The following is a 55,679-nucleotide window of genomic DNA, read 5'->3' as shown; positions in this document are numbered from 1 at the left end:
GGAATCGGTCACGATGCCGTCGACCGCGACCTTCGAGAGCCCGTCCGGTCCCGACACCGCGCGGAACACGACCTGCTTGGCCCGGTACGCGCTGCCGTCGGGACCGACGAGGCTCTCGGCGTTCGCGAGGTTGCTCGCGGTCACGTTCAGCCGCTGCGACTGCGCGGTCAGCGCGCTGCCGGCGATGTCGAAGACGTTGAAGAGGTTCATCGTGGGTCCTCCTAGCCGGCGAGCGCGGTCAGCATCGAGCGAATCTGGGCATTGAGCGCCTTGAGCGCGGCCTCGTAGCGAATCGCGTTGTCGGCGAAACGGGCGCGCTCGCCGTCCATGTCGACGGTGTTGCCGTCGAGGGCGTCCTGGACGGGTTGGCGAAAGAGGAGCGTGGGCGCCGGCGCGCCCCCGATCGCGCCGGAGGCGCGGGTCGCTGCATCGAGCGCCCGGGCGAAATCGAAATCGACCGCCTTGTAGTTCGGCGTATCGGCGTTGGCGATGTTCGACGCGATGACGCCCTGACGCTCGGCGCGCAGCCGCAGCGCCGCGGTCTGGAGGCTCAGGTATTCGTCGAGGCGGTCGATCATCGGTCGGACTCCTTGGTGTGCGGATGGTGAGCCGAGAGGGCGGATCCCGATGCGCCGAGCAGGACGCGAAAAGCGCGTCATTTCCCCCGATCGGCGCGTCGCGCCCGCGCGTAGATTCGCCCCATCGTCCGGCGAGCGCCGGACCCGCCGGAGATGCCGATGCCCCGCCGCTGGCTCCTCGCCGTCGCCCTCGCCGCCCTCCCCTTCGGACCCGCCCTCGCGTCGCCGGTCGCACCGGACGGGTTGTCCGATCGCATCCGGCTCCTCGTCGACCGCGACATTCCCGAAGGCGTGGACGTGGAGATCGAGGTGGGTGCGATCAATCCCGGGCTCGTGCTCGCGCCCTGTTCGCGCCTGGAGCCTTCGCTGCCCTCCGGTGGCCGGCTGTGGGGGCGCACGAGCGTGCGCGTCCGCTGTGTCGAGGGCGCGTCCTGGACCGTCTGGGTACCGGTCAACGTCCGCGTTTGGGGCGACGCTCTGGTGGCGTCGCGCGACCTCGCGCGTGGCGTGCCGATCGCGGCCGACGACCTTCGAACCGCGCGCACCGAGCTCACGCGGCACGGCCATGCAGCGGCGCTCGGTGCGGATCTCGCGATCGGACGGCTCCCGGTGCGCTCGATCGCCGCGGGCGAGCGGATCCATCCCGAACTGCTGCGTACCCCGCCCATCGTCCGCGCGGGCGATCCGGTCCGGATCGTGCTCGTCGGTCGAGGATTCGCGATCGGCGCCGATGGCAAAGCGCTCGGGGCGGCCGCCGAAGGTCAGACGGTGGCGGTCGCGCTGACCCAACCCGGAGCGCCCGGCACGAAGGCGCTCTCGGGGGTTGCCCGTCCCGGCGGCATCGTCGAGGTCCGGGACCGCACGCCCTCAACTTCGGTCGCGTTGCGCCGATAATCACCTGCCGGCGTCCCGCCGCCGCTCCCAGGACCGACCATGAAGATTCCGCCGTCCGCCGATCTCAACGCACGCGCGACGTCCACCGCCGAGACGGGCACCCGACGAGCCGAGGCCTCCGTGGCGAACGCGAACACGCCGGGCCGTGACCGGGTCCAGCTCTCGACCCTCGCCACCGGTGACGTGAAGGCGACCGCGGACGCCTCGTTCGACCACTCCCGGGTCGAAGCCATCAAGGAGGCGATCCGGAACGGCACGCTCACCGTCGACCCCGGCGCAGTCGCGGACCGCATGGTCGCGCAGGCGCTCGCCCTGCTGGACCGGCAACGCGAATGACCCGGGATCCTCGCCTCCCCGAGGCGGGTGCTTCGCCCGCCGATGTCGTCGCCGCGGAATGCGGCGGTCTTTTCGTGCTGTGCGATCTGTTGCGCGCCGAGCAGGAGGCGCTCAGGGCCGCGGACGCCGCGCTCGTGGCCGATCTCGCACGACGAAAGGGCGAGGAAATCGCCGTGGTCGACCTGCGCACGCGCGCCCGCGAAGCGGCGATGCGCGCGCGCGGCTTCCCCGTCTCGGCGCTCGGCCTCGTCCTCTGGCTCGGCGAGCATCTGGGCGCCGGCGAAGCCGCCGCCCGTCGCGACGCCCTGCTCGCGCTCGCCGACGAGGCGCGCCGACTCAACGGCCAGAACGGCGCGCTGATCGCGCGACTGCAGCGTCATGTCGACGGGGCCTTCGCCTCGATCGCCTCCGCGGCGGGCGCGGATGTTCTCTACGACCCGCGGGGCTTCGCCCGCGCCTGCGCGCCGGTCCGCTCGATCGAGACGCGGCGGGGTCTCTCCGCGTGATCCGAGACGATCCGCGCCTGCGCCGGCCCGGGCGCACCTGGACCTCCCTCCGCCGCGACTACGGCGGCGCCACGCTGATGGTGAGCCAGTAGCGCGTCAGCTCGCCGAGCGTTCCGATCAACTCGGCGTACCCGGTCGGCTTCACGACGTAGCTGTTCGCTCCGCGGTCGTAGCACGCCGCGACGTCGCGCGGTTCGCGCGACGAGGTCAGCACGACGACGGGCAGCATCCGCAGCGCACCGTGCGCGCGAATGCGGCGCAGCACCTCGAGACCGCCGATGCGCGGCAGCGCGAGGTCGAGCAGCACGATGCGCGGGCGCCGCGCGCCTTCGACGGCCGTCGTGTCCGCGAGATACTCGAGCGCCGACACGCCGTCGTGCACGTGGACGATGCGAAGCGTGACGTCGGCGCGCCGCATCGCGCGGAGCGTGAGACTCGCGTCGTCGGGATCGTCCTCGACGAGCAGCACGTCGGCGAGCTCGGGACTCATCCGGGCCCTCCCGCCGGCCGGGACGCCGCGGACTCCGGCGTGTCGGAGAGCACGACGAGCGTCACGCGGCGGTTGCGTGCGCGTCCCTCCAGCGTCTCGTTGCTCTCGACCGGGCGGTTGTCCGCGTGACCGGTCGCCGTCAGGCGTTCTGGCGCGACGCCGTTCGCGATGAACAGCCGAACGACCGCGCTCGCACGCGCCGAGGCGAGTTCCCAGTTCGACGGGAACAGGCTGCTCGCGATCGGCGCATTGTCGGTGTGGCCTTCGACCTCGAGCGCATTGTCGACGCTGGCGAGGACCTCGGCGACGCTCACCAGCGGGGCGATCGATCCCGGCTGGAGCATGGCCTGTCCGGACGCGAAGAGGACGCTCGCGTTGATCTCGACGGCGAGTCCCCGGGAACCCTGGGTGAGCCGTACCTGTCCGCTCCGGACCAGCGGCTGCAGCGCTTCGGAGAGGCGGCCGGCCAGCCCGACGAGCTTCTGCTCGCGCTTGCGTCGCGCCGTGTCCTGAGGTCGCGGCGCCGCCGGCGGCGGTTTGCCGAGCTGGATCGGCGCCGGACCCGCGATCGACACCGCCGCGATGCGGTCGTGGCGGAACGCAGCGACGAGCGCGTCGGAGAGCACGCGGTACTTGCCCTCGTTCAGCGTCGAGATCGCGTACATGACGACGAAGAACGCGAACAGCAGCGTGATGAAGTCCGCGTAGGAGACGAGCCAGCGTTCGTGGTTCTCGTGCTCCTCGGCATGGCGGGCGGCGCGGCGGCGCATGGCGTCAGGCCTGATGGCGCGTGAGCCGTGCGACGATCACCTTCGGATTGTCGCCGTTCGCGATACCGAGCAGCCCGTCGGTCACGACCGCCCGGTAGTCCGACTGGGCACCGATCAGCGACTTGAGCTTGGCGGCGAGCGGCAGGAACAGCAGATTGGCCGCCCCGACGCCGTAGATCGTCGCGACGAACGCCACCGCGATCCCCCCGCCGAGCTTGGCGGGGTCGGTGAGGTTCTCCATCACGTGGATCAGTCCGAGGACCGCGCCCAGGATGCCGATCGTCGGCGCGTACCCCCCGGCCGCTTCCCAGACCTTCGCCGCGGCCCTGAGACGCGCCTCGCTCGCGTCGATCTCGATCTCCAGGGTCTCCCGGATGCGCTCCGGATCCATGCCGTCGACGAGGAGCTGCAGTCCTTCGCGCTCGAAGGGCTCGACGACGCCGGGAATCTCGCGCTCGAGCGAGAGGATGCCGTCTCGGCGCGCGGTCGTCGCCCAGCGTTCGACCCGGGCGACGAAGCCGTCGACGTCCAGTCGCGGCGGCTGCAGCGCCCAGCGCGCGAGTTTCACTCCGGCCACGAAGGTCGGAGGACGGGAGTGGATCAGCACGGCGGCGAACGTCCCGCCGATGACGATCAGCGCGGCCGCGGGCTGGAGCAGCGATCCCAGGTGTCCGCCTTCCAGCGCCTGTCCGCCCAGGATCGCGAGCGCCGCCAGCACCAGCCCTGCCACGCTCAGAGGATCCATCGATTCGCGCTCGTTTCGGAGATCGGTGCCCGCGCCGTGGCGCCGGTGGAGGCCGGCGCGACGTACGAATGCCCCGGGCGGGGCCCGGGCTCGCCTACTCCCTATCGGCCGCGGCGGGCCGAACTTGACCGTACGCGGGCGGCGCTACCAGTCGCGCAGCACGGCGCGCAGGCGGGCGACCGCCTGGGCGTGGAGCTGGCAGACCCGCGACTCGGTGACCTCGAGCACGGAGGCGATCTCCTTGAAGTTCAGCTCCTGCTCGTAATAGAGGCCCATCAGGAGCCGCTCGCGCTCGGGCAGGCGCTCGATCGCGGCGACGAGCGCCCTGCGGAATCCCGCATCGCGTACCTTCTCGAGCGGATCCTCGTGCGCATCGGTGCAGTGGCGGTCGAGGAAGTCGTCGCCGCCGTCGGGGCCGAAGTCCTCGAAGTGCAGCACCTCGTAGCCGCGTGCCTCACGGAGCTCCGCGTGATACTCGCCGATCGACAGGCCGAGCGCCTCGGCGATCTCCCGCTCGGTCGGCGGGCGGCCGAGCTTCTGCTGGAGCTTCGCGATCGCGGACTCGATGCGTCGCAGCGCCTTGCGCACGCTGCGCGGGAGCCAGTCGGCCGCGCGCAGTTCGTCGAGCATGGCGCCGCGGATGCGCTGCGACGCGAAGGTCTCGAAGCTGCAGTTGTGCCCGGCCTCGTAACGCGACGCGGCGTCCATCAGGCCGATCATCCCCGCCTGCACCATGTCGTCGATCTGCACGCTCGCGGGCAGCTTCGCGGCCAGGTGGTGCGCCATGCGGCGCACCATCGGAGCGTATTCGACGACGCGGGCGGAGACATCGATCGTGCCGGTGGCGGTGTACATGTGCGGCGATCCTGATGGGCTGTGGCGGACGGACGGGGAGGACGAGCACGCGCTCCGCGGCCTAGGCGGAAACTTCCAGGGGCTGCGGCGCGCGTGCGGACGAAGCGAGCCGGCGTTGAGCCAGTTCGACGAAGGCGCGACCGCCGGCGGTGGCGGCGAAGTCCGACCAGGCGGCCCGGGTCGCGGCGGCCCACGGGGCCTCGGGCAGATGGGCTTCGAGCGGAACGTCGAAACCGAGGAAGCGCTTCGCCGTCGCCGCCACGTGGCGGTGCGTGTCGCGGGCCGCGTCTGCAGACGCCGCACGGTGCACGACGATCGACGCGCTGCCGGACACCTCGCGCGTGCGCGCGAGCGACTTGAGGACCGCGTAGCACCTCGTTGCGGAGGCAGCGTTCGGCGCGAGTGCGCACAGCGTGTCGACGCCGCCGGGCGTGCCGCCGTGGACGATCCACCGGTCGAAGGTCCCCGCCCGCGAGGCGACCGCGCCCACGGCGGTCCGCCAGTCGCCTCCCGACGCCAGGCGCGCGAATGCGCGTGCCGCCGGCAGCACGGTGATGCCGTCGGGTCCTTCGCACAGCACGTCGGCCGCGCCGCGGTCGCCATCGAGCGCCTGCGCGAGGTCGTAACGCGTCGCGATCCCCGCACAGGCGGCGACCTCACCCAGCGCGAGATCGACCAGGAGCACCCGTGCCCCCTGGTCCGCCAGCGCACGCGCCAGCAGGACGGCGATCGGTGCCGCATCCTGACCCGCGATCGCGAATGTCTGCGCGGCCGTCGGTCGGAACAACCGCCGCAGACCGCTGGCCTGACCGTCACGCATGCGCGAGCTCCGACGACACGTCATCGGGTGCGAGCGGAACCTCGTCGATCTCCAGCGCGAACGGGCTCGATGCCGCGCCCTGCACGCGCAATGCACGATCGGAGAGCACGTCCGCACTCGGATGCGACAGGTCCTCCGGCACGCGCTGACCGTGCGTCACGTAGGCGATCGGCAACGAGTGTCGCGCGGCGACGTCGACGACCGGCGCGAGTCGCGCGGCCTCGTCGAGCTTGGTCAGGATCGTCGTCGGGCGGGCGCTGCCCTCGCCGTACGCGCCCAACACCTCCTCGAGCGTCGCGCCCTGGGCGGTCGCGTTGAGCAGAAGGAGCTTGCGGATGCGGGGGTCGGCGAGCAACGCGCGCTGGTCGGCGACCCGCCGGTCGCGTTGCCCCAGTCCCACGGTATCGATGAGCACCAAGTGGCGTGAAGCCGTGCGGTCGAGCGCGAGCGCGAGGTCCTCGGGTTCGGCGACCGCCTGCACGTGTATGCCGAGGATGCGACCGTAGATGCGGAGCTGGTCGTGCGCGCCTACCCGGAAGCTGTCGGTCGTGAGCAGTGCGACGCGCGAGGCGCCGTAGCGCATGGCCGCGCGCGCGGCCAGCTTGGCGACCGTGGTTGTCTTGCCGACGCCGGTCGGTCCGACGAGTGCGAACACGCCGCCCTCCGACAGCGGATCGTCGCCTTCTCTCACGCAGGCGAGGCGCGAGGCGAGCGCCGACGCGATGCAGGGACGTGCGCTCGCCGCCGTCGTCGCCGACGGCATGCCCTGGGCGAGGTCGCGGGCGAGCGCCGCGCTGAATCCCGCGGCGAGCAGATCGCGCTGCACGCGGGCGGCGACCGGACGGCGACGCAAGAGGTCGGACCATGCGAGGCCGCCCAACTGTTCCTCGAGCAGGCGGCGCAGTGTCGCGACCTCGCCCATCAGCCGCGGCATCGTGTCGGCGTCCGGTCCGCCGGCCCCGAGCGCCGTGCAGGGGGCTGCGAGGGCCGGCTCCGGTGCGCGGACTTCGTACGCGCGAGCCTCCGGCGCCGGGTCGAGGCGCGGCGGGTGCCGCACCGGCGCGGCCCTCGCGGGCGTTTCCTGCGGCGGGGTGTCGGCCGGCCCGCGCGGCGGCTCGCCGCAAAGCAGCGCCTCCATCGCCTCGCCGGCGATCGCGAGCACCTCGATCCCGTCGACGGTCGCGCGGTTGGACACGATGATCGCATCCTGTCCGAGCTCGTTGCGGACCTGCTCCAGCACGTCGCGCGAGCGCGTGCCGCTGAACTTTCGCGGTTTCATGGCTTGCCTCCGACGGTCGCGCGCACACGGATCGTGCGCGACTCGGGAATCTCGGCATGGGACAGCACGCGGATCGCGCTGCCGGCGCGGCGCGCGATGCGGGAGAGAGCGACGCGCAACCGGTCCGGGGCGAGGAGCACCGGTGGAATGCCCTGTTCTTCCAGCGTCTGGGCAGCGCCGGCGATCTCCTGCGCCAGCGACCCGGCGAGGTCCGGCTCGAGTCCCGCGCCATCGGACCCGGCGACGCCCAGCACCTGCCCGAGGACGCGTTCGAGTCCCGCGTCGAGCACGATGACCGGAAGGTCGCCCGAGGAACCGTAGATCGCCTGCACGATCGCGCGTCCCAGCGCCACGCGCACGGCGGCAGTCAGTTCGGCCGGGTCCTGGCTGCGCGGCGCCTGGTCGATCAATGTCTCGAGGATCGTGCGCAGATCGCGCACGTGCACGCCTTCGTCGAGCAGGTTGGCCAGCACGCGCTGGACGGTCGCGAGCGAGAGGAGCTTCGGGGTCAGGTCCTCGACCAGCCTGGGCATCGTCTTGGCCGCCTGGTCGAGCAGGCCCTGCAGCTCGGCGCGGCCGAACAGCGCCGCCGCCTGGGCGTGGACGATGGTCGACAGATGTGTCGCGATGACCGTGCCGGCGTCGACGACGGTGTAACCCAGCGATTGCGCCTGATCGCGCAGGCGCGTCTCGATCCATTGCGCCGGCAGACCGAAGGCCGGATCTCGCGTCGCGATGCCCTCGAGCGGTCCCGAGGCGCGACCGGGATCGATCGCGAGGAGCATGTCGTTGCGCGCCTCCCCCTCGACGAGGGGCACGCCCTTCAACGCGATGCGGTAGGCGTGCGGCGCGAGCTCGAGATTGTCGCGGATGTGCACCGCGGGCGGCAGGAAGCCCACGTCCTGGGCGAACTTGCGCCGGATCGCCCGGATGCGCCGAAGGAGCTCGCCGTCCTGACCGCGATCGACCAGCGGGATCAGCCGGTAGCCGACCTCGAGCCCCAGCACGTCGACCGGGGCGATCTCGTCCCAGCTCACTTCGACGGCTTCGACCGGCGCCGCGGGCGCCGGCGAGGCCGTCGCCGCGGAGGCGCGCCGGCGCGTCGCGAGGTGACGCGCGAACAGTCCCATGCCCAGCGCGAGCGCGAGGAACGCGAAGTGCGGCATGCCCGGCACGAGTCCGATCGCGCCCAGCACGACGGCGGCGATCAGCAGCGACTGCGGTTGCGTGAAGAGCTGGTTCACGAGCTGGCGCCCGGTGTCCTCCCCCTTCCCGACGCGCGAGACGACCAGGCCCGCGGCGGTCGAGATCACGATCGCCGGGATCTGGGCGACGAGGCCGTCGCCGACGGCGAGAAGCACGTAGTGGTTCGCGGCGGTCGCGAACGACAGGTCGTGCTGCAGGACGCCGATCGCGAGCCCGCCCAGGATGTTGATGAACAGGATCAGGATGCCGGCGATCGCATCGCCGCGGACGAACTTGGAGGCGCCGTCCATCGCCCCCATGAATTCGCTCTCCGACGACAGCTCGGTGCGGCGCCGACGTGCCTCGTCCTCGCCGATGAGGCCGGCGCCGAGATCCGCGTCGATCGCCATCTGCTTGCCGGGCATGGCGTCGAGCGTGAAGCGCGCGCTGACCTCGGCGATGCGTCCGGCGCCCTTGGTGATCACGACGAAGTTGATGACGACGAGGACCGCGAACACGATCAGGCCGACCGCGAAGTTGCCGCCGATCAGGAAGTGGCCGAACGCCTCGATCACGCGCCCGGCCGCGTCCGGACCGGTATGGCCGTTCAGGAGCACGACGCGCGTCGAAGCGACGTTGAGCGACAGGCGCATGAGCGTCGTGAGCAGCAACACCGTCGGGAACACCGCGAAGTCGAGCGGCCTCACCGAGTAGAGCGCCGACAGGAGCACGACGAGTGCGAGCGCGATGTTGAACGTGAAGAGGATATCCAGGAGAAACGGCGGCAGAGGCAGCACCATCATGGCCAGCACCAGTACGACCACGACCGGCCCGGCGAACCCGGCGAACGCGCTGCGCGGAAACGGTGCCTCGACCGCGGCGCCGGTCATGCGGCCCCCGGGGCCGGGTCGAGGCCCGGTGGCACGTCGAAGTCGTCGGGATGTCCCGGCGTCGCGCCGCCTGATGCCATCGCCTGCTCGACCTGCCACACCCAGGCGAGCAGCCGCGCCACGACCGGGTAGAGCGCCTGCGGGATCTCGCCTCCGACGTCGGCGTGCTTCCACAGCGCGCGGGCGAGCGATGGCGCTTCCAGCATCGGCACCCGGTGCTCGGCGGCGACCGCTCGGATGCGTTGCGCGACCAGATCCGCCCCTTTGGCGACGACTCTCGGGGCCCGCATCGACGGGCGGTACTCGAGCGCGACCGCGTAGTGCGTCGGGTTCGTGACGACGACCGTCGCGGTCGGAACCGCGGCCATCATGCGCCTGCCGGCGCCTGCGCGCCGCATGCTGCGGATGCGCGCCTTCATCTGGGGATCACCGTCGCTCTCCCGCAGTTCTTCGCGCATCTCCTCGCGGGTCATCCGCAGGTCGCGGTGATGGCGCCACCAGCGCACCGGCACGTCGGCCAGCGCGATGGCGAGGATGCCGGCGGCCAGCGCGAATCCGACGGTCGCGAGCCACGCACCGATGCGACCGACGCCGGCGACGGCATCGACCGCACCCGCCGCGGAGAGTTCGGGCAGCGCGCGCGTCACGCCGACCCAGGCGATCGCGCCGAGCAGCGCGCACTTCGCGAGCGCGATCATGAGCGCCCCGACGCTGCGCATCGAGAACAGACGGCTCAGGCCGCCCAGCGGATCGAGTCGCGACGCCTTGGGCGCGATCGCCTTGAACGACGCGACGCCGCCCGACATCAGCATCGGACCCGCGCATGCGGCCACCAGCATCAGCCCGAACCAGGGCGCCATCGCTACCATCGCGGCGAGGGCCTGGTGCGACAGCGCGTCGACGGCCCGCGCCGGGTCGAACGCCGCCTCGCGCGGGATGCGAAGGCCTTCGCCGGCGAACGACAGCGCGGCCCGGAAGACCGCGGGCCCGGCGAGCGCTGCAGTCGATGCGGCGACGAGCGCGACCGCAGCGGTCGCGAGCTCCGGCGATCGTGCGACGTTGCCCTCCTCGCGCGCCCGTTCGAGGCGGCGTTCGGTCGGGTCGAACTGTCGGTCGTCGCGGTGCTCGTCGGCCATGGCCGCCATCCGGAGGATGGACCGATGATGCAGGCGACCCGGCCGATCCGAGCCTTCGATTAGGGGGCGGATTGCCCCGCAATTGACGCGCCGTCAGCGCGTTCCCGCCGATTCCGGAGCTGTCCTCGGCGGGGCGTTCTCGGGAGCGGTCTCGGAATGCGCCGGGGCCTCCGCGGCAGGAATCGCCTCCGGAGCTTCGAGGGCGGGCGCCGCCGAGGCGGCATCGAGGATCTGCTGCTCGGCCCGCGGTTTCAGCACCGTGATGCTGATGCGACGATTCGAGGGGGCCAACGGGTCGTCGACGACGAACGGAACGGCGGCCGCCAGACCGACGACGCGAACGATCTTCGCCTCGGCGATGCCGCCGGCGACCAGCTCGCGACGCGACGCGTTGGCGCGGTCCGCCGAGAGCTCCCAGTTGCTGTACCCGCGCTCGCCGCCCGCGTAGGGCTTCGCGTCCGTGTGGCCGGCGAGCGACACCCGGTTCGGCAGATCGTTCATCAGGCTCGCGAGTTCACGCAGGATGTCGCGCGCGTAGTCCTTCAGGATCGCGCTGCCGGAGTCGAACATCGGCCGGTTCTGCTCGTCGACGATTTGCACGCGCAAACCCTCGGGCGTCATGTCGATGCGAAGCTGTCGGCGGAACTGGCGCAGCAGCGCCCGCGCCTCGATCGCGGACTCGAGCCTTCCCTTGAGCTCGTCGAGCTTCCGGCGCTCGAGGCGCTCGACCTCGGCCTGCGCCGCCTTGAGGTTGATGATGCGTTTCTCGGTCGGCAGTTCGCCGCTCTTGACCTGGCCGACGGAGCGCGTCAGGTCCTGCCCGCCCCCCTTGAGGACCGACGAGCTGTCGCCGCTGCCGCTGCCTCCGGCGAGCGCCACCTTGAGCGGCGTCTTGAAGTAGTCGGCGATGCCGTTCAGGTCCGCCTTCGTCGTCGATCCGAGCAGCCACATCAGCAGGAAGAACGCCATCATCGCGGTCACGAAGTCCGCGTACGCGATCTTCCACGCCGCGCCGTGGGCGCCGCCCGCGACCTTCTTCACGCGTCGGACGACGATGATGGGCCGCTCTTCGCCGCTCATCGCGCCCTCAGGTCCTCGCGCCCTTCACGTGGCCCTCGAGCTCGGCGAAGCTCGGTCGCTCGCTCGAGTAGAGCACCTTGCGTCCGAACTCGATCGCGATCGCGGGCGCGTAGCCGTTGAGCTGCGCGAGCAGCGTCGCCTTGATGCAGTGGAGGATCTTGGTCGACTCCCGCGCCTTGTTCTCGAGCAGGCCCGACAGCGGGCCGACGATGCCGTAGGAGAGCAGGATGCCGAGGAAAGTGCCGACGAGCGCGGAGGCGATGAGCTTGCCCAGCTCGGCGGGCGGCAGGCCGACCGACTCCATCGTGTGCACGACGCCCATCACCGCGGCGACGATACCGAACGCCGGCAGGCCGTCGGCGATCTTCTGCACCGCGTGCGCCGGCACCTCGGCCTCGTGATGGTGGGTCTCGATCTCGTGCTCCATCAGCGTTTCGATCTCGAACGCGTTCATGTTCCCGCTCACCATCAACCGCAGGTAGTCGGTCAGGAACTCGACGATGTGGTGGTCGGCGGCGACCTTCGGATACTTCTGGAACAGCGCGCTCTCGGCGGGCGCCTCGATATCGCGCTCGATCGACATCAGGCCCTCCTTGCGCACCTTGTTCAGCAGGTCGTAGAGCAGGCTCATCAGCTCCATCGACAGCGCCTTGCCGTAGCGCGTCCCCTTGAGGCAGGACGGAACGGCGAGGAGCGTCGCCTTGACCGTCTTCGGCGAGTTGCCGACGATGAACGCGCCGAACGCGGCGCCGCCGATGATCAGGAGCTCGAGCGGCTGGTAGATGGCGCCCAGGTGGCCGCCCGAGAGCGCGAAGCCCCCGAGCACCGAACCGACGACGACGACGTATCCGACCAGCACCAGCATGCGCGCGCTCCACCGCCGAGGTCGCCGACAGGATTCACGCTCCGAAGGGAACGAGCGGCCGGCACGGTGGTGTTGTCGGCGCCGCGCGGAGAATCTTGAGGCTCAGGCGGCTTCCGCCAGCCGCGCGGCGCGGGTCCGGCCCGCGCGTGCCGGCACGTTGCACAGTCCGCAGACGTAGTGCCGGGTGAGGTCGCCTTCGCGCACGACGAAATGGCCGCCGCAGCGGGTGCACGGCGCGAGCTTCAGCATGCCGGCCTCGACGAACTTGACGAGGCGCCAAGCCCGCGTGATCGACAGCGCCGGTTCGAGTTCGAGCGTCACGCATTGCTCGAGATAGAGCCGATAGGATCTGACCAGCCGGTCGGCGCGCGAACCCTTCGCCCCGGCGCCCAGCCTGAGGTGGAGATTGCACAGGAGCGATGCGTGGATGTTGGGCATCCAGGTCACGAACCAGTCGGTCGAGAACGGGAGCATCCCTTTCGGCGGCGAGCGTCCGACGATCTCCTTGTAGAGCTTCAGCAGCCGCTCGCGCGACAGTCTCGTCTCGGCTTCGAGGACCTGGAGCCGCGCCCCGAGCCGGATCAGCGCCGTGGCCTGCTGCACCTCGCGCGCATCGTCGACGACGCTCTGCAGTCGCATGATGGGTCTCCCCGAAGTCAGGCGGCCTGCGCCAGCGCGGAGTTCATCAGGATCGCGGCGTGCACGCCGCGCACGCCCTTGTCCTTCGCGTGCTTGACGAGCAGATCCCAGACCAGCCGGTCGTCGCAGCGGAAGCGGCACATGAGCTGGCTCGACGTCGCGATGCGCAGGAGTTGGGCGGTCGAGAGCTGCGCGAGGAGGTCGGCGACCTCGTCGCTCACGCCGAGCCGGTAGAGCGCTTCGGCGCGGTCCTGGCGCAGCAGGCGCTGGGCGAGCAGCAGATAGGCGAGGTTCGCTTCGCGGATCTCGTCGAGGAGTTCGGTATCGAGCATGATCGGGCCTCGCGGCGTCGGTGGACGGTAGGCATCTTCGGACCTTCTCCGCCGCGCCGGTATCAGGAGGCGTCGATGGGCGCCGCTGCCCGCCCCGCGCTCAGGCATGTCGGCCCCGGACCGACGCGATATGCTATTGGCATAGATGTGCCGTGCCGCGTCAGCTCCTGCCTCAACCCGCCGGATCAGGACCTCGACGCCAAGGCAGGAGTCGAGTCCAAGTCGGTGACGCGACGAAGGAAAGTGCCGCCGGGTGTTGGTGGCTGCGCGGTACCGGACGTCGTCTACAACCTGCCGGCGTCCCGCGTTCCACCGCCCCGCTCCGCGGCCCCACGCGAGCGCCGCCCGGTGCGGCGGCCCATCGGACCGCGGGCCCCTCGCGCAGGGCGAACAACGCCGGAGTTCAGGCCCTCCTTCCACGATCGGCGTCCTTGCGCCGCGCGTAGCGTTCGAACGGTCGCCGACGCGCTTCCCCGAGCCGGGCGGGCGGGGGCGTCCTCAAGTTCCCGGCGGCGCGGTCCGATAAGCCCCCTGACGGCGGTGTTCGAGCCCTCACCGAGAGGCACCCATCGTCCCCATCGGCCTCGGCCGGTCACTCTCACAGGAGATACGACAATGCCTCAGATCATCAACACCAACATCGCGTCGCTGAACGCGCAGCGGAATCTGCAGCAGTCGCAGAACAGCCTCGCCGTCTCGTTGCAGCGCCTCTCGTCGGGCCTGCGCATCAACAGCGCGAAGGACGACGCCGCCGGTCTCGCGATCTCGCAGCGCTTCACCGCGCAGATCAACGGTCTCAACGTCGCCGCCCGCAACGCGAACGACGGCATCTCGCTCGCCCAGACCGCGGAAGGCGCGCTCGGCGAGATCTCGAGCAACCTGCAGCGCATCCGCGAACTGGCGGTCCAGTCGCGCAACGCCACCAACAGCGCGACCGATCGCGCCGCGCTGAACACCGAGGCGCAGCAGCTCAAGAACGAGATCGACCGGGTCGCGACGCAGAGCGCGTTCAACGGCGTGAAGCTTCTCGACGGCACGTTCACCAACCAGGCGTTCCAGGTCGGCGCGAACGTCGGCGAGACGATCACGATCTCCGCGATCACCAACGCGCAGTCCGCGAACCTCGGCTCCTCGTCGATCGCCCAGGTCACCGGCGCGGCCGCCTCGGCGTTCACCGCGATCACCGCCGGCGACCTCACGATCAACACGGTCTCGGTGGGCGCCATCGCCGCGGACACCAACGCCGCGAACCGGGCGTCGAGCGTCGCGGCGGCGGTCAACGCGTACTCGAGCCAGACCGGCGTCTACGCGACGATCCTCTCGTCCGCGCCGACGCAGGTCGTGCTGACGAACTCGGGCTCGGTTCCGGCCACGCCGAACATCGTGATCGGCCTCGCGGGCACGGCGACGACGGCGACGACCGGCCTCACCGCAGCGACGACGACCGCCTCGACCGTGACCGGCTTCGCCGCGCTCGACATCTCGTCGGTCGCCGGCGCGGACAGCGCGATCACCGCGATGGACGCCGCTCTGGCCACGGTCGCGACCACCCGTGCGACCCTGGGCGCGACGCAGAACCGTTTCTCGTCGGTGGTGTCTTCGCTGCAGACGGCGGCCGAGAACCTGTCGGCGTCGCGCAGCCGCATCCAGGACGCCGACTTCGCCGCCGAGACCGCCAACCTGACCCGCGCGCAGATCCTGCAGCAGGCCGGCACGGCGATGCTCGCCCAGGCGAACGCGCTGCCCAACAACGTGTTGACGCTGCTGCGCGGCTAGTCCGCGGGCGGCCCCGGCCGGCCGAGCCGGCCGGGGTTCGAGGGGCTCCGCGAAGAGCCCGAAGGGAGTCGTCGACATGCGGATGAACTCGCTCGACGCGCTGCCCCCGGCCCTCGCCCAGGCGATGGCCGGGGTCGGCGCATCCGCGCCCGCCACGTCCACGGCGCCGGAAAGCGGCGGCGACGCGCGCCGGGTGGCCGCAGCGCCGACGGCGGAAGCGTTGGCGGCAGCGGTCTCCCACGCGAATCGCCTGCTGGTCGAACTGGCCCCGGGACTCGAGTTCGAGTTCGACGGCGAGTCCCATCGCGTCATCGTGCGCTTGGTGGACCGCGAGGACCATCGGGTGATCCGGCAGATCCCGAGCGACGAGATGCTCGCGATCGCGCGCGCGCTCGAACGCACGCGGGGCGCGCTGATCGAGGACCGAAGCTAGCTCCTCTCAACCCCACGGCGCGCGCGAACCCTCGGACCCTCCGTCGCGGCGCCACCGACGCGACCGGTTCCCATCGCCCGACACGAGAATCCATGGCCACGACCAGCAGCCTCGCCTCGCCCGGCCTCGCGTCGGGTCTCGACATCAACGCGATCGTCGAGAAGCTCATGGCGGTCGAGCGCAGGCCGCTCCAGACGCTCGCCACGCGCGAGAGCGCCACGAAGGAGCGCATCTCGGCGTACGGCCAGATCAAGAGCGCGCTCGCCGCGCTCCAGACCGCGGCCGCCTCCGTATCGTCGGTCGCTCCGTTTCGCTCGACGCTCGCGCAGGTCTCCGATCCCGCGGTGTTCACCGCATCGACCGGCGATGGTGCGGTCGCAGGCCGCTACGACATCGAGGTTTCGGCGCTCGCGCGCGCCCAGAAGCTGGCGTCCTCCGGATTCGCCGCGGCCACCGATGTGGTCGGCACCGGCACGCTCACCTTCGAATTCGGGACCACGTCGGGCACGACGTTCACGCCCGACGCCTCGCTCGCGGCGCGCACGGTCACGATCGCCGCCGGACAGGACTCGCTCTCCGGCGTCCGCGACGCGGTCAATGCCGCGAAGATCGGCGTCACCGCGACGATCGTCGACGACGGCAGCGCGACCGGCAAGCGTCTCGTGTTCACGTCGGACGCGTCGGGCGCTGCGAGAAGCATGCGCATCGGGGTCGCGGACGACGACGCCGCGAACGGCGACGCGGCGGGCCTTTCGCGGCTCGCCTGGGACCCCGCGGGCACGCCCGGCGCGGGCAAGAACCTCGAGCAGAAGGCGGTCGCCCAGGACGCGGCGTTCAGCGTCGACGGCATCGCGATCACGTCGTCGTCGAACACGGTCGGCTCCGCCATCGCCGGGGTCACGCTGAATCTCGCAGGCGAGACCGACGGCACGCCGGCGACGCTCGTCATCGGCCGCAACGGGCAGGCCGCCGCGGTCGCGATGCAGACGTTCGTCAAGGCCTACAACGACGCCGCGACACTGCTCGACGCCCTGACCAGGTACGACGCGACCGCGCGCAAGGCCTCGACGCTCACCGGCGACTCGACCGCCCGCTCGGTGCAGACGCAACTCCGCGGCCTTCTGTCCGCGGCGGCGCAGCTCGTGCCCGGCAAGTCGCTCGCCGACGCCGGGATCACGTCCCAGCGCGACGGCAGGCTCGCGTTCGACCCGGCGAAGCTCGACGCCCTCCTGGCGAGCGACGCGTCGTCGGTCGAATCGATGTTCGCGGCGCTCGGCAAGGCGAGCGACGCGCGGGTGTCGGTTTCGGGCCTCGGCAGCGCGACGGCTGCAGGAACCTACTCGGTCGACGTCACCACCCTCGCCCGCTCGGCGAGCGTCGAAGGCGGCGCCGCAGCGGCGCTCGCGTACACGGCCGGAGTCGACGACGCGCTCACCGCTACCGTCGACGGGAAGTCGGTCGGCGTCACGCTCGCGGCGTCCTACGCGAGCGCCGCGACGCTCGCCGCCGACGTCGCCTCGAAGCTCAACGGGGCACTGGCGCAGGCCGGGAGCGCAGCGCGTGTGCGCGTCGGATCGAGCGGCGGCGTGCTGAAGTTCGAATCGACGACCGTCGGCGCCGTATCGACCCTCACGCTGTCCGGCACCGCGGTCGCCGCCCTGGTGGGCGGGAGTCCGGTTTCGACGTCCGGTTCGGACGTCGCCGGCACGATCGGCGGTGTCGCGGCGTACGGCATCGGCAACCTCTTGACCGCACCGGCGGGCAGTCCCGCCGCGGGCCTGCGCCTCCTCATCGACGGTGCGACGACCGGCCCGCGCGGGAACGTCGAAGTCACGCTCGGTGCCGGCGCGCGACTCGGCACGCTCTTGACCGACCTGCTCGAAAGCGACGGTCTCCTCGACGCGCGGACCGACGGCCTCGAGCGGAGCCTCTCCGACCTCGCGAAGCAGAAGAGCGCGATCGATCGCCGCCTCGAGCAGGTCGAGGCCGCCTATCGCCGGCAGTTCAACGCGCTCGACGCGACGATCGCCACGCTCAACACGACCAGCAGCTATCTCGAGCAGCAGCTCGCCAACCTGCCGAAGATCGGTCCGTCGTCGTGATCATCCGACCGCTCCGGGCGTTCCCGGAGCGCAGCGCTCGACGGGCTCAAGCAGGGCCCTGCGCGGCCGATAAGGGGATGGACACCCCACGCGAGATCTCCCTCCCCATGGTTCCTCCGCACGCAGCCCAGGCCTACGCGCGCATCGGTGTCGAGACCGGTGTCGCGGCGGCGAGTCCACACCGCCTCGTGTTGATGCTTTACGACGGTGTCCTCGACAGCATCGCGCTGGCGTCGCATCACCTCGCGGCCGGACGCATCGCCGACAAGGGACGCGCGATTTCGAAGGCGATCGCGATCGTGGAGAGCGGGCTTCGCCCCGCCCTCGACCGGGCGCGTGGCGGCGAGATCGCCGCGCAACTCGACGCGTTGTACGCATACTCGACGCAGCGCCTCCTCGAAGCGGGCGCCGGGAACGATGCGGGCCGGCTCGCCGAGGTGCATGCGCTCCTCTCGGACATTCGCGAGGCCTGGCAGGCCGTGGCCGACCGCGTCGAGCCGGTGGGGCGTGCCGCATGACGGCCCTCGACGACGAACGGCTGCTCGACGGCTATCGCCGGATCGAGGTGCTCGCCGAAGCGATGGCCGACGCCGCCGAGGTGCGCGATTGGGAGGCCTACGATGCCGCGCTTTCGAACGCGCGGATCGCGATCGACCGGCTGCCCCCGGTCCGCGAAGAGGACCTCGCGCACGCCGGTGCCGGGTGGCAGTCCGCGCGCCTGCGGCTGCTCGCACGCATCCTCGCGCAGGAGGAACGGATCGGCGAGGCCCTCGATCCGCTGGATCCTTCGATCGACCCCTGGCTGCGGCGCGAGCCGTTTTCGGCGCCACCGCGCGCGAAACGATGACAGACGTCGGCCGTCGCATGCTCCGGCGGCGGCGGGACCTCCACGCGAGTTGCCGATGCTTCCGGTTCCGCCTCCCGAGCCGTTGCCCAGGGCCCGCGATCGAAGTGCGACGCGGCCGGCTGCCGGCCCCGTAGCGCCGCCCGCCGCCGTACGGCGGGCAGGCGAACAGGGTGCGGCGAGCGTCCCCGCTGCGATCGAACCCGTCGTTCACCCGAAGCCCGACGCGCCGGCCGGATCGCCCGGAAGCCGCGCGCCGACCGCCGCGGCGCTCTCGACGGTTCGGCCGGTCGCGGGCCCCGGGAGCGCCTCGCTCTCCCTGTCGGAGGCCGCGCGGGCACTCGCGGCGCTGGCCGCCATGGATTCGTCCGCTCCACCCGGCGCGGCGACCGTGCGCATCGACGCACCCCTCGTCTCCCGCGCGCCCGACGCCTCCGGGGTCCGCCAGCTCGCGGCGTCGATCGCCCGTGCCGTCGAACGCAGCGGATTGTTCTACGAAGCCCACCAGGCCCAGTGGGTCGCCGGCGAGCGCCGTCTGGACGAGCTCGAGGGCGAGGCCCGCGGGCGAGTCGCCACGACGCCGCCCGACGTACGCTCGGCAACGCAACTCGCTCTGCTCGACGCGGGAGTGCTTCGTCTCTCGTTCGAGGCCTGGGCCGGACAAGCCGTCGACCTCGAGATCGTCGACCCCCGCCACCGGGCGGCAGGCGAGGTCGAGCGCGACGATTCGTGGCGCACGAGACTCACGGTCGTCACGCCGGCCCTCGGCACGATCGTTGCGACGTTCGCGCTGCGGGCCGGCGCGTTGTCGATCGCGTTCGCCGCGGAGGCGCACCGGGTGCGGCACGACCTCGCCCGGGCGCTGCCGCGCCTGCGCGAAGCGCTCGCCGCGCACGAGCCCGCAACGACCAGTCTCATGGTCGCCGACGATCATGGCTGATCCGACGCCGCAGGCCGTCGCGCTGCGCTACTCCGTCAACGACGCCGCGCCGGTCCTCGTCGCGCGGGGCCGAGGCGTGATCGCCGAGGCCATCCTCGCGCGCGCGCGCGAGGCGGGCATCGCGGTGCATGCGTCCGCCGACCTGGTCGCGTTCCTGATGCGGGTCGACCTCGACCAGCGCATTCCACCCGTGCTCTACGCTGCGGTGGCCGAAGTCCTGGCGTGGGTGCATCGCATCGACGCGGACCGTGCGGGCGACGGGGGACCTGCATGAACCTCGCGCCCGACGACGCCTGCGACGGACTGACGGACGGCCGCTTCCGGATCGGTTCGCGCTCGGAGATCGCGTCGATCCTGCGGGACCTGATGGCGAAGCACGCGCTCGTCGCCGCCTCGGGAGGCGGCGACGCCCAGATCGTCACGACGATCCTGTCGGTCGAGGTCGATACCGGGGAACTCGTGCTCGACTGGGGCGGCACCGGACGCATCGCCGACCGCCTGATGGCCGCGAGCCGCGTGCTCTTCGAGACCTCGCTCGACCAGGTCCGGGTGCGCTTCGCCTCCGGCCCGCCGGCGCCGACGGTGTTCGACGGCGAAGCCGCGTTCCGCGTGGCGATCCCCGAGTTCGTGTTCCGGATCCAGCGTCGCGACTCGTACCGGCTCAAGGTGCCCGCGTCGCTGCGCGCCACGCTCGTGGTCGAGGCATTCGCGCAGGCCGGTCCCGCGTCCACCTCCCTGGTGCTCCACGACATCTCGGAGACCGGCGCGTGCGTCGGCGCCTCGCGCACGGATCCGGCGGCCGCGGCGGGCGCGCGCCACGAGCGCTGTCGCCTCCTGCTCCCCGAATTGCCTCCGATCTCCGTCGGTGTCGAAGTGATCCACGTCGCCTCCCGGAACGACGGGGCGATGCGCTACGGCGTCAGGTTCCTCGGGATCCCCGAACGCGACGCTGCGACGATCCGACGCTTCATCGCCCGCGTCGAGCGCGACCGCCGCATGCGCACCTGAGGCGAGGATCAGATCGGCATGTTCATGATGTCGTGGTAGGCCGCCACGACGCGGTTGCGCACCTGGACGATCTGCTGGAGCGACAGGTTCGCCTTTTGCACGGCGATCATCGTGTCCTCGAGCCCCACCGCCGGATCGCCGCGCTGAAAGCGCACCCCCAGCGCAGCGGCGTCCTTCTGGGCCTGGTCGGCGCCGCGGATCGCATCGCGCACGAGCGTGCCGAAATCGACCCCGCTGGCGCCGCGCGAGGCGGCCTTCGCCGGCGCGACGATCGTGCCCAGTCCGCCGGCCGTCGCTTCCCGCGCGGCGTGGATCCGGGCGAGCACCGCATCGATGGCTGAGGTGTCGATGGCCATGGTGGCTCCTGCCGCCGGATGCGCCCCCGGCAGAGGCCGGGCGCGACGGCGGACGCCACGCAGTCTGGACCCACACGAGCGGCCGCAAGACGCGGAACAGCGGGCGTTTCCGCGCGGTGCTCGGCCGATGCCGCGCGTTCTGCGGCTTGGACAATCGGCGCCACGACCCCAGGACCCGCCTCGATCTCAGCCGTGGACACGCCCGCCGTCGCCGCCTCTTCCTCCGCCGCTCCCGCCCGCCTCGCCGGCGTCGAGCGGCCGGTCATCGATCTGCGACGCATCGCCACGGTGAATCCGTCGCGCCTGCTGGCCTTCATGGTCGGCATCGCCGCGATCGTCGCCGTCGCGATCGGCGGCTGGATCTGGGCCCGCACGCCCGACTACCGCGTTCTCTACAGCAGCCTGTCGGACCGCGACGGCGGCGCCGTCGTCGCGGCGCTCGGGACGCTCGGCGTGCCGTACCGGATCACCGAGGGGGGCGGAGCGATCCTGGTGCCCGGAGAACTCGTCCACGACACGCGACTCAAGCTCGCCTCGCAGGGCCTGCCCAAGGGCAGCATCGTCGGTTTCGAACTGGTCGACGGCCAGAAGTTCGGCGCGACGCAGTTCCAGGAGCAGATCAACTTCCAGCGCGGGCTCGAAGGCGAGCTCGCGCGCTCGATCCAGTCGCTCGACTCGGTCGCCGGAGCGCGCGTCCATCTCGCGATCCCGAAACCGTCGGTGTTCGCGCGCGAGACGACGCAACCGTCCGCGTCGGTGCTGGTGACGCTGCATCCCGGCCGTACTCTGGATCGCGCGCAGGTGAGCGGCATCGTCCATCTCGTCGCGAGCAGCGTGCCCGAGCTGTCGGTCGAGCGCGTCAGCGTGCTCGACCAGAACGGCGCGTTGCTGTCGCGCCGCCGTGAAGACGACGGCAGCGGGCTCGACCCTTCGCAACTCGCCTACGTGAAGCAGCTCGAGCACGCGACGATCCAGCGCATCGTGGACATCCTCGAACCCGTGGTCGGGCGCGGCAACGTCCGGGCGCAGATCACCGCGGACGTCGACTTCCGGCGTGTCGAGTCGGTGGCCGAGACGTTCAAACCCAACCACGACCCCGCCAGCGCCGCGGTCCGCAGCTCGCAGATCGCGGAATCGGCGACGCCCGCCGGCGCCGGCGGCGCTGCGCAGGGCGTGCCCGGTGCGCTGTCGAACCAGCCGCCGGTCAACGCGCAGGCGCCGCTCGACGGGCGCCCCGCAGCGGCAGCGCCGGTCGCGGGCAATCCGGCCGGCGTCGCCGCCCAGGTCGCCACGCGCAAGGACGCGTCGACCGCCTTCGAGGTCGACAAGACGATCCAGCACACGCGCAACGGCGGCGCCGGGCTGCGCCGCCTGTCCGCCGCCGTCGTCGTCAACTATCGTCGCGCGCCGGCGGCGGGCGCGGCGGACGGCAAGCCCGAGACGCGCGCCGCGCCGCAGGCGCTCTCCGAGAAGGAGATGGACCAGATCCGGGCCCTGGTCCGTGAAGCGATGGGATTCTCGCAGGAGCGCGGCGACTCCCTGTCCATCGCCAATGCCCCGTTCAGCGAACCCGAAACCGCCCCGCTGGTCGAGACGCCGTGGTGGAAATCGGCCGGCACGATCGCGATGGCGAAGGACGCCGCGCGCTACGGCGCCTACGCGCTCCTGCTCGCGTGGCTGTGGTTCGGCGTCGGCCGTCCGATGCTCCGTCGCGCGACCGCTCCCCTCGAGGCGGTCCCCGAGGGGATGGTGGCCCAGGACGCCCTTCCGGCGGCCGCGGCAGCGGCACCCCCGGTCGATCCGCTGGTACGCGCGCGCCAGCTCGCCCGCGACGATCCCAAGATCGTCGCCAACGTCGTTCGCACCTGGGTGGCCAAGCATGAGTGACGCCGGTGTCGCCGACAGCGCGATCCTCCTCATGTCCCTCGGGGAGGAGGAAGCCGCGCAGGTGTTTCGATACCTCGGCCCGAGGGAGGTGCAGAAGATCGGCCAGGCGATGGCGAAGCTCGCCGGCGTGACGCGCGAGCGCATCGAGAACGTGCTGTCGTCGTTCCATCAGGAGGCCTCGACCCAGACCTCGCTCGGCCTCGACGCAGACGGATACATCCGCAACGTGCTCACACGCGCCCTCGGCGACGACAAGGCGTCGTTCCTGCTCGACCGCATCCTGCAGGGCGGCGACGCCAAGGGGATCGAGAGTCTCCGGTGGATGGACGCGCCGGCGGTCGCCGATCTGATCCGCCACGAGCATCCGCAGGTCATCGCATCGATCCTCGTTCACCTCGAGCGCGATCAGGCCTCCGCGATCCTCACGCGGTTCCCGGAGCGTACGCGCAACGATGTCGTGCTGCGGATCGCGACGCTGGACGCGATCCAGCCCAGCGCGATGTCGGAATTGAACGACGTCCTAGCCAAGTTGCTCTCCGGCACCGAGGTGCGCAGGCACTCCGCCCCGGGCGGCGTCCGGACAGCCGCCGAAATCCTGAATTTCCTCGGCAGCGCGGTCGAGACCTCCGTCGTCGACGCGATGCGGGAGGTGGACGCCGAACTCGCCCAGAAGATCCTCGACGAGATGTTCGTGTTCGAGAACCTGCTCGAGGTCGACGACCGGGGCATCCAGGCCCTGCTGCGCGAGATCCAGTCCGAGTCGCTCATCGTCGCCCTCAAGGGCGCGAACGAGGAGCTCCGCGAGAAGATCTTCAAGAACATGTCCCAGCGAGCGGCCGAGATGCTGCGCGACGATCTCGAAGCGAAGGGTCCGGTGCGCGTCTCCGAAGTCGAGGCCGAGCAGAAGGAGATCCTGAAGATCGTCCGCCGCATGGCCGAGGAGGGCACGATCGTGCTCGGAGGCAAGGGTGACGACCAGTTCGTCTGAACTTTCCGCGTGGCAGCGCTGGGAGCTCGCGGCGCTCGACGAGCGTGCCGAGCCCGATCCCCTGGCCCAGCAGGCCGCGCTGGAGCGGGCGCGGTCCGCCGCCGTCGAAGCCGGCCATGCCGCGGGCTACCGCAGCGGCCTCGCCGCCGCGGGCGCCGAGCGGGATCGCTTCGCGATGCTCGGCGCGTCGCTCTCCGGCCAGGCCGCAGAGCATGCCCAGCGCCTCGCCGACGAAGTTCTCGACTTCGCGATCGCCGTCGCGCGGCACCTCGTCGGCGAGGTCCTGTCGGTACGCCGCGAAGTCGTGTTGCCGGTGGTCACCGAGGCCCTCCGCGCCCTGCCGCAGGCGTCGCGACAGGTGCAGATCGCGCTCCACCCCGATGACGTCGAGCTGGTGCGGGCCCACCTCGCCGACCGGCACGCCGACCGGACGATCGACCTGGTCGCCGACACCGCCATCGCGCCCGGAGGCGTCCGACTCGACGCCGAGCAGGCCGAGGTCGACGCGACCCTCACGACCCGCTGGCGGCAGGTGCTCGCCGGCCTCGGGCGACACGATGACTGGCTCGACTTCGCCTGACTTCGGCGAGCGCTGCGCCGAGTTCCTGCGCCATTGCCGGGCGCAGGTCCACGCGACGCCGGCGATCGAGGCGCGCGGCAAGCTCACACGCGTGGCGGGACTCGTCCTCGAATCGGTCGGGCTGAAGCTTCCGCTCGGGACCGCGTGTTCGATCGCGCTGCGCGGAGGCGGAAGCATCGAAGCGGAAGTCGTGGGCTTCTCCGGGGATCGTCTGTTCCTGATGCCGACCGGCGACATCGCGGGCATCGCGCCCGGCGCCACGGTCCGTGCGGTCGCTCCCCGCCCGCTCCGACCGCGGTTGGGCGTGACGCCGGTGCCGGCGCGGCGGTCGACCGACCACGCGAAGCGGTTGCCGGTCGGCGCGGCGTTGCTCGGGCGCGTGGTCGACGGCGCCGGCCATCCCCTCGACGGCCGGGGTCCGATCGTCGATGCCGAGATGCGCTCGATTGCCGCGCGCCCGATCAACCCGATCGCGCGCGCTCCGATCGTCGACACGCTCGACGTCGGCGTTCGCGCGATCAATGCGCTGCTCACGGTCGGGCGCGGACAGCGGCTCGGTCTGTTCGCCGGGAGCGGCGTCGGCAAGAGCGTGCTGCTCGGCATGATGGCGCGCTACACCTCCGCGGACGTGATCGTCGTCGGTCTGATCGGCGAGCGCGGCAGGGAGGTCAAGGAGTTCATCGAGCACATCCTCGGCCCCGAGGGTCTCGCGCGCGCCGTCGTCGTCGCGGCACCGGCCGACACTCCGGCGCTGATGCGCCTCCAGGGCGCCGCATACGCGACGACGATCGCCGAGCAGTTCCGCGACCAGGGCGAGGACGTGCTGCTGATCATGGATTCGCTCACGCGCTTCGCGATGGCCCAGCGCGAGATCGCGCTGGCGGTCGGGGAACCGCCGGCGACCAAGGGCTACCCGCCGAGCGTGTTCGCGCGCCTGCCGCAACTGGTCGAGCGTGCCGGCAATGGTCGCGAAGGCGGGGGCTCGATCACGGCGTTCTACACGGTGCTGACCGAAGGCGACGACCCGCAGGATCCGATCGCGGACGCGGCGCGCGCGATCCTCGATGGCCACATCGTGCTGTCGCGTTCGCTGGCCGAACAGGGTCACTATCCGGCGATCGACATCGAGCAGTCGATCAGCCGGGCGATGCACCAGCTCGTCGCTGCTTCGCACCTCGCCCGGGTCCGCCGGTTCAAGCGTCTGGCCGCGCGCTACGAGCGCAATCGCGACCTGATCAACGTCGGCGCCTACACCTCGGGGGCCGACCCCGTGCTCGACGAGGCGATCGCGCTCCACGCCGGACTGGAACGATTCCTGCAACAGGACATGGCCGAGCGTGTGGGGATCGCCGAAGCGATCCACGGGCTCGAAGCGCTCTTCGAGCCCGACACCCCATGACTGCACCTTCCCGCCCCTGGCAGCGCCTCAAGGACCTGGCCGAGAACCGTCGCGACGCTATCGGCCGCACGCTCGCGGACGCGACCGCGCGCCGCGACGGCGCGAAGTCGCGTCTCGCGATGCTGCTCGACTACCGAAGCGAGTACGAAGCGCGACTCAATCGCGCCACCCTTGCCGGCATCGACGCAGGGAGACTGCGGAATTTCCACCGCTTCCTCGCCCAGCTCGATCAGGCGATCACGCAGCAGGAGTCGCAGACCGCCGCAGCGCAGTCCTCGGTCGAATCCGCGCGTGGCGCCTGGCAGGGCCAGCAGCGCGAAGTGCAGTCCTTCGACACGCTCGGCAAGCGCGCCCGAGCGGCGCACGCGACGCGTGAACGTCGACAGGAGCAGAAGGAGCAGGACGCGTACGCGAGCACCCCGCGGGCGGTCGCGCCCGCCCTCTCCAGGGAGAGCCGATGATGATGTCCGCCGCCCCCGGCGCAGCCACGGAGTCCGTCCGCGGCCACGCCCCGCTCGCCGGATCGCAGGACGTTCCTGCCGACCCGCTGGTCGCCGCCCTGTTCGATGCGGCTCTCGAGATCGCGCTGGGCGAGATCGATGCGGCGCGCTCGTCTCGCGACGATTCGCCCGTGGTGCCGCCGTCCGATCGCGCCCCGCCTGTGCGCGGCGAATGCGCAGGTGTTCGCTCCGGGCGTGACGATCACGCCGGCCGGCTGTTCGGCGGCGATGACCGCCCGGTTGAGCGATTCGAGTCCGGCGCCCGTGTCGTCGACCGGGCCGGGTGCGACGATCGCGCAGCCGATCGGCCCGGACGCGACCGCCACCTGCATGAGCGCGTCGACTCTGCCACCGCCGCAGGCGTCGATCCCTGGCAAGCGATCGCGGCATGGCGCGAAGCCCTGACGCACGGCGCGGCGACGCTGCCCGCGCCGCCCGCATCCCCTTCCGCGGCGACATTCGAGCGCGCCGTCGGCTCACCTACGACGATGGCGCAGACCGAGGCACCCGGCGAACCGCGGCGTCGCCTGCACGACGACGCGGTCGTTGCCGGCGCCTGGCCGCTCGCCGCCGACGGCGGACGGAAGCCGGAGGCGAGCGTCGAGGTGCCCGTCGAAGCTGGGGTTTCGGGCCACGATCAGTCCCGGCTGCGCGACGCGAGCCCCGGCCCGACGAAGTCGAGCACCGCGGCGAACGACGAGCGCCCCGTCTCGCCGTCGACGGAGCGCGCCGCCGCGAATGCGGTACCCACGGTGGCGCCTTCGCTCCCCGACCGGGTCGCGACCTCGGCGAACGCCTCGATCGCCGCTCCGATCGGTTCGCCCGGCTTCGCACCTGCGCTCGCGGAACAGGTCGTACGGCTCGTCGCGCTCAAGTGGGATCGGATCGAGCTCGCCGTCCATCCGGCGGAACTCGGGCCGATCGGTCTGTCGGTCGCCGTGAACGGAAGCGACGTGCAGGTCGTGGTGACCGCAGTGCAGCCCGATGCGCGCGCAGCGTTGAATGAGTCGCTTCCCGACCTGCGCTCGGCGCTCCAGGAGGCCGGGATCGCGCTCGGCGACGCGAGCGTCCACGACGGCCGCACATCGCGCGACGACCGACCGACGTCGCCGACCCCGGCGCGCGACGTCGATGCCGACGACCCGCCTGTTGCGGCCTCCCGGGTGTTCGAGACGCGCCGCGGCCTGGTCGACCTCTATGTCTAGGGGAAGCGCTGCGTAACCCCACGGCAAGCGCAGCGTCGTGGCGCCGTCTGCACGTGACGCACGCGGGCGTGACGGCGCGTCCGGGCAAGGGAATGTCGTCTCGCTTCCCCCGATGCGCTCCGCGCCTGCGTCGCCGTTCGCTGCGCCTTCCTGGGCGGTCGCCGTCCCGACCGACGAACAGCACCCGATAGCGCCCCGTATTCGACCGATCGGACCGATGGCGCATTCCCCACACTCGAAACCGGACTCCGCCGATTGCCATGGCCAAAACCGCGCCCCCCCCCGCTCCGCCCGCCGCCGCGGGCGCACCGAAGAAGTCCCCCCGCAAGCGACTGCTGCTCGCGGTCGTGTTGTCGCTCGTCCTCGCGGCCGGCGCAGGCGGCGGCGGGTGGTGGTGGTGGTCGCAGCGACCCGCCGCAACGGCCGACCGGGCGACAGTCGACGAGCAGCGCGCGACGAAACCGCCGGTCTTCGTGACGCTCGAACCGTTCACCGTCAATCTGCAGGAGGAGAACGGCGACCACTACCTCCAGTTGCAGGTCGTCTACCGGGTCACGGACGACAAGGCGACCGAGCTACTCAGGGTCTACATGCCGGTCCTGCGGGATCGCGTGCTCACCCTGCTCGCGTCGAAGCGCCCGAGCGAGCTCAACGTGCCGGAAGGCAAGACGAAACTCGTCGGCGAACTGCTCGCCGCGGCGCGCGAGTCGTTGCCCGGCGAGAACCCCGACCGCGGCGTCCAGCAGGCGCTCCTCGGCGCCTTCGTCATCCAGTGAGGCTTCCACGATGGCCGGCGAGCTCCTGACCCAGGACGAAGTGGACGCGCTGCTCGAAGGCGTCGACGCAAGCGGCGGGTCCCAGGTCGCGACTGCGGCGCCTCCGGCCGTCCGACCCTACGATCTCGCGACACAGGAGCGCGTCGTGCGCGGTCGCATGCCGGCGCTCGAACTGTGCAACGACCGCTTCGCGCAGAACCTCAAGCCCGCGCTCGCCAGGTTCCTGCGACGCGACCCCGAGATCACGGGCGGTCCGTTGAAGGTCGCGAAGTTCGGCGAGTTCCTGAAAGAGCTCGCGATGCCGGCGAGCCTCAACCTGCTCGACCTCGAGCCGCTGCGCGGCAGCGCACTCGTCGTCTTCGACCCGGCGCTCGTCTCGCTGGTCGTCGACACGATGTTCGGCGGCAGCGGGCGCTTCAACGCGCGACCCGAGGGTCGCGAGCCCACCGCGACCGAGAAGCGCATCGTGCGCAGGCTCCTCGACCTCGTCGTCGCGGACTACCAGGACGCCTGGAAGCCGCTGATGGCGCTCGAACTCTCCTACCGGCGCAGCGAGACGCACGTCCAGTTCGCCGCGATCTGCGCCCCTGCCGACGTCGTCGTCGTCTCGACGTTCACCGTCGAACTCGGCAGCGGGGGCGGCGTGTTCCATCTCTGTCTGCCCTACTCGGCGCTCGAGACGGTGCGCGACCGACTGGAATCGTCGGAGCCGGCGGACCGGGTCGAGCCCGATCGTGCCTGGGGCCGAAGGGTCGCGCACCAGATGCAGCTCGCCGAAGTCGAAATCGCCGCGACGCTCGCCACACGATCGATCACGCTCAAGCAACTGATGAACGTCAGGGCCGGCGATGTGCTCGACCTCGACCTGCCGCGACGCGTGCTCGCGCATGTCGACGGCGTGCCGATCCTCGAATGCAGCTACGGCACGCACGCCGGTCAGGTGGCGCTGCGCGTCGAGAAGTTGCTGTCCTCCGAACAGGACAAGGCCGCCTGAACCCTCGACGCGCGACGGAAGGACCCCATGGCCGAGACCACCCCCTCCCCTGCTCCCGCGGGCGCTGCCATCGCCGAACCCGACGCCGGCCCGGAGATCAGGCCCGCGACGTTCGGAACGCTCGCTCCCGGGCGCGCGCCCTCCGAAGCCGTCACCGGCGACATCGACCTGATCCTCGACATCCCGGTGCAGCTCTCGGTCGAGCTCGGCCGCGCGCGCATCCCGATCCGCCACATCCTGCAGCTCGCGCAGGGTTCGGTCGTCGAGCTCGACGGGCTGGCCGGGGCACCCCTCGACGTGCTGGTCAACGGTTGCCTGATCGCCCAGGGCGAAGTCGTCGTGGTCAACGAGAAGTTCGGCATCCGGCTCACCGACATCGTCACGCCGTCGGAGCGGCTGCGCAGACTCAAGCGATGACGCGCGTCCGAACCGGCGCGGCCATCGCCTGCGCACCGACCCTCGCGCACGCGCAGTCGCACGCAGCGGTGCTCACGGGGGGGTACCTCACGATGCTGGTCGCGCTCGCCGTCGTCGTCGCGTCGATCGCCGCCATCGCGTGGGCCGTCCGCCGACTGGGCGGCGCGCGCGCGATCCGGGGCCCGCTCAAGGTGATCGCCTCGCAGAACGTCGGCGCGCGCGAGCGCATCATCGTCGTCGAGCTCGGCGAGACCTGGCTCGTCGTCGGTGTCGCTCCGGGCAGCGTCTCCGCGCTGGACCGCATTCCGCGCCAGGCGCTGCCGCCGACCCCGGATCCGCGCGCGACGTTCGCCTCGTTCCTGGAACGCGCCCGACCCCGCCGCGCCCCGACTGCGCCATGACGCGAGAGCGCGCCGTCCTTCGCGTCGCCGCCGTCGCGCTGGCCGCCACGGCGGGAACCGCACTCGCGCAGGGCGCCGAGATCCCGATGTTCAGCAGCACCCCGGTCGCGGGGGGCGGCCAGAGCTATTCGTTGCCGGTCCAGACGCTGCTCGTCCTCACCGCGCTCACGTTCCTGCCGGCGATCCTGCTGATGACGACCGCGTTCACGCGCATCGTCATCGTGCTGTCGCTGCTGCGGCACGCGCTCGGCACGCAGAGTTCGCCGCCCAACGCGGTGCTGATCGGACTGTCGCTGTTCCTCACGCTCTTCGTGATGGGCCCGGTCGCCGACCGCATCCACGCCGAAGCCTATGTGCCGTACACCGAGCGCAAGCTCTCCGGCGCGGAGGCGCTGGACAAGGCCCAGGCCCCGCTGCGCGCGTTCATGCTCCGGCAGACGCGCGACGCCGATCTCGCGCTGTTCGTGCGGCTCGCGCGCGTGCCCGCGCCGTCCGGGCCCGACGCTGTCCCGTTCCGGGTGCTCGTGCCGGCCTTCGTGACCAGCGAACTCAAGACCGCGTTCCAGATCGGATTCATGGTCTTCATCCCGTTCCTGATCATCGACCTGGTCGTCGCGAGCGCGCTGATGTCGATGGGGATGATGATGCTGTCGCCGGTCCTCGTCTCCCTGCCCTTCAAACTCATGCTGTTCGTCCTCGTGGATGGATGGACGCTGCTCGTCGGCTCGCTGGTCGCGAGCTTCGGGACCGGCCCGTGACCCGTCCGGGAACCACCTCGTCCCCGCGCGGCGCGACGTCCCGCGTCCGGTTCACGGCACGACGGTTCGCCCCGGAGACGCCATGACCTCGCAGAGCGTACTCTCGCTCGTTCAGGAGGCGATGTGGGTCACGTTCCTCGTGTCCGCGCCGGTCCTCTTCGTCACGCTGATCGTCGGCCTCGTCGTCGCGGTGCTTCAGGCCGCGACGCAGATCAACGAGATGACGCTGTCGTTCATACCGAAACTCGTGGCCATGTTCGCAACGCTCGTCGTCGCGGGACCCTGGATGCTCTCGATCCTCGTCGACTACACGCAACGGCTGTTCGAGCGCATCCCGCAGCTCGGGAGCTGAGTCGTGCCGGGCTTCACCGCGGCAGACGCCGAGCGCTTCGTCGCGGCACTCGTACTGCCGTTCCTGCGCATCCTCGCCCTCTATTCCAGCGCGCCCCTGTTCTCCCATCGCAGCGTTCCGCGTCCCGCGCGCATCGGACTCGCCGCGCTCACCGCGGCGCTCCTGGCGCCCACGCTGCCGCCCGCGCCGGACGTACCGCTGTTCTCGTTGGGCGGGCTCGGACTGATCGTCGGCGAGATCGCGATCGGTCTCGCGATCGGCTTCTTTCTTCAGCTCCTGTTCGCGGCGGTCGAGCTCGCCGGCGATGCGATCGGACTGCAGATGGGCCTGTCGTTCGCTGCGTTCGTCGACCCGCAGAACCAGGCCCCGGCGCCGATCGTCGGCAACTTCCTCGACATCGTGCTGGTGCTGGTGTTCCTCGCCACCGACGGTCATCTCGCGCTGCTCGGTGCCCTCGCGGACAGCTTCGCCCGCTGGCCGGTCGGATCACCCCCAGGCTGGGGCGACGCCGCGACCGTGCTCGCCCAGGGCGCGTTCCTGTTCGAGGTCGGACTGCGCATCGCGTTGCCGGTGCTGGGCGTGCTCCTCATGGTGAATCTCGCCCTGGGCGTGCTCGCGCGCACGGCGCCGCAGCTCAACCTGTTCGCCGTTGGCTTCCCCCTGACGTTGATCGGCGGCCTCGCGGCGCTCCTGCTGTCGATGCCGGCCGTGGTCGCCACGATGACACGCGCGCTCGCCGCGTCGCTCGCGCGCCTCGGCGCCTGATCGTCACACCACGACGCAATCGCCGAAGCTCACGACGAACGTCGCACCGAGTCCGGGGGCCCCATGGGCGACCACTCGCCCGCCGTGGCGAGAGACGATGCGGTGCACCAGCGCGAGGCCGATCCCGGAGCCCTCGAACTCGCGTTCGGAATGGAGCCGCTGGAACGGCGCGAACAGCTTGTGGGCATGGGCGACGTCGAATCCGGCTCCGTTGTCGCGCACGCAGATCGCCCGCTGCCCGTCGAGTTCGGTCGCGCGGACTTCGATCCGCACGCGGTCGGCCCGCGCGGTGAACTTCCACGCGTTGCCGAGGAGGTTGACGAGCACCGTGCGGGTGAGCCCCGGATCCGCGTCGACCACGAGCCCCGGCGCGACGTCGGTCTCGACCCGCCGCTCGGGAGCGCCGGCGACGAGTTCCGCCAGGATCTCGCGCGCCAGCGCGGTCACGTCGACGGGTCGGCGGCGGATCTCCGCGCGCGTGACGCGCGACAGGTCGAGCAGGTCGTCGATCAGCGACGACATCCGGCGCGAGGCCGCCAGGACGCGATCGAGGTATCCGCGATGCGTCGCGTCCATCGACGGGCCGGCTCCTTCGAGCACGAGTTCCGTGAAGCCCCTGATTGCCCGGAGCGGCGCGCGCAAGTCGTGCGACACCGAGTAGCTGAACGCCTCGAGCTCGCGGTTGGCCACCTCGAGCGAGCGCGTGCGCTCGATGATCCGCTCCTCGAGCGTCACGGCGAGCGCGCGCAGGTCGTCTTCGGCTTCGGACCTCCGCATCCGCTCTGCGATCGACGTGAGCCCGAACGACACGTCGGCCGCGATGAGTTCCATCAGATCGACCAGTTCCGCATCGAACCCTTCGGCATCGGTCGACGCGACGGTCAGCACACCGATCGTGACGCCGTCGCGGCAGAGCGGCAGCAGGCACGACGACTGCGCGCCGCGCGGCAGGTCCTCCCGCTCTTCCGGCGTCGCGGCTTCGTCGGGACGTCGGTCGACGACCTGGGGACCACCGGTCCGGAACGCCCGCAGGATCGGCTTCCCCACGGAGGCATCGACGTCGGCGACCGACACTGCCCGGAGCCCGTCGAGGGATTGGGTGAAGCAGGCACGGGCGGCTGGCTCGAGCGTCGTCCCCGTCGCGTCGAGCGCGTGGATCCATGCGGCGTACATGCCTCCGAACGCGACGATCGAGTCGCAGACGTGCTGCATGAGATCGTCGGCGTCCAACTCGCCGGCGATCGCGAGGTTGACGTCGGACAGAACCTCGTGGATCGCCGTTCTGCGCCGCAGTCGCCGCTCGGTCTCGATGCGCGAGTGGATGTCGACGCAACAACCGATCGAGCCCTCGATCTCGCCTCCGGAACCCAGACGCGGCCCTCCCTGATCGAGGCACCATCGGTAGGCACCGTCCGCGCGTCGGAGCCGGTATTCGGTCGTGAACTCGACGGGCGCATTGCGGCGCGACTCGACCAACTCGCGCACGCGAACGCGGTCCGCCGGATGCACGAAATCGAGCCAGCCGCAGCCGCTCACCTCCTCGAGCGTCGTTCCGAGGTACTCCAGCATCCGCGGGCTGGCGTACACCGTGTGCCCCTGCGCGTCGCTCGTCCAGATCATCGCCGGTGCCGCGTCGAGCAGCTGCAGTCGCGCGGCCTCGGTCTCGCGCAGCAGTCGCTCGTGGTCCCGGCGCGTGCTGATGTCCCGGAGGAAGCCTGCGTAGGCGGGCTCGCCGTCGAGCATGATTTCGCCGAAGGCGATTTCGACCGGGATCTCCCGACCGTCACGACGCCGGGCGACCGTCTCGAAGGCGCCCCAGTCCACGGAGCGCGTGCCGGTGCGCACGTGTCGCGACATGGCCTCGAGGTGCGTCGAGGCGAGTCGCGCGGGCTGGATCGTGCACAGTCCGCGCCCGACGAGTTCGTCCGGATGCCAGCCCAGCACGCTTTCGCAGGCGGGGCTCGCGAAGCGGATGACGTTGCGGCGGTCGACCACCAGGATCGGATCTCCGGCAGCCTCGAGGATCGTCCGCAGGCGACCTTCCGATTCGACCAGCGCGGCCTGGTTCGCCGCGAGCCGTTTCAGCATCGTGTTGATTCCTACCGCGATCCGCCCGAACTCGACAGTCCGGCTTCGCTCAGGGACGCGAAGACCGAGATTGCCCTCGGCGACACCCTCCGCGACCTGGACGAGAGCGCGGATCGGCTGCATCAGTCGATGGTGCAGCATGAGCGTCACGATGGCCGTACCGGCGAGAAGCAGCACCGTGAACATGATCAAGCGCACCGTCTGACCCCGATCCGGAGTCAAGATCCGGCTCGCGGGCGCGACCGCCACCGCGTACAGGGGGAGTGTCGTGAGCGGCGCAGCCCCGACGATCGAATCGGCGGCGACCGCGCTCGGGCCACGCCAGCCGGAACGACCCCGCGCGAGGTTCCCCAGCACCTCGTCGCCCACGTTCGTTGTCGCGCCCGCCGCGCCGCGGGCATGCGGGACGATCTGGCCCTGGCGATCGACGAGCATGAGCAGGAGGCCGCCGGGCAGCTCGGGCACGGTGGGACCGACCAGCGGAAGGCGGTCGAGGTCGATACTGCTCACCAGCACCGCCATCAGTGCGCCGCTATGCGCAGTCACCGCGAACGCGAAGGGCACGACGATCCGCCCGGAGTCAAGGTCGCGCTGGGGCCGGTCCCGGAAGGACGCCTCGCCTCGCGCGATCGCCTGGAACCAGGTGCGATCCTCGTAGGTCGCCGGCGGATAGGCGTCCCGCGCCGGGCACGACATGCGTCCGTCCAGCCCGATAAGTGCAATGGACGCGATCTCCGGCCGGAACTGCCGCAGCGTGTCGAGCGTGGTATCGCAGGACGCGCCTCCTGAACGCCGGAACTCGACCCGTGAGGCGAGCATGCCCACCACCCGGGCGTGGTCGCGCACCTGCGCATCGACTTCCGCCGCCAAGTATTGCGCGAACCGCAGCATCTCGCGCTCAGCCCGGGCTTGCGTCTGCTGTCGCTGCAAGGCAATGTCGGCCCCGATCAGCGACAGAACGGGCACGAGCAGTACCGCAGCCGCGAGCGCTCCCCACCATCGAAGTGACCGGACGGGCCGGGGTGGGGGAGGCGTCGCATCAACTGCGCCGTCCGATTGGCCGGGAGCCCGCGCGTCCGGCGCGGAAGACAGGAAAACCATGCTGGGCGATGCCGCCTGGAATTGCCCCAGACAGGCTGCCGGGGGCTACCATCGCGTCAAGAACGCAAGACTTATGCCAGTTTGTACCGTACGTTGTCATTCCCGGTAGGCAGGATGGATACCGGAATGTCCAGCGCACTCGTTCTCTCCGGCGGGGGCGCACGCGCCGCCTACCAGGTCGGCGCGCTGCGCGCGCTGGCCGAACTCGCGCCGCGCGGCTCGCCGCTGCCGTTCTCGGTGCTCTGCGGTACCTCCGCGGGCGCGATCAACGCAGTGACGCTCGCGGTCCACGCGGACGACTTCCGTCTCGGTGTGGCGCGCCTCGCGCGCTGGTGGCGGCGTATCCACGCCGACGACGTCTACCGCACCGATCTCGCTTCGCTCTCCCGCCACGGCATGCGCTGGCTCGCCGGCGTGCTCACCGGCAAGCCCGGGCCGGCGGAAGCGGCATCGATGCTCGACAACGCGCCGCTCGCGCAACTGCTCGGCGGGGCGATCGATTTCGCTCGCATCGACCACCAGATCGCGGAAGGCGTCCTGCGCGCGGTCGCGGTCAACGCGACCTCGTACTCGACCGGGTTCGCGGTCTCGTTCTTCGCGGGCGCGCAGACGATCGCGCCATGGCGGCGCACGCGCCGCGAGGGTCGCCGCGACCGCCTCGGCGTCGAACACCTGCTCGCGTCGACCGCGATCCCGTTCGTGTTTCCGGCCACCGAGGTCGGCGGCGACTGGTACATGGACGGATCGGTGCGGCAGTTGACGCCGCTGTCGCCCGCGCTGCATCTCGGTGCGCGGCGGCTCCTCGTGCTCGCCGTCGGGCAGTTCGCCGGGCAGCGCGTCGCGCCTGCCGATCCGCACGCGTATCCGTCGTTCGCCCAGACGGTGGGCCACGCGCTGTCGACGATCTTCCTCGACAACCTCGGCGCGGACCTCGAGCGCCTGACGCAATTGAACCGGGTGGCGAGCGCGGTTCCTCCCGACGTGCTCGCTTCCCGCGGCATCGCGCTCGGCCACGTCGATGCGTTCGTGCTCTCGCCCTCGCGCGACCTGGGCGAGGCGGCCCTGACGCACGCCCACCGCCTCCCCGGCGGAGTGACGCGCCTCATGCGCGGCCTGGGCAGCACCGAGGGCACCGGAGCGAACCTCACCTCGTACCTCCTGTTCGATCCGCAGTTCGTCCGCGCGATGCTCGACCTGGGCTATGCCGACGCGATGACCCGCCGCGAGGAACTCGAGGCGTTCCTCCACGGACCGGCGCCGCACTACCTCCCCTGGCATCCCCCCGAGCGCGCCTGACCGCCCGTTCTCGGGTAACCCGCCCCGACCGGAGCCGGGCTTACAATCCGGTGCCCATGACGCTCACCCTGACGCTCCCCAAGCTCGACGCGCACCCGGCCCACCCGCCGGAAACGCGCCTCGCGCGCGTCTCCGCCTGGCTCGCGGACACGGGGAAGCGCGACCCCGTGGCAGCGGCGCAACGGATCGGCGACGCGCTCGCGGCGACCAACCGCGTCGTGATGAGCGACGCCCGGCGCATGGAACTCGCCGAGGCGTACTGGGCGGCCGCCTTGCAGTTGTGGCCGAAGCTCGAGCGCGCGGTGCTGCAGGCGGCCCATCCGCTGACCGGCGCGCCGCTCGAAGCCGCGAAGGCCGCCCTCACCCTCGCGCAGGAGCTGTCGACGGCGTACAAGCACCTGCTCGCCGGCGAAGCGCGCAAGCGCCTCTCGCTCGGCGGCTCGCGGCTCGCGACCGCGCTCGTCCACCGCTGCCTGCAGTGCTTCGCGCGGGTGCTCGCGGCGTCCTACCAGTCGTATTCGCCGGTGCCCGCGCACACCTGGCTCGACGCGCACGCGGTCTACGGCTACGCACGCGAACGCGGACTCCACCTCGCGTCGATCCAGGGAGATGCGGCCGAAACCACGCCCGAGCGCATCTACGTGCAGGCGCTGCTGCTCGCGCTCGCGAATCCCTACGGTTTCCACCCCGGCCAGTTCGGCACCGTGCTCGCGTACCTCCAGACCCATTCGCACTGGGCCAAACTCACCGACGTCGCGCCGGTCCATCGGCTCGCGAAGTCGGTCGCGATCGTGCCCGCCGGCCACGACTTCCCGCCGTTCTCGGCCAACAAGGGCGGGGCGATGGACGGCTCGCGCCTCTACCTCCTCACCTTCGATCTCGCCTTCCAGCTCCAGGAGGAAGTCCGCGCGGTGGAAGGCGGTGGCGCGCTGCCCGACGGCGTCGGGCGCGACGCGTCGTCCCGGCAGGCGTACCTCGCGCTGCTGCAGCGGCTCTTGCGCCAATGGGCGATCCCGCCCGCCCGCCAGTTCAACCGGTTGCCCTCGCGTGCTCGCGTGGTGATGTGCGTCGGCTTCTCGGGCGCGTGGCAGTACAGCAGGGGCCGACCCGCCGGCGTGGCGCCGCCCGCGCCGGGCGGGCTTCCGCCGATGACCCATTGCCAGGTCATCAACCACACGCCCGCGGGCTACGCGCTGCGCCAGACCGACGCGACGCCCGCGTCGTTGCGGATCGGCGAGATCGTGTCGCTGCGCGTCGAAGGCCGGCTCTCGCTGCAACTCGCGGTGGTCCGATGGTTCCGCAACACGCTCAAGGGCACCGCGCTCGAATTCGGTTGCGAGCTGCTCGCCGATCACGCGGAGGCGGCGGCCGCCACGCCCGAAGGCGCGCCCAACGCGAGCCCGGTGCCGGTGATCGTGCTCCCCGCGGACGAGACCGATCCCGACGGCGTGCCCGCGCAGGTCGTCGGGCCCGCCGGCGTATTCCAGATCGAGCACGCGATCGCGTTGAAGCGCGGCAGCGGCTCGGGCACGGCCGTGCTGACCAAGCTCGTCGACACCGGTCCGGGGTACGAGATCCACGAGTTCGTGCCGGTCGAGTGATCCGGTGCGGCGCTACGCTCGGGCATGCGTCGCGGGGCTCATCGCGCTCGCCGCGCTCTCGCTCCTGTGGGAGAGCGTGCTGGCGCCGCTTCGCCCCGGCTCCGCCTGGCTCGCGCTGAAGGCGCTGCCGCTCGTGTTGCTCGTGCCGGGCGTCGCGCAGGGCCGGCGCAAACCGCGCCAGGTGCTCGCGCTGCTGTTGCCGTTCTACGTGGCCGAGGCGCTCGTGCGCGCGCTCTCCGAGGCCGGCCGCCATGCCGTCGTCGCGGCGGTGGCGTGCATTCTCGCGCTCGCGACGTTCGCGGCGCTGCTGCTGTGGTTCCGTGCCGAGCAGCAGCGTGCTTCGGCGCCGCGAACCCCGTCGGGCTGAAGCCCGACCCACCAGGACCCCGCGGTGCCACGTCCTCCATGCAGCTCCGACTTCAGTCGGACGCTCTCCGCTTCCCTGTCCCGGGACTCGACCGGAACCCGAACCTCCGTCCGCGACCGTCGACGCAACTAACGACCGCGCCCGTCGGCGTCCGCGCCGGTCTCGGGGGGCTTCGACAGGTGCGCGCCGCGCAGACCCGCGGGCAGCGCGAAGACGACGTTCTCGAGCGTTCCTCCGAGTTCGGCGACCGACCGCGCGCCGAGTTCGCGCAGGCGTTCGATCACGCCGCGGACGAGCACCTCGGGCGCCGATGCGCCGGCGGTGACGCCCACTCGGCGGCGGCCCGCGACCCACGCCGGGTCGAGTTCGGAGGCGTCGCCGATCATGTACGCGTGCACGCCGCGGTTGGCCGCGACCTCGCGCAGGCGGTTCGAGTTCGAGCTGTTCGGGCTGCCGACGACGATGACGAGGTCGACCGCGCGCGCCATCGCCTTCACCGCGTCCTGCCGGTTCTGCGTCGCGTAGCAGATGTCGTCCTTGCGCGGACCGGTGATCGCCGGGAAGCGGCGCTTCAGCGCATCGACGATCGCGGCCGCATCGTCGACCGACAACGTCGTCTGCGTCACGTAGGCGAGCCGCTCGGGGTCCGCCACGACGAGGCGCTCGACATCGGCGACCGATTCCACCAGATGCACGCCGCCGTCGAGTTGCCCCATCGTGCCCTCGACCTCCGGGTGGCCGCGGTGGCCGATCATCACGATCTCGCGGCCCTGCCCGTGCATCTTGGCGATCTCGACGTGGACCTTGGTCACCAGTGGACAGGTCGCGTCGAACACCGTGAGTCCGCGCGCTTCGGCGTCCGCCCGCACCGCCTTCGACACGCCGTGGGCCGAGAACACGACGGTCGCTCCGCGCGGCACCGCATCGAGTTCGTCGACGAACACCGCGCCCTTCGCCTTCAGGCCCTCGACGACGGTGCGGTTGTGCACGACCTCGTGGCGGACGTAGATCGGCGCCCCGTGCTGCGCGATCGCCTGCTCGACGATCGCGATCGCGCGGTCGACGCCCGCGCAGAAGCCGCGCGGGTTCGCGAGCACGACATCGAGCGATTCGGGCGGGGCGGCGGGAGCGGTCATGGCGCAGCCGGCGCATCGGCGCGCCGGTGGCGGAAGCTGTCGACGATGAGGAGGACCGCGCCCACCGTGATCGCGCTGTCGGCGGCGTTGAACGCGGGATAGGTCCAGTCGCGCCAGTGGACGAGGATGAAGTCGACGACATGGCCCAGCAGCAGGCGGTCGACGAGGTTGCCGATCGCACCGCCGAGGATCAGCGCGAGGCCGGTGCAATAGACCCGCCCGCCGCCCTGCCGCAGCAGCCACACGATGAAGATCGACGCCGCGACCGCGACGACGGTGAAGAACCAGCGCTGCCAGCCGTCGCCGCCGGCGAGAAAACTGAACGCCGCGCCGGTATTGAACGCCAGCACGATCGACAGAAACGGCAGGATCGGGATGATCTCGCCCGGCCGCAGCGTCGACTGGATCGCCGCCTTGGTGACCTGGTCGATGACCACGATCGCCGCGGCGAGCACGATCCAGCGGCGGGTCGATACCCTCACCGAGGCGGTCATACGTGCCTCCGAGGCTCGCCGGCGCCGAAGAGATTCGCGACGCAGCGGCCGCAGAGCGACGGATGCGCCGCATCGTCGCCCACGTCGGCGCGATAGTGCCAGCAGCGCTCGCACTTCTCGCCGCCGGACGGGTTCACCGCGACTGCGAGCGCGTCGCCCTCCTCGACCCGCGCCGCCGAGGTGATCGTGACGAAGCGCAGGTCGTCGCCGAGCGAGGCCAGGGCCGCGTACGCCGGCGCGGGCGCCGAGATCGTCACTTCGGCCTGCAGCGAACTGCCGATCCGGCCGGACTGGCGCACCGCCTCGATCTCCTTCTGCACGACCGCACGCACGGCGAGGATCGACTCCCATTTCGCGAGGAGTTCGGCGCCGCCGGCCACCTGCGGACGGAGTTCCCGCCAGGTGCGGACGAAGAGCGTCGGATCGCCGGGATGCACGATCCGCCAGGCTTCCTCGCAGGTGAACGACAGGATCGGCGCGAGCAGCGCGAGGAGCGTGTCGCGGATCGACGCGAGCGCGGTCTGCGCCGAGCGGCGCGCCCGCCCCGCGGCCGGTGTCGTGTACAGCCGATCCTTCAGCACGTCGAGGTAGAAGCCGCCCAGGTCCTCCGAGCAGTAGGTCGTGAGCTTCTGGACCACGAGGTGGAATTCGTAGCGGTCGTAGTCGGCGACCACCTCGTCGACGAGCGCTGCGAGTCGTGCGAGCGCGTGGCGGTCGATCTCGAACAGCTCTCCCGACGGCACGGCGTCGCCCGCCGCGAAGTCGGACGTGTTCGCGACGAGGAAGCGCAGCGTGTTGCGGATGCGGCGGTAGCTCTCGACGTTGCGCTTCAGGATCTCGTCGGAGATGTTGAGGTCGCCCGAGTAGTCGGTCGCGGCGACCCACAGCCGCAGGATGTCGGCGCCGAGCGTGTCGGACACCTTCTGCGGCGCCACGACGTTGCCCTTCGACTTCGACATCTTCTTGCCTTCGCCGTCGACCGCGAAACCGTGGGTCAGGAGCGCCTTGTACGGCGGGACGCCGTTCAGCATGCACGACACCAGCAGCGACGAGTGGAACCAGCCGCGGTGCTGGTCCGAGCCTTCGAGGTAGAGGTCCGCCGGGAACGCGGTGTCGTCCGGATGCGAGCCGTGATGGGTCGCGCGCCCCTGCGGGCCGCCCATCACCGTCTGGTGCGTCGAGCCGGAATCGAACCACACGTCGAGCGTGTCGGTGAGCTTGCGGTAGCGCTTCTCGTCGACGCCGAAGGTCTCGTGCGTCGCCTCGAACCACGCGGCGATGCCGCGCTCGGCGACCATCTTCGCCGCGAGTTCGAGGAGCGCGGCGGTGTCGGGATGCAGCTCGTCGGTCTCGCGGTCGACGAAGAACGGCAGCGGCACGCCCCACTGGCGCTGCCGCGAGAGCGTCCAGTCGGGGCGGTGCGCGATCATGCCGTGCAGACGCGCCTTGCCCCAGGACGGGTAGAAGCGCGTGCGCTCGATCCCCTCGAGCGCGAGGTCGCGCAGCGTCCGGGCCGGCTTCGCGCCGCGGTAGCCCGGCACGTCGTCCATGCCCGCGAACCACTGCGTGGTCGCGCGGTAGATGATCGGCGTCTTGTGGCGCCAGCAGTGCATGTAGCTGTGGGTGAACTTCTCCGCGTGCATCAGCGCCCCGACTTCGCGCAGCTTGTCGACGATCCGCGGATTCGCGTCCCAGATCGACAGGCCGCCGAAGAACGGCAGTGACGCGGCGTAGCGGCCGTCGCCCTGTACCGGGTTCTCGATGCCCTCGTCGGTCATGCCGTAGCGCCGGCAGGACAGGAAGTCGTCCATGCCGTACGCGGGTGAACTGTGAACGATGCCGGTGCCCTGCTCGAGCGTCACGTAGTCGCCGAGATAGACCGGGGCGGCACGATCGCAGAACGGGTGGCGGAAGGCGATGAGCTCGAGCGCGCTCCCTTTCGCGGTCGCGATCGTCCGCCCGGAGAGCTTCCAGCGCGCGAGGCAGGCCTCGGCCAGATCGGCGGCGACGACGACGTGCGCGCGGTCGGTCTCGACCAGCGCGTAGCTGAAGTCCGGGTGAGCGTTCAGCGCCTGGTTCGCGGGAATCGTCCACGGCGTGGTCGTCCAGATCACCGCGGAGACCGGGCCCTCGGGCGCACGCGCGAGGCCGAACGCGCGCGCGAGTTTCGCGCGCTCCGCCGCGTCGACCAGCGGGAACGCGACGTCGATCGCGATGTCCTGGCGGTCCTCGTACTCGACCTCGGCCTCGGCGAGCGCGCTGCCGCAGTCGAAGCACCAGTTGACCGGTTTCAGGCCCCGGTACAGGAAGCCCTTCTCGAGGAGCCTGCCGAGCGTGCGGATCTCCTCGGCTTCGTTCGCGAACGCCATCGTCGTGTACGGCCGGTCCCAGTCGCCCAGCACGCCCAGGCGCTGGAAGTCGCGCTTCTGGATCGCGATCTGCTCGGTCGCGTACGCGCGGCAGAGTTCGAGCGTGCGCTCGACCGGCAGGTGCTTGCCGTGGGTCTTCTCGATCTGCACCTCGATCGGCATGCCGTGGCAGTCCCAGCCCGGCACGTAGGGCGCGTCGAAACCCGCGAGCGTGCGGCCCTTGACGATGACGTCCTTGAGGATCTTGTTGACCGCGTGCCCGATATGGATCGCCGCGTTCGCGTACGGCGGCCCGTCGTGCAGGACGAAGCGTGGTCGTCCGGCCGAGGCCTTGCGGATCGCGCCGTAGACGTCCCGCTCCTGCCACTCGCGCACCCATCCCGGCTCGCGCTTCGCGAGGTCGCCGCGCATCGGGAACGGCGTGTCGGGCAGGTTGAGCGTGGACTTCCAGTCCGGTTTCTTCGCGTCGGGCATCTCAGGGAGTCGCTTCGAAATAGGCGCGCGCCGCGTCCGCATCGGCGCGGATCTGGCGCGTCAGCGAGTCGAGGTCGGGGAAGCGCGCCTCGTCGCGCAGCTTGCGCAGGAACTCGACCACGATGCGCCTGCCGTACACCGTCTGGTCGAAATCGAACAGGAACACCTCGAGCATCGGCCGGCCGCCTTCCGTCACCGTCGGACGCACGCCGAGGCTCGCGACGCCGCGTCGCGGAGCGCCGAGGCCGAGCACGCGCACGGCGAAGATGCCCTCGAGCGGCGGCTTGCGCTTGAGCGGCAGGTTGATCGTCGGAAATCCGAGCGTGCGGCCGAGCTTCGCGCCGTGCGCGACGTGGCCGGCCATCGCGTAGGTCCGGCCGAGGAGATGCGACGCGCGATCGAGGTCGCCGGTGCGAAGCGCCTCGCGCACGGCGGTCGAACTCGCGCGCTCGCCGCCGATTTCCACCGTCCCCATCGCCTCGACGCTGAAGCTCCGCGCGTGCCGGCGCAGGAGCGCGAGGTCGCCGGCGCGACCGCGGCCGAACCGGAAGTCCGCGCCGACCAGCACCCATCGGGCCCCCAGCCGGCGCACCAGCACCTCGTCGATGAACGCCTCCGGTTCGAGCGACGCGAGCGAGCGGTCGAAGCGCGCGACGATGACCTGCTGCACGCCGAAGGTGCGGAACGCGTCGATCTTGCCGCGCAGCGACGACAAACGCGCCGGCGCGGACGACTTCGCGAAGAACTCGCGCGGGTGCGGATCGAAGGTCAGCACCGCGGGAACGAGCGCGAGGTCGTCGGCGGCTTCGGCCAGACGCGCGAGCATCGCCTGGTGCCCGAGGTGGACACCGTCGAAGTTCCCGACGGTCAGCGCGACGTTGCGGCCGGCGACCTCGGGCAGGCCGCGGAGGAGCTGCATCGAGGGGAGCGCGCCGCGGCTCGACGCCGCGGTGGCGATGCCAAAACGTTGAATTATAGCGGCAGCGGACGACACCCGTCGGATGCGTCGCTGCACGGGTGCGCAGGAACCTTCCCCGGGCCGCACGAGGTGGTCGCAGCCCGGTCAGGTCGTGACTTCCCGCCAGCCCCCCGGGACGCGCGGATGATAGAGCGCGAGGCGCACGCGGTGCGCCGGATCGAGCGTGGCGACGATGCGCCCGTAGCGTTCGAGCTGTCCGCGGTACCGCGCGAGTTCCGCGTCGAGGAACTCGGCCGCGTCCGCGCCCTCGTGCGTGCCGGTCTTGAAGTCGACGATCCAGCGCTCGCCCTTCGCGATGAATGCGCGGTCGAGCACGACGTGCACGATCTCGCCCTCGTCGATCCCGGTCAGCGCCCATTCGCTGCGCGAATCCTCGTGCGCGGGGTCGAAGAGCCAGCGCCCGCGCGGGTCGGCGAGCGTCGTCGCGACCGTAGCGAGGGCCTCGGAGGCCTCCGCGGCCGCTTCGCCGGGCAGGGCTCCTTCCGCGATCAGGACCGTTTCGAGGCGCGCGCGCTCGGAGGCGAGCCGCGCCGCGTCGAAACGCGAGAGTCCCTCGACCGCCACGCGCGCGAGCACCTGGTGCACGACGACGCCCAACCGCCGGGCGCGCTCCCGCGCCCAGTCGAACGGCAGCGCGGTCTCGACGGTGCGCGCGGACGACGTCCTCATGAGCGGCGCGACCGCGGCGTGCGCACGCCAGAGGGACGGCAGGCGTTCGAACGGCGCCGGCCGCGCGGTGGCCGGCGGCCCCGCATCGACCGCGCCGGGCGTCGGCGGCGGCGCCTCATGCACGATCGTCGCGTCGAAACGCCCGAGGAAGGATGCGCGGCTCGGGCGCTCCCAGCCCCCCGTTTCCGCGTCGACACCCAACACCGCGACGAGCGCGAGCCTTCGTCTCGCGCGCGTACACGCGACGTACGCGAGACGCGCGAGTTCCGCCTCGCCTTCGCCCGCGGCGAGGCGCGCGAGGTAGGCGTAGACACCATCGTCGTCTCCGCCGCGCGAGCGCGCGAGGCCCAGCATCAGCCCGTGGCGCCGGGTGCGCCAGCGCAGGAACGGCGTGTCGTTGCGCGTCTTGCCGCGGGCGAGTCCGGGCAGGATGACGGTGTCGAACTCGAGGCCCTTCGCCTTGTGCATCGTCATCACCTGCACGCGGTCGTCGTCGCCGGGCGGCGGCGACAGCCTGGTCTCGGCGAGGTGCGCGATGAACGCGTTCCAATCCGGCAGGTCGCCGGCGCGCTGGTGCGCGGCGAGGAGCGCGAGCACGTCGTCGACCGCGACGAGGTCGAGCGCCTCGGACAACGTCGCCGGCCCGCCGATCGCGATCCACGCCTCGCGCACCCGCTCGACCAGCGGCGCGAGCCCATGTCGATTCCGCGCGGCAGCGAGCGCGCGCACGACATGCGCGATGCGCGCCCGTGCATCGGTGGACAGGCCCTCGGGCGGCACGTCCAGCGCCGCTTCGATCGAGCGCCCGGCCGTGGCATCCGCGGCCTGGACGATCAGGTGCAGGTCGGCGAGCGTGAGGCCGCACGAGGGCCCGCGCAGGACCGCGAGCCACGCGAGCCGGTCGTCCGGCTGCAAGAGCGCGTGCGCGAGCGCCACCACGTCGCGCACCGCGGGACGATCGGCGAGGACGTCGAGATCGACCGCCGAGTACGCGATGCCGGCGTCGCGCAGCGCCGGAAGCAGCGCCCCGAGGTGGCCGCGGTTGCGGGCGAGGATCGCGATGGACCCGCCGCGCGCGCGCGCCTCGCGCACTCGCGCCAGGACGACCTCCGCTTCGGCGGCGTCGTCGGCCGCGATGTCGACCGTCACGGCCGCGCCCTCCTCCGCCGGTTTGGTCGCGATCGACTCCGCGAAGGCGACGCGGCCCTGCCAGGGCTCGTCGATCGCGCCCAGCACCGACGGGAATTGCCGGTTGACCCACGACACGAGGCCGGCCTGCGAGCGGAAATTGCGCCGCAGCGTCAGGCGTTCGACCGCCACGCCTTCGATCGTGCCTGCGGCCATCGCTTCGACGAACGCGCGGACCTCGGCCCCGCGGAACCGGTAGATCGACTGCATCGGGTCGCCGACCGCGAAGAGCGTGCGTCCATCGCCGGGCGACCACCCGGCGACGAGCCTGCCGATCAGGTCGAGGTGCGCGTAGGAGGTGTCCTGAAACTCGTCGACGAGCAGGTGATCGACGCGAAGGTCGAGGCGCAAGAGCGCGTCTCCCGGCGCATCGCGTTCGCCGAGCGCCGCGAGCGCCGAGAGCGTCGCCTTGGGAAAGTCGACTTCGCGCGCACGGGCGAACTCGACTTCGAGGTGCGCCGCGAGTTCCGGCAACAGCGACAGCATCGCCTCGATGCGGGACCACGCTTCGTCGCCGTAGCGGACCGGCGGCAATGCCGCGATCGCCGGGATCGCATCGGCGAGTCCCGGCGTTTCGCGCAACGCTTCGAGCCACGCCTCGACCGCACGGGCGCGAGCACGACGAGTGTCGGCACCCTCGCCCTTGCCGATCACCGGGACACCCCGCATCCTGGATGCCGACTTGCGCATCCCAGAGCCGTCCTTGGTGCAGAGCCATCCGGCGATCTCCTGCCACCACGCGAGATTCGCCATGTCCAACGGCGGCACGCCTCTCTCGACACACGCGAGCAGCGCGTCGCGCAGGTCGGCGTCGTTTGCGTCGAGGTGTGGCTCGCATGCCGCCGCGATGTCGGACACGCGCGCGAACGGCGCCGCGCCGATGATCGCGCGCAGCGTGTCGAGTTCTCCGCCTACCTCGCGCGCGAGCGTGGCTTCCAGGACGTCACGGACCCGGCCCGGTCCGGCGGCGACGAGGGTGCGCCACTCCTCGCGCCGCTCGAGCAAGTCGACGATGCGCGAGGCGAGCGCGTCGGCATCGTTGTCCTGATGGTCGAGGAGGAGCCGCCAGCGCTCGTCGGTCGCGCTCGCCGCCGCGATCGCCGCGTGCGCCGCGGCGCGATAGCGCTCCTTCGGCTCCTCGGTGAACCGGGGCGCGGGCGGCAGACCGCTCTCGAGCGGCGACTGGCGTGCGATCGCCTGCACGAGCGCGTCGATCGTCTGGATCGCGAGGCGCGACGGGTGGTGGATCAGGTTCCAGCCCAGTTCGGCGTCGCGCGCGAGTACGGCACGCGCCAGCGCGCGCGTCGTCCGCTCGTGCGGCGCGAGCGCCGTTTCGTCCTTCGCACCCTCCGCGCTGTCTCCTGCGGCGACGAGCGCACGGACGACGCGCTCGCGCATCTCGCCCGCTGCTTTCCGGGTGAAGGTGATCGCCAGCACGGCCTCGGGCCGCCTCGCGACCGCGAGCAGCGCGAGCAGCCGCTGGATCAGGAGTTCGGTCTTGCCCGAGCCTGCCGGCGCCTGCACGACGAACGAGCGCCGGACGTCGAGCGCTTCGGCGCGTGCGGCAGTGTCGTCGGCGAGGAGCGCTGCGGGGTGCGTCGTGCTCATCCGGCCCCCTCCTCGCCGCTGTCGACGCCATCGCCGTCATCGGCGTCATCGTCGTCGAACCCATCGACCCGACACAGCGCCTGCCGCGCGCAGGTCTGGCAGAGCGCCGCCTTGCGGGGCGACACGAGAGCCTCCCCGTCCGCGAACGAGCGCACGAGCGCGCCCATCACGGCAGCCCAGCGCGCTTCGAGCAGAGGCCAGTCGACCACGTCGTTGCCCTTCGCCTTGGGCGCTGCGCCGACGCGTGCCGCGCCGTCGGCGTACAGTCCGACCGCCTTCGTCTCGCCGCGCTTCAGGCAGGCGAGCACCGCGGCCCGCACCCGATCGTCCGGATGCGCCTCGCGCCAGGCGAGCGTGTAGAGGCCCATCTGCACGGCCTTCGGCCGGTCGTCCTGCCAGCGCCCGGCCGACGGCACCCGTCCGGACTTGTAGTCGAGGATCGCGACACCGCCGTCGGCGAGCCGGTCGATGCGGTCGAGCCGGAGGCCGATGCGCAGCGGCGCGAGCGCAAGGCTCGTCTCGTGCTCCACGTCGAGCACCTCGAACGGCGGGCGTTCGGTCTCGATCGCGAGCCAATCGTCCATCGTGCGTTCGAGGCGAGCGGCCTCGCCCGCGCGCACGGCAGGCGGCAGTCTGCGCCATCGAGTCGCGTCGATCACGCCCAGCGCTGCGTTCGCGACTCGCTGCAAGGTGTCGCGGTAGTTCGCCTCGGCCGATCGCAGCGCGACGAGTCCGGCGTGATCGCGGACTTCGCGCCAGAACGCCGCGAGCGCGGCGTGGATGAGGTTGCCGCGTTCCATCGGCGAGAGGCCGACCTGCGCCTGCGGCCAGCGGTCGGCACGCCAGCGGCAGGCCGCGAGCGCCTGGAACGGACAATCGCTCTGCGCGGTCACGAGGCCCGAGCCGCGGGATAGCCGCTCATCGGAGGCGAGCGGCGGCGCGGTCGCGTCGACCATGCGTTCGAGCAGCGGCCGGCGCGCGAACATCGTCTGCGCGGGCAACGGTGGCACCGGCGCATCCACCGGAACACCGCGCGGAAACACATCGGTCGGCAACGCGGGGCGATCGTCCACCCTGCGCGCGTGGCTCACGACCACGGTCGGCGCCGACTGTCGAAGCGTGCCGGCGAGGGCGCGAGCGAACGCGAGTTCTCGGGCCGGGTCGCTGCGCGGCGCGCCGCGATCGCGCTGCCACGCGATGGGAATGAGCGGATGCGGACGCATCGCGCGCGGCAGCGTCTCGTCGTCCATGCCCGAGATCCACAGCGCGTCGAACGGCAGGCCGACCGCCTCGTAGAGACCCAGGATCTGGATCGGAGCGTCCGCCGACTCCGGCTGGAACGGCGAGGCGGCCACCTGGGCGGTAAACGCCGCGATCGCCGCGCCGCCCTCGAGCCGCGCGACGTCGCGCTGCGATGCGGACAACGCGTCGAGCGCGGCGAACTGCGCGAACGCTTCATCGAGCGCGGCGCGCGCCTGATGCGCGGCGCTCGACAGGGCGCGATCGCCCGGCCAGCCCGCGACTTCGAGCACGGCACGCCACGCGTCGACGAGTCCCCGCCGCGTGGCACGCGGCGTCGTACGCATTCGCTCGCCGACCTCGACGAGACTCGTTGCGAGCGGGTCGTTGCGCCGCGCCAGTTCGGCCGTGACCGCGTCCAGGTCGACGGTCTCGACCGCCCGTTCGAGCCACGAACGCTCGATCGACGCACGAAGGCCTCGCAGGGTCCGCGACGACGCTCCAGGCAGGTAGGCGGAACGGAGCCACGCCGCTGCGCGTCCCACGGGAAGCCTTCCCCACGCGAGCGCGATCAGGTCGGTCGCGGCGGCCACCAGCGGCACGTCAGCCAGCGGCGCGCCGAGCGACAGATTCCAGGCAGCGAGCGTCTCGTCTTCAGGCATCCCGAGGACGTCGATCGCACGCAGCCGCACTTCGGCGCGCCGCGCCGCGAGTTCCGGCACGACGATGCCCACCCTTGCGTCCGGGCTCGCCTCGACGATGCGCCGCGCCCAGGCGAGCGCCGCACACAGCTCGGCGGTGGTCGACGCGTACGCGCCGCGCAGGATCCCGGCCTCGGCCGCCTCGACGGTCGCGCGAAACGCCACGACCGCTCCGCGTTCGCGCAGCCGCTCGGCGAGGCGGAGCTGCTGCGGCGTGGGCTCGATGAAGCCCGCGAACACGACCTCACGCCCATGCCATCCGCGGAACGCCTGATCCACGCCGGAGAGGCGGTCGGGGGCCGTCGCGGCATCAACGGCATGGCGCGCGTCCAGCGCTTCACGGTAGCGCTCGGCCCAGCGCGCGAACGCGGCGGGATCGTCGGCGCCTCCCGCCCATGCGCGCCAGCTCTCGCCGCCGTTGCCGTACGCATGGACGAGTTCCCAGGCCTCGGAAGCGGCGCTCGCGAGGCCGCCGACGTCGAGCGCCGCTATCCCGTCGGCCTCGAGCACCTGCCGCCACAGTTCGGCGACCGCGACCCCGGACAGCCGCACCCGTGGGGCGAGCGCACCGGAGGCCATCGCCTCGCGTTCGAGGTCGAGCACGAAGGCGGGCCAGGGAAGCGCCCGTGCGGAACTCCACGCACGGGCGCCCGCCGCGCGGTTCGCGCGATCGAACGCGCCGATCAGGTGTCGTGCGAGCCGGCGGTTGGGCGTGACGACGGTCGCGCCCCGCGCCAGCGCGCGGTGGAGCGCGTCGGTCATCGTCAACGGGAAGCCGCGGCGCCCGATGGGCGCCGCAGGCTGGCAACGTCGGGTCGTGTCGACTCTACCAGCCGAGGTGGCTCAGGTCGTGACCCCGCGACGCCGTTCCGGCGCGTTCCTCGTACGGGGGCGCCTTCAGTCGTCGCCGAGCGCCGAGCCGATCGACGCCGGATTGGCGGGCAGCGCGCCGAACCTCGGGAGCGACGACGCCGACGCCGCCGCCCCGGTCGGGAGGCTCGCGAGCGTCCCGATCAGCGCGTCCGCACGCGGAGCGTCGGCGCGGCGCGCGGCGAGCTTGAACTCGCCGCACCAGTCCTCGTCGCGCACGGTCGGCCAGACGCCTTCGATCAGGTAGGTCTTCGGGTTGATCGGGGAGAGCGAAGGCGAGTGCCGCCGGCACAGTCCGGCGCTGGGCGACTTGCCGCCGGCGCCCCCCGACGGGTTGCGGTCGTAGTACTGGCAGTGCTGGCAGCGGTCCATGAAGGTCGTCCTCGGTCGAACGGGTTCGTCGTGTCGTCCTGCGCGGCGGAGATGGTCGGATTCGCCGCCCGGGTCGCGAAGTCGGCAGTTGTGGGTCAGGATCAGGGGATTCGGGTGCACGCGCCTTCGTCCGGTTGGACGATCAGTGGCGCACGGAAGGCAGGAACCCGCACGGCGTGGCGCGCTCCGGTCGCGCTCCGCGTGCCACGTTTCGCTCGGAGCGGCCAGGGCGCGGCGCGATCCGGATCACGTCCCCGCCCCCTCCGCGCATCGCGCACATGTCGCGCGTCCGTCGACGGCGCGGCCGGTTGACCCGGCGGCGCCCCGATGCCGAACCGCGCCGTGCTTGCTTCGTAGAAAAGACGGCCGCCGACCGCATCGCTGTGTTGGCAGTCGAGAAACCTGTAGAGGCGACCGGGAAAACGGGGGACCGCCGGCTCAGGCGGCGAGCTGATTGACCACGAGGCGCAGCGGCGCCGGAACGTCCTGCGCGTGGCGCGACGGCCTGCTCGCCTGTGCATCGAGGTCGGCCTTGAGTTCGGCGTCGGCGAGCGCCGCTTCGCGGGCGAGTTCGTCGTCGTACGCGCGACGCGCGTCCGGGTCGGACAGGACCCGGTAGGCGGCGTGGATCGTGCGGATCAACCCGGACAGGTCCTGTCCGGCCTCGGTGCGGCCGAAGTGAAAGCGCTGGAGGACCTGCGCGTACGCCGCCTCGATGCGCGCGACCGACGCGCCGGGCGCGAGATCGAGATAATCGTAGTGGGTGTAGTTCACAACGCTCTCCTGTCGGGTTCGCGGTGTTCCGCTCCTGCCGTCAGGGTGAGCAGCAAACGTGCCACGCGCCGCCGCCATCGCCGAATGCCGCACGCAAGCGACTGATTCGGCGCCGGATTCGATCAGATCACCCGACGAGCGGTCGGCACCTTCCGGCGACGAACGGTCGGGCATGGCCAAGTGACGGTCAGATCATCGCCAGCGGCGTGCGCTTTCGCGGCGCGGGGAACGCACGGTCGAGCGCCGCAACGGCCTCCGGCGTCAGCCGAAAACGGGCCGCGGCGGCGATCATGTTCACGTGTTCGACACGCGCCGCCTTCGGCACGGCGATGACGTCGTCATGGGAAATCAGCCACGCGAGCGCAAGCGTCGCCGCCGACGTTCCGGCTTCGCGCGCGATCGCCCCGAGGTCGTCACGGTGGAGCAGCCGTCCCTCGTCGAACGGCGAATACGCCATCACCGGCATCGGCCACGCGCGACAGCGAGGCATCGCGCCGCGCTCGATCCCGCGCTCGGCCAGGTGGTAGAGCACCTGATTGGCCGCGCACGCCGGGCCTCCGGGCACGGCCGCGAGTTCGTCGAGGTCGCCGACGTCGAAGTTCGACACGCCCCAGCGCGCGATCTTGCCGTCGCGGCGCAGGCGTTCGAACGCTTCCACCGTCTCCGCCAGCGGCACGCCACCGCGCCAGTGCAGGAGATAGAGGTCGATCCGCTCGATCGCGAGTCGCGCGAGACTCGCCTCGCAGGCCGCGATCGCCGCCCGTCGGCCCGCGCGGTGCGGGTACACCTTCGAGACCACGAACACCTCGTCGCGACGGCCGGCGATCGCCTCGCCCACCACCTCCTCGGATCCGCCGTCCGCATACATCTCTGCGGTGTCGACGAGCGAGACTCCGAGATCGAAGCCACGACGAAGCGCCGCGACCTCGTCGCGGCGCGCGTCTGCCCGTTCGCCCATGCGCCAGGTCCCGAGTCCGAGCGCGCTGACACGGGCGCCGTCGGCCAGCACGACCTGGGGAATGCCGCTCATGGCCGCAGCGTAGCGCAGTGAGCCCGCCGCCGCGACGTTCCGACGCCCGACCAGGACCGTGCACAATCCGGCGTCCGCCGGAGAGGCCGTCTACATCTTGCGGACGAGTCCCACCATCACGCCGAAGATCTCGAGCGCACCTTCGGGGCGGATCGGCGCGTAGGCCTTGTTCTCGGCCTTGAGGAAGAACTGCCCGCGGTCGACGTCGAGGCGCTTCAGCGTGAACTGCCCGTCGACGATCGCGACGACGATGTCGCCCTTCTTCGCCGACGCCTGCTTCTCGACGACGACGAGGTCGCCGTCGAGGATGCCGGCGTCCACCATCGAGTCGCCCTTCACGCGCACGAGCACGGTCTGCGACGGCCGCTCGATCAGGTAGTCGTCGATCGTCAGGGCGTCGGACGAGGCGTCCTCGATGCGCTCCGGCAGGCCCGCGCGCACCGTCGCATCCGCCAGCGGGCGCGCGAAGAACCGACGCGTCGGCGCGAGCCGGCGGTCGGGCGTCGATTCGAGGAGCCCCGCGAGCTTGAGCCGCGCCACCAGCGCGGCGACCGAGGACTTCGACTTGAGTCCGAGCAGCCCCCCGATCGACGCGTACGATGGCAGCGCCCGGTGGCGCGCGTAGTAATCCTGCAGCGCCTCAAGATAGGAACGATCGTTCGACATGCTGTTAACATAGCGAACGATCGTTCGCGCGTCAAGTGAATTTTCGACCTGCCGCGCTCCGCGACGATGCCCGCGTTTCCTCCCCGCCCGATGCGACTCTTCGCGCCCGCTCTCGCCTTCGTGGACCTCGAGACCACCGGGACGCGGGCCGCGGCCGATCGGGTCACCGAAGTCGGCATCGTCCGCGTGAAAGCCGATCCGGCCGGCGGCCCACCCAGCGTCGACGAGTGGTCGACTCTGGTCGATCCCGGCGTGCCTATCCCGTCCGCGATCCAGGCGATGACCGGGATCACCGACGCGATGGTGCGCGGCGCACCGACCTTCTCGACGCTCGCGGGAGAGGTTGCGCGTCGGATCGACGGTTGCCTGTTCGTCGCGCATAACGCCCGCTTCGACTTCGGGTTCCTCAAGCACGAGTTCGCGCGCCTGGGCGCCTCCTTCTCGCCGCGCGTGCTGTGCACCGTTCGACTGTCGCGGCTGGTCGATCCCGCCGCCGCCGGTCACGGCCTCGATGCGCTGATCGAGCGCTACGGGCTCGACCCGGGAAGCCGGCACCGCGCGCTCGGCGACGCGCGCGCGCTATGGCAGTTCGTGCAGCGCCTGCTCCTGACGCGCCCGGCCTCGGAGATCGAGGCGGCGGTGAAGCGGCTCCTGAGAATTCCCAGTCTGCCGCCGCAGCTCCCGCCCGACGCGCTCGGTGCGATTCCCGACGCGCCCGGCGTGTACCTGTTCTACGGCGACAATCCGCTCCCCCTCTACGTCGGCAAGAGCACGCACCTGCGCGACCGCGTGGCGGCGCACTTCTGCGGCGACTGGGTGCGCGAAACCGACCTGCGCCTGTCCGCCGAGATCCGACGCATCGAGTTCGAGACGACCGCGGGCGAACTGGGCGCCCTGTTGCGCGAGTCCGCGCTCGTCAAGTCGGTGCTGCCTTCGCACAACCGCGCGCTGCGCCGCAAGGCGGACGCTGGCGTGATGACGCTGGGCGACGACGGCCGCCCGGCGTTCGCGCGGGCCGATGCGATCGATCCCGCCGCGATTCCCGGTGCGTACGGACCCTACGCGTCGAAGCGCGCGATGCGCGCGCGGCTGCAATCGCTCGCCTCCGAACACCGGCTCTGCTGGATCCGCCTGGGCCTCGAGCGGCGCGACGGCCCCTGCTTCGCGCGCCAGCTCGGCCGCTGCGACGGCGCGTGCGTCGGCGCGCAAACCGCCGAAACGCACGTCGCCAGGCTGCGCGCGGCGCTCGCGCCGGACGCGATTCCCGCCTGGCCGTGGGCCGGGCCTGCGCTCGTGCGCGAGGCGAGCGAGGACGGCGCGCGCATCGACGTGCACGTCGTCCGCGACTGGCACTGGATCGGCACCGCGCGCGACGACGCCGAACTCGCATCGCTCATCGAGTCGCCGATTCGACCGGCGTTCGACCTCGACGTCTGCCGACTGCTGCTTCGCCGCTACGCGAAATCGCCCGGCGCGTTCGTGCCGGTGCGGATGGCGCCGCCTTCGATCGACGCCGCCTGACGGTCGCCGCGTCGACGGCCGCCGCGAAAGCGCGCGCGAGCGCCGGGCCCTCACGTCCCTCGCTGCGCGTGCGCGACGATCACCTGCGCGACGCAGGCGGTGAGCTTCTTCGCGTAGGGCACGTGCAGGAATTCGTTCGGGCCGTGGGCGTTGGACTTCGGACCGAGCACGCCGGTGATGAGGAACTGCGCGTCGGGAAACTGCTTCCCCAGCATGCCCATGAACGGAATCGTGCCGCCCTCGCCCAGCGCCCCCGGACCCTGGCCGTAGTGGGTCCGCGATGCGGCATCGATCGCCGCGGCGAGCCATGCCGCGGTCGGCGGCGCGTTCCATCCGCTCGCGTGCGCGTCCGCTTCGAACCGCACCGACGCGCCGTGCGGCGGATCCGCTTCGAGCAGGCGCTTCAACGCGCCCGACGCGCGCTCGCCGTCGACCGTGGGCGGAAGGCGCAGCGACAGCTTCATCCTCGTGGCCGGCCGCAGCACGTTGCCCGCGTTTGCGATCGGGGGCATCCCGTCGGCCCCGATCACCGACAGCGCGGGACGCCAGGTGCGGTTCAGCACCACCTCCGCGCCCTCGACGACCATCGGTTTCGTGCGCTGCGACCATGGAAAGCGCTTCAGCATCGTCTCGCCGAGGATGCCGGCCGCGGCGCGCGCCTGTACGATCCGCTCGTCGGGAATCGCCGCATGGAACTCCGCGGGGATCACGCGGCCGGTCGCGCTGTCCTCCAGCCGGTCGAGGAGACGGCGCAGGATCCGGAACGACGACGGCACGACGCCGCTCGCGTCGCCCGAGTGCACCCCTTCGGTCAGCACCTCGACCGCGAGCGTGCCGCCCGCGAGTCCGCGCAGCGAGGTCGTCTGCCAGAGGCGATCGTAATCGCCGGCGCCCGAGTCGAGCCCGATCACGAGGTCGACGTTGCCGATGCGCGGGGCGAGGAGTTCGAGGTACGCGGGCAGGTCGTAGCTCCCCGATTCCTCGCAGGTCTCGATCATGCCGACGCAGCGCGCGTGCGGCAGTCCCTGAGCCTGCAGCGCCGCGAGCGCGGCGAGCGAGGCGAATACCGCGTAACCGTCGTCGGCACCGCCGCGTCCGTAGAGTTTCCCGTCGACCATCCGCGGCGCCCATGGACCGTAGCCCTCGTGCCAGCCGGTCATCTCCGGCTGCTTGTCGAGGTGCCCGTAGAGCAGGACCGTGCGGCCCTGCCCAGCCGAACCGGTCGCGGGCACGTCGAAGAAGAGGAGCGGCGTGC

The 55,679-nt window shown here is 71.5% G+C and carries 56 protein-coding genes (2 of these 56 cut by a window edge); 29 read left to right on the top strand and 27 right to left on the bottom strand.

The window, feature by feature from the left end:
* Positions 1-210: the 5' portion of a flagellar basal body rod protein FlgC gene (gene flgC / locus HS109_04255; GenBank protein ID MBE7521581.1), read on the bottom strand. 192 nt of this gene lie to the left of the window's left edge; the window shows 210 of its 402 coding nt (coding positions 1-210); the start codon lies at positions 208-210; the stop codon falls past the left edge of the window.
* A gap of 11 nt (positions 211-221) precedes the next feature.
* Positions 222-578, bottom strand: coding sequence for a flagellar basal body rod protein FlgB (gene flgB, locus HS109_04250; protein MBE7521580.1), 357 nt, complete (start codon positions 576-578; stop codon positions 222-224).
* Positions 579-737: 159 nt separating this feature from the next.
* On the opposite strand from flgB, the gene flgA reads away from it, so the two are divergent.
* The 3 genes from flgA to HS109_04235 are packed head-to-tail and all read left to right on the top strand — an operon-like array spanning position 738 to position 2,314.
* Entirely contained in the window at positions 738-1,472 is a 735-nt protein-coding gene (gene flgA, locus HS109_04245) for a flagellar basal body P-ring formation protein FlgA (GenBank protein ID MBE7521579.1), read from the top strand.
* 39 nt (positions 1,473-1,511) lie between these two features.
* Positions 1,512-1,808: a flagellar biosynthesis anti-sigma factor FlgM gene (gene flgM / locus HS109_04240; protein ID MBE7521578.1), complete on the top strand. Its 297-nt coding sequence runs from the start codon at positions 1,512-1,514 to the stop codon at positions 1,806-1,808.
* A complete protein-coding gene (locus tag HS109_04235) occupies positions 1,805-2,314 on the top strand; it encodes a flagellar protein FlgN (protein MBE7521577.1) in 510 nt (169 codons plus the stop codon). Before flgM ends, HS109_04235 begins: the two co-directional genes overlap by 4 nt.
* A gap of 58 nt (positions 2,315-2,372) precedes the next feature.
* Here HS109_04235 and HS109_04230 read toward each other — a convergent pair whose 3' ends face one another.
* The 12 genes from HS109_04230 to flhD all read right to left on the bottom strand — a co-directional run bounded on the left by HS109_04230 (position 2,373) and on the right by flhD (position 13,400).
* On the bottom strand, positions 2,373-2,804 hold the full coding sequence (locus HS109_04230) for a response regulator (protein ID MBE7521576.1): 432 nt from the start codon (positions 2,802-2,804) through the stop codon (positions 2,373-2,375).
* A complete protein-coding gene (motD, locus tag HS109_04225; GenBank protein MBE7521575.1) occupies positions 2,801-3,574 on the bottom strand; it encodes a flagellar motor protein MotD in 774 nt (257 codons plus the stop codon). The genes HS109_04230 and motD overlap by 4 nt, the downstream gene beginning before the upstream one ends.
* A 4-nt stretch (positions 3,575-3,578) precedes the next feature.
* Positions 3,579-4,319: a flagellar motor protein gene (locus HS109_04220; GenBank protein ID MBE7521574.1), complete on the bottom strand. Its 741-nt coding sequence runs from the start codon at positions 4,317-4,319 to the stop codon at positions 3,579-3,581.
* Between the two features lie 144 nt (positions 4,320-4,463).
* Positions 4,464-5,174 (bottom strand): RNA polymerase sigma factor FliA, encoded by a 711-nt coding sequence (locus tag HS109_04215; GenBank protein ID MBE7521573.1) that lies wholly within the window; start codon positions 5,172-5,174, stop codon positions 4,464-4,466.
* Between the two features lie 61 nt (positions 5,175-5,235).
* Entirely contained in the window at positions 5,236-5,994 is a 759-nt protein-coding gene (locus tag HS109_04210) for a hypothetical protein (protein ID MBE7521572.1), read from the bottom strand.
* Positions 5,987-7,273 (bottom strand): flagellar biosynthesis protein FlhF, encoded by a 1,287-nt coding sequence (gene flhF / locus HS109_04205; protein MBE7521571.1) that lies wholly within the window; start codon positions 7,271-7,273, stop codon positions 5,987-5,989. The genes HS109_04210 and flhF overlap by 8 nt, the downstream gene beginning before the upstream one ends.
* Complete coding sequence (gene flhA, locus HS109_04200; GenBank protein ID MBE7521570.1) at positions 7,270-9,348, bottom strand: flagellar biosynthesis protein FlhA; 2,079 nt, start codon at positions 9,346-9,348, stop codon at positions 7,270-7,272. The genes flhF and flhA overlap by 4 nt, the downstream gene beginning before the upstream one ends.
* Positions 9,345-10,484, bottom strand: a complete 1,140-nt coding sequence (locus HS109_04195) for an EscU/YscU/HrcU family type III secretion system export apparatus switch protein (GenBank protein ID MBE7521569.1) — start codon at positions 10,482-10,484, stop codon at positions 9,345-9,347. The genes flhA and HS109_04195 overlap by 4 nt, the downstream gene beginning before the upstream one ends.
* Positions 10,485-10,577: 93 nt before the next feature.
* The gene (motB, locus tag HS109_04190; protein MBE7521568.1) at positions 10,578-11,564 is read right to left on the bottom strand and encodes a flagellar motor protein MotB; all 987 of its coding nucleotides are present in this window, start codon (positions 11,562-11,564) and stop codon (positions 10,578-10,580) included.
* Positions 11,565-11,571: 7 nt separating this feature from the next.
* Entirely contained in the window at positions 11,572-12,429 is an 858-nt protein-coding gene (motA, locus tag HS109_04185; protein ID MBE7521567.1) for a flagellar motor stator protein MotA, read from the bottom strand.
* 102 nt (positions 12,430-12,531) lie between these two features.
* On the bottom strand, positions 12,532-13,068 hold the full coding sequence (gene flhC / locus HS109_04180) for a flagellar transcriptional regulator FlhC (protein MBE7521566.1): 537 nt from the start codon (positions 13,066-13,068) through the stop codon (positions 12,532-12,534).
* Between the two features lie 17 nt (positions 13,069-13,085).
* On the bottom strand, positions 13,086-13,400 hold the full coding sequence (gene flhD, locus HS109_04175; protein ID MBE7521565.1) for a flagellar transcriptional regulator FlhD: 315 nt from the start codon (positions 13,398-13,400) through the stop codon (positions 13,086-13,088).
* Between the two features lie 615 nt (positions 13,401-14,015).
* On the opposite strand from flhD, the gene HS109_04170 reads away from it, so the two are divergent.
* The 8 genes from HS109_04170 to HS109_04135 all read left to right on the top strand — a co-directional run bounded on the left by HS109_04170 (position 14,016) and on the right by HS109_04135 (position 20,503).
* Positions 14,016-15,176, top strand: coding sequence for a flagellin (locus HS109_04170; GenBank protein ID MBE7521564.1), 1,161 nt, complete (start codon positions 14,016-14,018; stop codon positions 15,174-15,176).
* Between the two features lie 76 nt (positions 15,177-15,252).
* Entirely contained in the window at positions 15,253-15,609 is a 357-nt protein-coding gene (locus HS109_04165; GenBank protein MBE7521563.1) for a flagellar protein FlaG, read from the top strand.
* Between the two features lie 92 nt (positions 15,610-15,701).
* Positions 15,702-17,711, top strand: coding sequence for a flagellar filament capping protein FliD (gene fliD, locus HS109_04160; protein ID MBE7521562.1), 2,010 nt, complete (start codon positions 15,702-15,704; stop codon positions 17,709-17,711).
* Positions 17,712-17,818: 107 nt separating this feature from the next.
* On the top strand, positions 17,819-18,229 hold the full coding sequence (gene fliS, locus HS109_04155; protein ID MBE7521561.1) for a flagellar export chaperone FliS: 411 nt from the start codon (positions 17,819-17,821) through the stop codon (positions 18,227-18,229).
* Positions 18,226-18,558: a hypothetical protein gene (locus HS109_04150; protein ID MBE7521560.1), complete on the top strand. Its 333-nt coding sequence runs from the start codon at positions 18,226-18,228 to the stop codon at positions 18,556-18,558. Before fliS ends, HS109_04150 begins: the two co-directional genes overlap by 4 nt.
* Before the next feature lie 355 nt (positions 18,559-18,913).
* Positions 18,914-19,495 carry a flagellar hook-length control protein FliK gene (locus HS109_04145; protein MBE7521559.1) on the top strand — a complete coding sequence of 194 codons (582 nt, stop codon included), beginning with the start codon at positions 18,914-18,916 and terminating at the stop codon, positions 19,493-19,495.
* Positions 19,488-19,769 carry an EscU/YscU/HrcU family type III secretion system export apparatus switch protein gene (locus tag HS109_04140; GenBank protein ID MBE7521558.1) on the top strand — a complete coding sequence of 94 codons (282 nt, stop codon included), beginning with the start codon at positions 19,488-19,490 and terminating at the stop codon, positions 19,767-19,769. Before HS109_04145 ends, HS109_04140 begins: the two co-directional genes overlap by 8 nt.
* Positions 19,766-20,503 (top strand): flagellar brake protein, encoded by a 738-nt coding sequence (locus HS109_04135; GenBank protein ID MBE7521557.1) that lies wholly within the window; start codon positions 19,766-19,768, stop codon positions 20,501-20,503. The genes HS109_04140 and HS109_04135 overlap by 4 nt, the downstream gene beginning before the upstream one ends.
* Before the next feature lie 8 nt (positions 20,504-20,511).
* Here the strand turns inward: HS109_04135 and fliE are convergent, their stop codons facing one another.
* Positions 20,512-20,859: a flagellar hook-basal body complex protein FliE gene (gene fliE, locus HS109_04130; GenBank protein MBE7521556.1), complete on the bottom strand. Its 348-nt coding sequence runs from the start codon at positions 20,857-20,859 to the stop codon at positions 20,512-20,514.
* Between the two features lie 18 nt (positions 20,860-20,877).
* Here fliE and fliF point away from each other — a divergent pair, with 18 nt between their 5' ends.
* From fliF to fliR, 13 genes are all read left to right on the top strand, one after another.
* Positions 20,878-22,746 (top strand): flagellar M-ring protein FliF, encoded by a 1,869-nt coding sequence (fliF, locus tag HS109_04125; GenBank protein MBE7521555.1) that lies wholly within the window; start codon positions 20,878-20,880, stop codon positions 22,744-22,746.
* The gene (gene fliG / locus HS109_04120) at positions 22,739-23,734 is read left to right on the top strand and encodes a flagellar motor switch protein FliG (GenBank protein ID MBE7521554.1); all 996 of its coding nucleotides are present in this window, start codon (positions 22,739-22,741) and stop codon (positions 23,732-23,734) included. Before fliF ends, fliG begins: the two co-directional genes overlap by 8 nt.
* Positions 23,715-24,314, top strand: a complete 600-nt coding sequence (locus HS109_04115; protein ID MBE7521553.1) for a hypothetical protein — start codon at positions 23,715-23,717, stop codon at positions 24,312-24,314. Before fliG ends, HS109_04115 begins: the two co-directional genes overlap by 20 nt.
* Positions 24,292-25,713 (top strand): flagellar protein export ATPase FliI, encoded by a 1,422-nt coding sequence (gene fliI / locus HS109_04110; protein ID MBE7521552.1) that lies wholly within the window; start codon positions 24,292-24,294, stop codon positions 25,711-25,713. The genes HS109_04115 and fliI overlap by 23 nt, the downstream gene beginning before the upstream one ends.
* A complete protein-coding gene (gene fliJ / locus HS109_04105; GenBank protein ID MBE7521551.1) occupies positions 25,710-26,174 on the top strand; it encodes a flagellar export protein FliJ in 465 nt (154 codons plus the stop codon). The genes fliI and fliJ overlap by 4 nt, the downstream gene beginning before the upstream one ends.
* Positions 26,174-27,418, top strand: coding sequence for a flagellar hook-length control protein FliK (locus HS109_04100; GenBank protein ID MBE7521550.1), 1,245 nt, complete (start codon positions 26,174-26,176; stop codon positions 27,416-27,418). The genes fliJ and HS109_04100 overlap by 1 nt, the downstream gene beginning before the upstream one ends.
* A gap of 260 nt (positions 27,419-27,678) precedes the next feature.
* Positions 27,679-28,194, top strand: coding sequence for a flagellar basal body-associated protein FliL (fliL, locus tag HS109_04095; GenBank protein MBE7521549.1), 516 nt, complete (start codon positions 27,679-27,681; stop codon positions 28,192-28,194).
* Positions 28,195-28,204: 10 nt separating this feature from the next.
* Entirely contained in the window at positions 28,205-29,188 is a 984-nt protein-coding gene (gene fliM / locus HS109_04090; GenBank protein MBE7521548.1) for a flagellar motor switch protein FliM, read from the top strand.
* A gap of 27 nt (positions 29,189-29,215) precedes the next feature.
* Positions 29,216-29,605, top strand: coding sequence for a flagellar motor switch protein FliN (fliN, locus tag HS109_04085; protein MBE7521547.1), 390 nt, complete (start codon positions 29,216-29,218; stop codon positions 29,603-29,605).
* Positions 29,602-30,006, top strand: coding sequence for a flagellar biosynthetic protein FliO (gene fliO / locus HS109_04080; GenBank protein ID MBE7521546.1), 405 nt, complete (start codon positions 29,602-29,604; stop codon positions 30,004-30,006). Before fliN ends, fliO begins: the two co-directional genes overlap by 4 nt.
* Entirely contained in the window at positions 30,003-30,764 is a 762-nt protein-coding gene (fliP, locus tag HS109_04075) for a flagellar type III secretion system pore protein FliP (protein ID MBE7521545.1), read from the top strand. Before fliO ends, fliP begins: the two co-directional genes overlap by 4 nt.
* Before the next feature lie 82 nt (positions 30,765-30,846).
* The gene (gene fliQ, locus HS109_04070) at positions 30,847-31,116 is read left to right on the top strand and encodes a flagellar biosynthesis protein FliQ (protein MBE7521544.1); all 270 of its coding nucleotides are present in this window, start codon (positions 30,847-30,849) and stop codon (positions 31,114-31,116) included.
* A gap of 3 nt (positions 31,117-31,119) precedes the next feature.
* A complete protein-coding gene (fliR, locus tag HS109_04065; GenBank protein MBE7521543.1) occupies positions 31,120-31,881 on the top strand; it encodes a flagellar biosynthetic protein FliR in 762 nt (253 codons plus the stop codon).
* A 3-nt stretch (positions 31,882-31,884) separates the two neighbouring features.
* On the opposite strand, the gene HS109_04060 is transcribed toward fliR, so the two are convergent.
* Positions 31,885-34,815, bottom strand: coding sequence for a PAS domain S-box protein (locus HS109_04060; GenBank protein MBE7521542.1), 2,931 nt, complete (start codon positions 34,813-34,815; stop codon positions 31,885-31,887).
* On the opposite strand from HS109_04060, the gene HS109_04055 reads away from it, so the two are divergent.
* The 4 genes from HS109_04055 to HS109_04040 all read left to right on the top strand — a co-directional run bounded on the left by HS109_04055 (position 34,804) and on the right by HS109_04040 (position 38,334).
* Complete coding sequence (locus HS109_04055; protein MBE7521541.1) at positions 34,804-34,977, top strand: hypothetical protein; 174 nt, start codon at positions 34,804-34,806, stop codon at positions 34,975-34,977. The two genes, HS109_04060 and HS109_04055, sit on opposite strands and share 12 nt — an antisense overlap.
* A gap of 219 nt (positions 34,978-35,196) precedes the next feature.
* Positions 35,197-36,366 (top strand): patatin-like phospholipase family protein, encoded by a 1,170-nt coding sequence (locus HS109_04050; GenBank protein MBE7521540.1) that lies wholly within the window; start codon positions 35,197-35,199, stop codon positions 36,364-36,366.
* Between the two features lie 56 nt (positions 36,367-36,422).
* Positions 36,423-37,967, top strand: a complete 1,545-nt coding sequence (locus tag HS109_04045) for a hypothetical protein (protein MBE7521539.1) — start codon at positions 36,423-36,425, stop codon at positions 37,965-37,967.
* A gap of 4 nt (positions 37,968-37,971) precedes the next feature.
* Entirely contained in the window at positions 37,972-38,334 is a 363-nt protein-coding gene (locus HS109_04040; protein MBE7521538.1) for a DUF2069 domain-containing protein, read from the top strand.
* 128 nt (positions 38,335-38,462) lie between these two features.
* Here the strand turns inward: HS109_04040 and ispH are convergent, their stop codons facing one another.
* From ispH to HS109_03990, 10 genes are all read right to left on the bottom strand, one after another.
* Positions 38,463-39,470, bottom strand: coding sequence for a 4-hydroxy-3-methylbut-2-enyl diphosphate reductase (gene ispH, locus HS109_04035; GenBank protein MBE7521537.1), 1,008 nt, complete (start codon positions 39,468-39,470; stop codon positions 38,463-38,465).
* The gene (locus HS109_04030; GenBank protein MBE7521536.1) at positions 39,467-39,964 is read right to left on the bottom strand and encodes a lipoprotein signal peptidase; all 498 of its coding nucleotides are present in this window, start codon (positions 39,962-39,964) and stop codon (positions 39,467-39,469) included. The genes ispH and HS109_04030 overlap by 4 nt, the downstream gene beginning before the upstream one ends.
* Positions 39,961-42,849: an isoleucine--tRNA ligase gene (ileS, locus tag HS109_04025; protein ID MBE7521535.1), complete on the bottom strand. Its 2,889-nt coding sequence runs from the start codon at positions 42,847-42,849 to the stop codon at positions 39,961-39,963. The genes HS109_04030 and ileS overlap by 4 nt, the downstream gene beginning before the upstream one ends.
* Complete coding sequence (locus HS109_04020) at positions 42,809-43,726, bottom strand: bifunctional riboflavin kinase/FAD synthetase (protein MBE7521534.1); 918 nt, start codon at positions 43,724-43,726, stop codon at positions 42,809-42,811. The genes ileS and HS109_04020 overlap by 41 nt, the downstream gene beginning before the upstream one ends.
* Positions 43,727-43,870: 144 nt before the next feature.
* Positions 43,871-47,251 (bottom strand): UvrD-helicase domain-containing protein, encoded by a 3,381-nt coding sequence (locus HS109_04015; protein MBE7521533.1) that lies wholly within the window; start codon positions 47,249-47,251, stop codon positions 43,871-43,873.
* Complete coding sequence (locus HS109_04010) at positions 47,248-49,953, bottom strand: PD-(D/E)XK nuclease family protein (GenBank protein ID MBE7521532.1); 2,706 nt, start codon at positions 49,951-49,953, stop codon at positions 47,248-47,250. Before HS109_04010 ends, HS109_04015 begins: the two co-directional genes overlap by 4 nt.
* Before the next feature lie 135 nt (positions 49,954-50,088).
* On the bottom strand, positions 50,089-50,433 hold the full coding sequence (locus tag HS109_04005; protein ID MBE7521531.1) for a hypothetical protein: 345 nt from the start codon (positions 50,431-50,433) through the stop codon (positions 50,089-50,091).
* Between the two features lie 438 nt (positions 50,434-50,871).
* Positions 50,872-51,207, bottom strand: coding sequence for a DnaJ domain-containing protein (locus tag HS109_04000; GenBank protein MBE7521530.1), 336 nt, complete (start codon positions 51,205-51,207; stop codon positions 50,872-50,874).
* Between the two features lie 187 nt (positions 51,208-51,394).
* Positions 51,395-52,237, bottom strand: a complete 843-nt coding sequence (locus HS109_03995) for an aldo/keto reductase (protein MBE7521529.1) — start codon at positions 52,235-52,237, stop codon at positions 51,395-51,397.
* Between the two features lie 90 nt (positions 52,238-52,327).
* Positions 52,328-52,903, bottom strand: coding sequence for a LexA family transcriptional regulator (locus HS109_03990; GenBank protein MBE7521528.1), 576 nt, complete (start codon positions 52,901-52,903; stop codon positions 52,328-52,330).
* Between the two features lie 90 nt (positions 52,904-52,993).
* On the opposite strand from HS109_03990, the gene HS109_03985 reads away from it, so the two are divergent.
* Positions 52,994-54,424, top strand: a complete 1,431-nt coding sequence (locus tag HS109_03985; protein ID MBE7521527.1) for an ethanolamine utilization protein — start codon at positions 52,994-52,996, stop codon at positions 54,422-54,424.
* 50 nt (positions 54,425-54,474) lie between these two features.
* On the opposite strand, the gene HS109_03980 is transcribed toward HS109_03985, so the two are convergent.
* On the bottom strand, positions 54,475-55,679 hold the 3' portion of the coding sequence (locus tag HS109_03980; GenBank protein ID MBE7521526.1) for a M20/M25/M40 family metallo-hydrolase. It continues 220 nt past the right edge of the window; the window shows 1,205 of its 1,425 coding nt (coding positions 221-1,425); the start codon falls outside the window, past its right edge — the gene reads right to left on this strand; its stop codon occupies positions 54,475-54,477.

The organism is Burkholderiales bacterium (genome assembly GCA_015075645.1).
Classification (GTDB): domain Bacteria; phylum Pseudomonadota; class Gammaproteobacteria; order Burkholderiales; family Casimicrobiaceae; genus VBCG01.
The sequence above is the reverse complement of the archived record's forward strand: the minus strand, read 5'-3'. Positions and strand labels throughout refer to the sequence as shown.

Excerpts from the sequence above, each read along its gene's own strand:
- HS109_04230 (MBE7521576.1), bottom strand. The coding sequence starts at position 2,804 with ATGAGTCCCGAGCTCGCCGACGTGCTGCTCGTCGAGGACGATCCCGAC.
- HS109_04020 (MBE7521534.1), bottom strand. The coding sequence starts at position 43,726 with ATGCAGCTCCTCCGCGGCCTGCCCGAGGTCGCCGGCCGCAACGTCGCG.
- motB (MBE7521568.1), bottom strand. The coding sequence starts at position 11,564 with ATGAGCGGCGAAGAGCGGCCCATCATCGTCGTCCGACGCGTGAAGAAG.
- HS109_04210 (MBE7521572.1), bottom strand. The coding sequence starts at position 5,994 with ATGCGTGACGGTCAGGCCAGCGGTCTGCGGCGGTTGTTCCGACCGACG.
- motA (MBE7521567.1), bottom strand. The coding sequence starts at position 12,429 with ATGCTGGTGCTGGTCGGATACGTCGTCGTCGTCGGTTCGGTGCTCGGG.
- HS109_04165 (MBE7521563.1), top strand. The coding sequence starts at position 15,253 with ATGCGGATGAACTCGCTCGACGCGCTGCCCCCGGCCCTCGCCCAGGCG.
- HS109_04045 (MBE7521539.1), top strand. The coding sequence starts at position 36,423 with ATGACGCTCACCCTGACGCTCCCCAAGCTCGACGCGCACCCGGCCCAC.
- HS109_04195 (MBE7521569.1), bottom strand. The coding sequence starts at position 10,484 with ATGGCCGACGAGCACCGCGACGACCGACAGTTCGACCCGACCGAACGC.
- HS109_03985 (MBE7521527.1), top strand. The coding sequence starts at position 52,994 with ATGCGACTCTTCGCGCCCGCTCTCGCCTTCGTGGACCTCGAGACCACC.
- HS109_04135 (MBE7521557.1), top strand. The coding sequence starts at position 19,766 with ATGAACCTCGCGCCCGACGACGCCTGCGACGGACTGACGGACGGCCGC.
- fliL (MBE7521549.1), top strand. The coding sequence starts at position 27,679 with ATGGCCAAAACCGCGCCCCCCCCCGCTCCGCCCGCCGCCGCGGGCGCA.
- fliM (MBE7521548.1), top strand. The coding sequence starts at position 28,205 with ATGGCCGGCGAGCTCCTGACCCAGGACGAAGTGGACGCGCTGCTCGAA.
- flgA (MBE7521579.1), top strand. The coding sequence starts at position 738 with ATGCCCCGCCGCTGGCTCCTCGCCGTCGCCCTCGCCGCCCTCCCCTTC.
- flhA (MBE7521570.1), bottom strand. The coding sequence starts at position 9,348 with ATGACCGGCGCCGCGGTCGAGGCACCGTTTCCGCGCAGCGCGTTCGCC.
- fliS (MBE7521561.1), top strand. The coding sequence starts at position 17,819 with ATGGTTCCTCCGCACGCAGCCCAGGCCTACGCGCGCATCGGTGTCGAG.
- fliQ (MBE7521544.1), top strand. The coding sequence starts at position 30,847 with ATGACCTCGCAGAGCGTACTCTCGCTCGTTCAGGAGGCGATGTGGGTC.
- HS109_04145 (MBE7521559.1), top strand. The coding sequence starts at position 18,914 with ATGGATTCGTCCGCTCCACCCGGCGCGGCGACCGTGCGCATCGACGCA.
- HS109_04005 (MBE7521531.1), bottom strand. The coding sequence starts at position 50,433 with ATGGACCGCTGCCAGCACTGCCAGTACTACGACCGCAACCCGTCGGGG.
- fliF (MBE7521555.1), top strand. The coding sequence starts at position 20,878 with ATGCGCCCCCGGCAGAGGCCGGGCGCGACGGCGGACGCCACGCAGTCT.
- HS109_04050 (MBE7521540.1), top strand. The coding sequence starts at position 35,197 with ATGTCCAGCGCACTCGTTCTCTCCGGCGGGGGCGCACGCGCCGCCTAC.
- fliE (MBE7521556.1), bottom strand. The coding sequence starts at position 20,859 with ATGGCCATCGACACCTCAGCCATCGATGCGGTGCTCGCCCGGATCCAC.
- HS109_04220 (MBE7521574.1), bottom strand. The coding sequence starts at position 4,319 with ATGGATCCTCTGAGCGTGGCAGGGCTGGTGCTGGCGGCGCTCGCGATC.
- HS109_04100 (MBE7521550.1), top strand. The coding sequence starts at position 26,174 with ATGATGTCCGCCGCCCCCGGCGCAGCCACGGAGTCCGTCCGCGGCCAC.
- HS109_04215 (MBE7521573.1), bottom strand. The coding sequence starts at position 5,174 with ATGTACACCGCCACCGGCACGATCGATGTCTCCGCCCGCGTCGTCGAA.
- HS109_04010 (MBE7521532.1), bottom strand. The coding sequence starts at position 49,953 with ATGACCGACGCGCTCCACCGCGCGCTGGCGCGGGGCGCGACCGTCGTC.
- flgM (MBE7521578.1), top strand. The coding sequence starts at position 1,512 with ATGAAGATTCCGCCGTCCGCCGATCTCAACGCACGCGCGACGTCCACC.
- HS109_03990 (MBE7521528.1), bottom strand. The coding sequence starts at position 52,903 with ATGTCGAACGATCGTTCCTATCTTGAGGCGCTGCAGGATTACTACGCG.
- motD (MBE7521575.1), bottom strand. The coding sequence starts at position 3,574 with ATGCGCCGCCGCGCCGCCCGCCATGCCGAGGAGCACGAGAACCACGAA.
- fliN (MBE7521547.1), top strand. The coding sequence starts at position 29,216 with ATGGCCGAGACCACCCCCTCCCCTGCTCCCGCGGGCGCTGCCATCGCC.
- ispH (MBE7521537.1), bottom strand. The coding sequence starts at position 39,470 with ATGACCGCTCCCGCCGCCCCGCCCGAATCGCTCGATGTCGTGCTCGCG.
- flhC (MBE7521566.1), bottom strand. The coding sequence starts at position 13,068 with ATGCGACTGCAGAGCGTCGTCGACGATGCGCGCGAGGTGCAGCAGGCC.
- fliP (MBE7521545.1), top strand. The coding sequence starts at position 30,003 with ATGACGCGAGAGCGCGCCGTCCTTCGCGTCGCCGCCGTCGCGCTGGCC.
- fliG (MBE7521554.1), top strand. The coding sequence starts at position 22,739 with ATGAGTGACGCCGGTGTCGCCGACAGCGCGATCCTCCTCATGTCCCTC.
- flgB (MBE7521580.1), bottom strand. The coding sequence starts at position 578 with ATGATCGACCGCCTCGACGAATACCTGAGCCTCCAGACCGCGGCGCTG.
- HS109_04170 (MBE7521564.1), top strand. The coding sequence starts at position 14,016 with ATGCCTCAGATCATCAACACCAACATCGCGTCGCTGAACGCGCAGCGG.
- HS109_04015 (MBE7521533.1), bottom strand. The coding sequence starts at position 47,251 with ATGAGCACGACGCACCCCGCAGCGCTCCTCGCCGACGACACTGCCGCA.
- HS109_03995 (MBE7521529.1), bottom strand. The coding sequence starts at position 52,237 with ATGAGCGGCATTCCCCAGGTCGTGCTGGCCGACGGCGCCCGTGTCAGC.
- HS109_04235 (MBE7521577.1), top strand. The coding sequence starts at position 1,805 with ATGACCCGGGATCCTCGCCTCCCCGAGGCGGGTGCTTCGCCCGCCGAT.
- flhD (MBE7521565.1), bottom strand. The coding sequence starts at position 13,400 with ATGCTCGATACCGAACTCCTCGACGAGATCCGCGAAGCGAACCTCGCC.
- ileS (MBE7521535.1), bottom strand. The coding sequence starts at position 42,849 with ATGCGGACGCGGCGCGCGCCTATTTCGAAGCGACTCCCTGAGATGCCC.
- HS109_04030 (MBE7521536.1), bottom strand. The coding sequence starts at position 39,964 with ATGACCGCCTCGGTGAGGGTATCGACCCGCCGCTGGATCGTGCTCGCC.
- fliJ (MBE7521551.1), top strand. The coding sequence starts at position 25,710 with ATGACTGCACCTTCCCGCCCCTGGCAGCGCCTCAAGGACCTGGCCGAG.
- fliI (MBE7521552.1), top strand. The coding sequence starts at position 24,292 with ATGACTGGCTCGACTTCGCCTGACTTCGGCGAGCGCTGCGCCGAGTTC.
- flhF (MBE7521571.1), bottom strand. The coding sequence starts at position 7,273 with ATGAAACCGCGAAAGTTCAGCGGCACGCGCTCGCGCGACGTGCTGGAG.
- HS109_04150 (MBE7521560.1), top strand. The coding sequence starts at position 18,226 with ATGACGGCCCTCGACGACGAACGGCTGCTCGACGGCTATCGCCGGATC.
- HS109_04140 (MBE7521558.1), top strand. The coding sequence starts at position 19,488 with ATGGCTGATCCGACGCCGCAGGCCGTCGCGCTGCGCTACTCCGTCAAC.
- fliO (MBE7521546.1), top strand. The coding sequence starts at position 29,602 with ATGACGCGCGTCCGAACCGGCGCGGCCATCGCCTGCGCACCGACCCTC.
- fliD (MBE7521562.1), top strand. The coding sequence starts at position 15,702 with ATGGCCACGACCAGCAGCCTCGCCTCGCCCGGCCTCGCGTCGGGTCTC.